The sequence below is a fragment of the Mucilaginibacter sp. Mucisp73 genome, assembly GCF_059491465.1.
Genome location: NZ_CP168507.1, coordinates 5247966 through 5305636, shown reverse-complemented (window position 1 = coordinate 5305636; position 57671 = coordinate 5247966). Strand labels below are relative to the sequence as shown.

Here is a 57671-nt window from a genome sequence, read left to right as displayed (position 1 = left end):
ATGCTATGGATCCATCGCATCCGGCTATCCGATTATACATCATTCAGCAATTGAAGAAGGCAAAGGCTATCAATGCTAAATTTCTTAAAATAGATTTTTTGACCGCCGGTTCGCTGGAAACCACGAAACGTTATGACCCCAAAGTACGCACCGGGATGCAAGCGTACAATTATGGCATGAAAACGCTGAGGCACTTGGTAGATTCTATCATGGGTAAAGAAATTTTTATCACCCAAGCCATTTCCCCGCTTTTTCCGCACCAATATGCGCATACGCGGTTTGTATCAACAGATGTTTACTCCCATCTTCGAGATGATCAGAAAGGCTTTCCGGGTTGGGGAAGTACGGAGTCGTCGCTGGCGATAGGATCGCACATGGGCTGGATCCAGGGCACCTTATTCCCCTATACCAACATGGATGTAAGCATCATGAAAAACTTCCAGCGCAACCCCGACCTCACCGAGCAGGAGATAAAGGTGCGCCTTTACGCTATGATGGTGATGGGTAGTATTTTAGGGGATGGATCTGATTACCGTAACCCTATAGCAGCTTACCGTGCGCAGAAGTTTTTGAATAATAAAAAAATAGCGGAATTTTTCAGCGATCCGAAAGCATTCATCCCTATTAAAATGGCCGATGGCGAAAGCTATGACCAACAATTATCCTTTTACCTGCCAGGTGATGTTACCATGCTGGCGCTTTTCAACTTTAATTTGAAAAAGGATTTTAAACAGGTATTCACCCGGCGCGCGTTGCATCTTAATGCAAAGACCAAATACGAATTACGCGATTTTATGAATGATAACGTAATTGGCCACCTAGAGGCCAATGCACTCGAGCTTTCCACTACCGCCGGCCCGGGCACCGCGGTGATGATGAAAATAGTGCCGGTAAAATAATCATCAAATAAACCGTAATATTTTGCCACCAGTTAACTTACACAACCTGAAAATGAAAACTATCCAAACCTTTAATAGCAGTCGGCGGTAATATTTAATTATTTGGTTAATAACCGATATGGTCAAGGTAACAGGCTACCTATAAAATTGAAGGGATTAGATCCTGCCAAACGTTACAGCCTAAAAGAGATCAACCTGTACCCAGGTTCGTCAACACTTATAAACGGTAAGAAGACTTACTCGGGGATTTCCTGATGACGGTTGGTTGCGATCCTGCTGTGAGTACCTCCAAAACCGGGGTCACCCAGCCCACAGCGGTTAATTAAAAAATAAAAACCAATACAATATTCATTTCCAGGAAATGTCTCGTATGCAATGGGCTAAATATTCAGCCCATTGTTTAGTTAAAAACTTATATCTTATCTTGGACTTTAAACAAACTACCATGATTCAGAGCCCCGCATCTATACTGTACAGTAAATGGGGAGACCATGATGGCAATCCGGTTTATCTTTTTAGGCTAAAAAATGCAGCCGGCGCTTATGTTGAGCTTAGCAATTACGGGGCTACAATAGTTTCAATAGTAGTTGCCGATAAAAACGGTGAATATGAAAATGTGGTGCTAGGATACCGGTCACTAAACGATTATGTGAACGATACCTGTTACCTTGGTGCTACTATCGGTCGTTTTGCAAACAGGATAAGCGGAGCCAAATTTGAATTGGATGGTTCTGTTTACCAATTACAGGCCAACGATGGCTTTAATACCAACCATGGGGGTAATACGGCTTATAATACCCGCGTATTTGATTTCGAGTTGCATGACGACACAATATCTTTCACCCTCCATAGTGCAGATGGTGACGGAGGGTTTCCAGGTAATCTTATTTTAAAAGTAACTTATCGTTTTACGGATGAAAATGAACTGTTTATCAACTTTCAAGCCACATCCGATAAAAAAACTGTGGCAAATTTCACAAATCATGCTTATTTCAATTTGTCAGGAAAAAGCGATAGTGTGTTAGGGCATGGTATTGAAATATTCGCCGATAAAATGCTATGTGTCAATAAGAGTTATATACCTGATGGAATGATAAAGCCAGTAATTGATCGTAAGCTTACCGGACAACGTATCAAAAATAAGATAATAGTAAATGACAATGTAACTGTAGGATTTAATGATTGCTACATTTTGAACCATGTAGACGAAGGGCTTAAACCCGCCGCTAGATTAACAGAGTATACCTCGGGCAGAACGTTGAACGTATATACAAGTTACCCAGCTGTAGTATTTTATACAGGTGATTATCTCGTAAGTAACCGCAATGGAAATTTTCAGCGCCCTTATGAACCCTTCGACGGCTTATGCCTGGAATGCCAATTCTATCCGGACAGCCCAAATCATCCACTGTTCCCTTCTGCTGAGTTAGCTCCTGGCGAGGTGTATAACGAAACTATCATCTACAAGTTCGGAATCTTGAATTAAGATATATATTATTTCTTTTCCGGGCAATTTTACTCCTGGGTTTCAGTGTCGATGTTTTAACAAGTAGGTTTTATCTTAGACAGATATAAATCATAAAATTGTCTATTTAACTCCCTGGCGCGGTATTGCATTTTTTAGGGTATTCTGATTTTGCGAGTGTTGCACAAATAATCGAGTTTGTACAGCATTGGCGCCAGATTACACACTTCGCAGTAGAATCACATAACTTTTGATGTGCTGATTCAGTTAAACATTTAGGAAGGCAGCAAAAATGAGTAGAATCAGAAAATTGTCTATCTATTTTGAAAATTAATCCATTTTTTTATCAAGTTCGGCACTATACATTTACATAACCAATTATTAACTAAATACAAAAATTATGTAAAACCTCGACTCTTTCCTTTTCAGAAAAAAGGCAACTGACGTACCCCTAGATGGTAATATTTCCATCGACGTAGCTAAAATTGTTGCCTTTCGCCACCAATTTGTGCAGTTCAGGTCATCCTGGGCTATGGCGGTGTATTGCTTTAAAAAAAGCAAAGCAGTACCCGTACTATCAGCACGCATCCAGTAGCCAATGATTGATTTAAAAATGAATTTTATGTACAAAATTTTATGAACAAATTCTACAATTTTGATGATACGGGTATTCCAATGCAAAACGAGCAGCGTAAAAGTTACAAGCGTCTTTGCCTTATGCTTTTTGTTGGATTTTCCTTTTTTTTAGGCACCGCGTTTGCCCAAACCGCAAAAATTACTGTTACTGGTAGAGTTACAGATACTGCTGGAGTGACCTTACCTGGCGTAACGGTTGCCGTTGTTAATAATAGCAAAGTAGGTACACAAACCGATAATAACGGCAGGTTTATAATTGATGTGGAAGATGGGGCTGCGCTTAGAGTTTCGTTCGTAGGCTTTATAGCTCAAACATTTACCATATCGCAATCCAATAAGGTACTTAACGTGCGGTTATCGGAGATTAAAGGTCAGCTTGATGAAGTTGTTGTAACTGCTTTCGGTAAAAAAGAACGTAAAGAGGCTTTAGTTGGGTCGGTAACCAGCATTAAGCCAAGCGAATTGAAAATTCCTGCCAGCAATTTAACGGCAGCGCTCGCGGGACAGGCCGCTGGTATAATCTCTTATCAGCGAAGCGGTCAGCCGGGGCAGGATAATGCGTCGTTTTTTGTGCGTGGTGTAACCACTTTTGGCTACAAGCAAGACCCGCTCATTTTAATAGACAATGTGGAGTTAACAACATCAGATCTTGCTCGCTTACAGGTTGATGATATTGCCAGTTTCTCTATACTAAAGGATGCAAGTGCTACCGCTCTTTATGGCGCACGAGGTGCCAACGGTGTTATACTTGTAAGTACTAAGGAAGGCAAAGAAGGCCCTGCCAAGATTAATTTCAGAACGGAATTTTCTTCCTCGCAAGCTACGCAAACGCCACAAATAGTTGGCCCTATTGAATATATGAACTTGTATAACGAGGCGTCGCTTACCCGCGACCCTACATTGCCTTTGCCTTTTCCGCAAAGTAAAATAGTTAACACCCAAAATACTATAAATGGTGGCCCCGGTGCCAATCCATATGTTTACCCAGCTGTAGACTGGCTTAAACTGTTGTTCAATAAGCGTGCAACAACGCAACGCAATAACTTGAGCGTTAGCGGCGGCACCGGCTTGGCGCGGTATTACATTACTGGTACTTATAACCAGGATAACGGTGTTTTAAAAACAGATGTTCGCAATAATAACAATAACAACGTAAGCTTTAAAAACTACCAGTTACGCTCCAATATAAACTTGTCGTTAACCAAAAGCACCGAGGTTGTTGTTAGATTATCCGGTACTTTTAATGAATATTCCGGGCCTATTACCAGTGATGGCTCCTTCGCGTCTGACCTGTATAACATTGCAGTTCATACCAGCCCGGTACTTTTTCCCGCTTTTTACCCAGCCGATGCAGCCAACCAAAACGCTCAGCACATATTGTTTGGTAACGTAGGCCAGGCAGATGGCACGAGCAGCAATAATATCTTGTACAATAACCCTTACGCAGCTCTTTTACGCGGGCATAAAAATTTTTCGGAGTCGAGGATGTCGGCCCAACTGGAGTTAAACCAAAATCTTTCCTTTTTAACCGACGGATTAAAATTCCGGACGCTGTTTAACACTAACAGGCACTCGTATTTCGATTCGCAATTAGCTTATAGCCCTTTTTATTACAACATCGGCTCCTATGATAAGGTGACAGACCAATATACCCTCACCTGGCTTAATCCGCAGCCTACCGGAAATAACGTGGCGCAGGAATATCTGTCATACAGTAAAAACGAACCAAACGCAGATACCTTTTTGTATCTGCAAAGTGCTATGGATTATAATAAACAACTGGGCGACCACAATATCAACGCAACGTTGATCGGTACGGTACAGCAAACTGTTTATTCGAGCCAAAAGGATCCTAAAACAAATACAACCACTTTACAATACTCTTTGCCGTTCAGAAACCTTGGCCTGGCCGGGCGATTGACCTATGGATACAAAAGCAAGTACTTTATAGAAGGTAACTTTGGCTATAATGGCTCCGAGCGTTTCAATGCCGCCCACCGTTACGGTTTCTTTCCAACTATAGGCGGTTCGTGGGTGGTGTCAAACGAAAGTTTCTGGAACGCGAATATCATCCAGCGGTTAAAGATTCGCGCCAGCTATGGTTTAGTGGGAAATGATGCCATTGGCCAGCAGCGCTTCTTTTACCTGTCGGATGTGAATTTTGTTAACGGCCCTAACTATGCGCAATTCGGTTTTAATAACTCTTACGAGCGTAAGGGCGTTTTCATTAATAGCTACGAGAACAATAATATCACCTGGGAAACCTCAAGGCAAACCAACTTAGCGGTTGAGTTTACCATATTGAAAAATTTAAACGTGATAGCCGAACTGTATAAAAATCATCGGTACGATATTTTACGGCAAAGGTTGGTGCCTTCAAGCGAGGGTTTCGAGTCGGCTATCAGTTCCAACTTAGGTGTGGTGGATTCGAAGGGTGTGGATCTGTCTGCAGATTACAAGCAAAATTTCAGCAACGGTTTGTGGACGTCCTTTAGGGGGAACTTTACCTACTCCACTAATAAATATACCTATATCGAAGAGCCCAATTTCAACGAACCATGGCGTCACTTTATAGGCCAGCCCATTAGCCGCGGTTATGGTTACGTTGCCGAGCGTTTGTTCGTTGATGATCAGGAGGCCAAGAATTCCCCGTCTCAGATATTTAGCGGAACGGGAATTGCACCGAAAGGCGGGGACATTAAATACCGCGACTTAAACGGAGACGGCAAAATAGATAACCTCGACTTAACCTTTATGGGTTATCCGCAGACGCCGGAAATTGTCTACGGCTTCGGTTTCTCCACCGGCTATAAAGGTTTCGATCTGTCGGCCTTCTTTCAGGGTCAAGCAAGAGTATCTTTCTTTGTCGACCCTACCCGTGTGAGCCCGTTCATTCCGAGCCCGGATGCTTATGTGTATGGGAACACCCAGGTTTTGCAGGAATTTGCCAATAGCCATTGGAGTGAAGAAAACCAGGACCTGTATGCGGCCTACCCAAGGTTGGGCACTACAAAGGCAGGTATTGAAAATAACTTGCAGCCGAGTACCTGGTGGCTGCGCGATGCAAGCTTTCTAAGGCTAAAATCATTGGAAATAGGCTATACGTTACCTACCCGCCTATCAAAATCATTAAAGCTCAGCAATATGAGGATTTATTTTAACGGCTTGAATTTGTTAACCTGGAGCCCTTTTAAAATGTGGGATCCGGAGCAGGGCGGCAACGGGTTTGCTTACCCTATTCAAAAGGTATTTAATGTTGGCCTTAATGTTAATTTATAACCCTAACAAATTAAAACAAAGAAGACATGAGATCATATTATAAATATATACTGATGGCCTTTTTTTGCATGACCGGCGTGTCATGCAAAAAATACCTGGACGTAGCTCCGGATAACGTGGGTACCCTTGATTATGCTTTTAGAAACCGTAACGAGGCGGAGAGTTATCTCTTCAGCTGTTACTCTACCATGCAGCAATTAAACAATGTAATTTACAATGCAGGGTTTACCACGTCGGCAGAAATTATTTACCCTAATAATCTAACCGCCAACTTTTTTGATCAAAGCGGATTCAACCTTATCAGGGGCGTACAAAGCACCGGCTCACCGGTCTTAAATTACTGGGGCGGAAGTGTTGGCAATGTCAATATCTTTCAAGGTTTAAGAAGGTGTAATACCATGTTGGAAAATATTGATAAGCCGATTGACCTGACTGAGCCGGAAAAAAAACGGTGGATTGCCGAGGTGAAATTCCTGAAAGCTTTCTATCATTATTATCTGATCCGCATGTATGGGCCGGTGATTATCATAGATAAGAGTTTCCCGATAGATGCACCGGCAGATTCTTTAAAAAGGAAGCGCTCATCTATAGACGAGTCGTTTGCTTATGTAGTATCACAACTGGATGCCGCGATCCCTGATTTACCGCTCACCATAGAGAATCAAACCAAGGAGTTTGGCCGTATTACAAGGTTCATTGCCATGTCTGTCAAGGCTGAGGTGTTGGCCACAGCTGCCAGTCCATTGTTTAATGGCAACCCCGATTATGCTGGAATTAAGGACCGAAGCGGCAAATCACTTTTCTCGGCAAGTTATGATGGAACCAAATGGAAGGCAGCGGCAGACGCGGCGAAGGCAGCGATAACTGAGTGTGAAGCAAGGGGACTGCATTTAAACACCACGCCGCCAACAACCGCCGTAAACAGCGCATCTGATGAGGTAAAGCAACTTTTAACCCTACAATCATCGGTAACTGGCAAGTGGGAGCAAAACCCGGAACTCATATGGGCGCTAAACTATGGCTTTGGTTACCAGGGATTTGTTATCCCTAAGTTAACCAGTGATGCTGTTAGTATGGCTAATACTTATCCATCAAACTGGGCGGTGCCAATTGCAGAAGCCGAGCTGTTTTACACCAAACAGGGGGTGCCTATTAACGAAGATAAAACCTTCGATTATGCCGGCCGCTTTACTCCAAAAGCAGGTGACGATGCCAATAAACATTATATAAAGCAAGGCTACGAAACTGCGCAGGTTAACTTGGGCCGAGAACCCCGTTATTACGCCAGTTTAGCATTTGATGGTAGCGTTTGGTTCGGCAATGGAAAGGTTAACGAAAGTGATGCCCCTTATGTGCAAGCGCGGGGTATTTTCGCGACGGCTGGCCCCAAAAGCTCTAATTCCACTAACATTACCGGTATTTGGCCAAAAAAACTGGCAAACTACCAAACTGTAATGGACAAAACCTTTGATGTGGTAAACTTCCAGCTACCTATCATCCGGCTATCAGGCCTATATCTTTTATATGCTGAAGCCCTGAACGAGGCCGAAGGGCCATCAGCAGAAGTATATAAGTATATTGATATGGTGCGTGCCAGGGCTGGCTTGCAGGGCGTACAAGCTTCATGGACGGCTTATTCTACCAATCCGGGCAAAGCCGCAGGTAAAGACGGCTTGCGTCAGATCATTCACCAGGAAAGAAGAATAGAGTTGGCATTTGAAGGCCAAATTGGCTGGGACCTGCGCAGGTGGAAAGAATTGCAGGAAGTGTTAAGCAAACCACTGCAAGGCTGGAACATCAACGAGGGCAACTCTGCAGCGTATTACCGACCAAACACCGTCCTTATCCCTGTATTTGGTGTGAAGGATTATTTGTTCCCTATCGCAACGCAGGACATTATTATAAATGAAAATCTTGTACAAAATCCGTACTGGTAGCAGCTAGCTGATAATAAAGTGTTTGCATTGAAAATTTAAAATTTAAATTATGAAGAAGATATTTAAAAGCAGTTACTTAGCATACTTTATGCTGGCCTCGGTATTGCTTATCGTGCTGGTTTCGCCAGCATGCAAGAAAGCGGAGTCTAACATCCAGGTAGTATCAACCGATCAGACTAAACCGGGTCCGGTGACCAATGTTAAGGTGGAGAACCTTAATGGTGCGGCCCGCCTGACCTATACCTTACCCAATGAGAAAAACCTGTTATATGTTTTAGCCCGCTACAACATAAATGATACCAGAACAAGGGAAACAAAAGCCAGCTATTATACCGATACCATTATAGTTGACGGTTTTGCAAGGGCTAAAGAATACACGGTGACTTTGTATGCGGTAAGCAGGGCCAACGTAATGTCTGATCCTGTTACTGTAACAGTAAAGCCTGCCACCCCGAATTACCTATACATCAATTCAAATTTGACTATCACGCCCGATTTCGGAGGTGCTAACTTTTTTGGATTTAACCCTAACAAGGTGCCGGTAGCAGTACATGTTATTACCTATAATACGATCACTAATAAATACGACGAACAGGAACCTACTTATTTAACTGGCGATACTATTAATGTTTCCGCTCTCGGTTTCCCTGCGGTGCCTCAAAAGTTTGGAGTTTTTGTTACCGATAGGTTCGGCAATGTTTCTGATACAGTTTTTAAAACCTTGACGCCTTTGTTTGAGGTTGCATTGGATAAAAAGAAGTTCTTTACCTATCACTTACCAACTGATAGCCCTATTGGTTACGGCTGGGACTTCAAGTACTTTTTTGATGACAACTTGGGCGACCCAGGCTGGCATACCTTAAGTAATCCATTGAAAATCGGGTCATTTGGCTTAGGCGTTACCGCAAAAATTAGCCGCGTAAGGCTGTATAATAGGTTGCCAGACATTTACGGTTATCAAAATACCAGGCAGTTCACGATCTGGGGATCGTTGAAAGATAACCCGGCAGATTACCCGTCATGGCCTGCTACAATAACGCCTGTTGGTACCGTACTGGGCGATTGGGTTAACATGGGCAATTTTGTTTATCCAAACCCTCCGTCGGGCCTGCCTCCAGGTAATGCTAATGCGGCTGATATAGCTTACGGCGCGGCAGGTGTCGATTTTAAAATGCCAAGCACTGCTCCAAAGGCTAAGTATATCCGTTTCCAGTGTACCCAAACTTGGGCAGGGCTCGACTATGTCAATGCGAAAGAGATTACATTGTTTGGAGATCCTAAATAATAAGTTTTAACTAATAAATTAACGCAATGAGAAATATTTTCCGTGTTATAGTTATCTTATCTATCCTATTTGTAATAATAAATGGATGCAAAAAGTATGCTGATGATTATAAGAGATTTTTAAATAATAAAGAAGTAACTTACCCGGGCCTGGCAACCGGCGTGGGATATCGTCCAGGCAATTTACGTGCGGTGTTAGTTTGGCACCCCAGTCCCGATCCAAGCATCAAAAATTATGTCATCACCTGGAATAACGGTAAAGATTCATTAAGAGTCGATGCCACAAGCCATAGCCCCGCCGACTCCATTACAGTATCTATCCCCGGCCTCAAGGAGTATGTATACAGCTTCCGTATAGTAGCGCATGATAACAGTGGCGGCACCTCTGTAGGTCAGGATCTGAATAATGTACGCGTTTACGGGCCGGTTTACCAGTCTACACTACTTAACCGTGGTTATGATATAGCAAATCCGTATATGGTACGGCCGGATGGTTCGGTAGATTTAAATTTCGTTAAAGCTGATGCGGGCAACGTTTCCACGACTATAGAGTACACTACTAATAACAGCGGCACAAAAACGGTTCCGCTTTTGGCAAAAGACAATGTGATAAACCTGGCCGATTTCAAATTTGGCACGGTTGTAAAATACCAGTCATCGTATGTGCCAGCCACCAACGCGGCGGATGTATTTACAACGCTTGAGAAAGCCACTTTCCCAACGATCAGATATATTGCCGTATGCGATAAGTCCTTGTTTAAGGAAAATCCTTTACCAGGCGATGCCGGTGTCTACGACTACAATACCACAGTACGGAAATTGTGGGACGGAACTGTTGGGCCACAGGGTTACCCGGATATATTTCATAGTGATGGCAGCCACGGTATGCCACATGCCATAACTTTTGATATGGGCAAAGTATATAGGAAGCTTACATCGGTAGAAGAAACCGGGCGCAACTGCTGTAACAATCCCGACCAGTTTGAAATTTGGGGGATAGCAGATATTACAGGCGCAGAAACAAGCCTATCTCCGCGCGATAGCGGCTGGCAGGCGGAGATGATCGCTAAAGGGTGGACTCTATTGAAGGATATACGCAGAACCGATGATGGCCAAAACGCGCAGAAATTCGATTTCGACGCGGTACCGTCGGTTAGGTATATTCGTGTACGCATTAAGCATGTTACCTCAAACGATAGTAATTATAGTAATATTAGTGAATTTACTTTCTGGAACGAAAAGTAGATTAACCTCTATAACCGATTTGAGCGTTACCGTTTGTCTCATTATGAGATAATTGTCTCGTAACTAAGATTAAGTAATTCGTTCACATGTTTCGTAAATTGTTTAAGCCGGTAGCGAATTTGTTGCCGGTTTTTTTTATGGTACGCATACGGTTTCACATGCAGATTGGTGATGACCCTGAATTGGAGATAACTGATAAACAAGCTTGTCTGCATAAGCATCTTAAGTCCGGTAAGCTACTAGCAAAGCGATAAATAAGGCAGCAACTGCCGACAGCGCGAACATCCACCAACTGATCGCTACCCGGTACACGAAACTCTGAAGCCAGGAGCGCATGGCCAGCCAGGCCAACGGCGCAGCGATCACAAAGGCTATAGCGACCAATTTCAGAAAGTCCTTGCCCAACAGCTGTACAATGCTGCTAACGCTTGCGCCGAGCACTCTGCGGACGCCGATCTCCTTGATGCGCTGTTCGGCACTGAAAGCAGTTAAGCCAAACAAGCCCAGGCAGGAGATCAGGATCGCGATCAGCGTAAATGAATTAATAATCTGTGACAGCACAATATCGGTCTCATAGGTGCTTTATATCCGCTCATTCATGAAGGTATAAACGAACGGACAGGTTCTGCTGGTCGATCGCTTCAGCCGGGTTCACCCCAGCCAGGTAAATGCCCCAGTCGAAATAAGAGTCCGCGCCGCACGTTTGACAGAGATAGTACCTTCAGAGGTACGGACATCTTTAGTGGTCTTACCATTCTTGGGATTGCCCGAACTGCATTCGGCCTCATCTAAATGGTTTTCCAGTTCTACTTCCAATGCAGCATCCAAAAAACTTTTAAGTAAGGGCGCAAAAGCGCCGTCCTTACCGTAAAGAGATTTGCGCTAGCGGAGTTGCTCCAGGGCCTTCTTCTTCATTTGCTCATGCCCGAGCGATTGTTCTTGCTTCATTCTAAACAATGTTAAAGGTATTTTTTACGCTTTGGCACGGCTCATTTTACACCCTCCATAAGTGAAATCAAAGGCGTTTTTCTCATAAAAATTCATGCTGTGACTTTCATAGGATGGCTCCTGAAATCACCTTATTCATCTTCGCTTTTACCGCAAATAAAATTGTATAACTAACATCTTGGGTTATTTAATAGCCCCGTTAAAATAACAACGAGATTAATCCAAACGCCTATCCGTGCTGTTCAGAGTGTAGACTTCGCTTTGTCCTATTGCTAAATTCCATTACTACCTCAACAAGAGTAAATAACCGGTTAGGTCTTTCAATCCGCGCCCCGGCTTGATGATATAGTAATATGTGCCAGTGGGAACGTTCAGCCCGTTGTATTTACCGTCCCAGGGTTTATATATTCCTTTTGATTGATATAAAAGCGCACCATAACGGTTAAAGATTGACACAACAGCAGCTGGGTAACCATCGAGCTTGTCTATGAGCCACAAGTCGTTATTGCCGTCTCCATTTGGCGTAAAGGTATTAACAGGTTTGGGTGGACTAATGACATCCACATGTATCGTTGCCTGGCTGCTGCAATTACCATTGGATATGAGCACGGTATAATCTGTAGTTTCCAGCGGGGACACGATGGGGAAAGGATTTTCCGAAATATCGATTTGCCTGTTGGAAGTCCAATGATAGGTCAGCCCATCGCCGGAATACTGAGGTGTTAGCTTTATCGAATTTCCCGCGGTTAATGTAATACTGGATGGCGCTGTTATTTCCGGCGGGGCCTGCACCTGGATCACCTGTGAGATGGTTTGGGCACAATTGCCCAAACTGACAAAATGATAGGTGATGATATGCCGGCCGGTACCTGCGGCCGCCGGGTTGAAAAATCCGTCGGCGCTAACCCCGTTTCCGGTAAAAAAAACGTTCATTGCCTGCAGTTGATGGGTTTCACCGGCCTGGGAAATTTTAAAAGCCGCAGCTGTCGAACATACCGGTTGGATTTCATTAAAATAAAGCCGGGGCGCGGGAAGGACGGAGATTTTCCTTGTGAACACTGAAAAACATTTTGTTCCGCTGTAAGCGATACATTTGACCGTATAAAACTGCTCACTGCTGCCGAAATTTTCGGGGTAAATATGTTGAATTAGCTGCCCGTATTCAGGTTTTGCATAAACTACGGAATCATCAGGAAAGTGTGTGCTATCGAAAAATAGCACGAGCCGTGTGATCTCGCCAGGACCGGAAAGCGTGGAGGCGTTTCTTAAAATTACAGGGGTGCCACTGCAAAATGCCCCGTTTCCATTAAACTCGAGTGCGGCCAGAGGATCGCTGCTGTTGACCGTTAGTTCCCTGCTGATCGTAGTGTCGCAGCCGGTACTGCTGGAAACAGTAAGGACGATCAGATATTTGCCGACGGCCGTGAAGCGATGGGAAGCGATGGACGTAAAGGCGGTATTGGGATTGGCAGGAGATGCGTTTTGATCGGAAAAACTCCAGGCAAAAGACAGCGTTCCGCCGATATTGTTTTCCGCCGGCACATCGGCCTTGAATTTCGCTGCAGCATCTGCTGTGCAAACTTCAGGCAACAGGAAGTTTACTTTTGGCCGGGCGTTGATGTTGATCGTTTTGGATAATGGGCCGCTCATGCAACCGGAATTCCCGGTCAGCGTTAGTTGAACAAGGTAGGCGCCGGGTTGCTTGTACGTATGCTTTATATCTGCCGCTGTTGAAGTGATGGTTGTCCCATCCCCAAAATCCCAGGTACGTTTGCTTGTAACAAAGTTCAGTCCCGTAGCGCTTTGATCCGAAAATTGAACCGGATGCCCCTCACAGGAACCGGCGGACCATTTGAAATCAGGTGTAAAAGTGGGGCCGATTTCCAGCATCTGCTTTTTAACGGCCTGGCATCCTGATGCATTTGTGACCGTAAGGCTGACTTCATATTTGCCCGGTGCTCCATACTGGTGAAATGGAGATGGTGTGGCTGATGTATTTTGTTGATTGCTTTGCGGATCCCCGAAATCCCACATCCATTTGGAACCGGTGCCCTGTGCCGGCGTCTGGTCTGTAAATTGTACGCCCAGGCCGCAATCATCCTTAGACTGCTTGAATGTCACATCCGGCAGGGCAATTACACGGAAACTTTCATTGAAGATATCCCTGTCGAGACCGCAATTATGGTGCCCGTCCGGATAATCCGCGGTGATAACCGATTTGTGTTCTCCCGGCTGGTTGTAAGTGAGGGGCTTGGACATAATATAGGTAAAGGTTTGCGCCCCGTTCTGTTCTCCGTAAATAGGATCGGCGTTGCCCAGGGCCAATCCATAGCCGTCAGTTACCCAGGATATTTCCGGAGACTTAAATGCGAGCGTGAGCCTGAATTGGTAGTCATCATCATCCGCACATGCTGAATCAATTTTTTCGCCGGTAGAAATGCGATAAGCTTGCAACTGGTACCGGGCTCCAAGGTTGGTGCCGGCAGAATAGGAATAGGATTCCACATTGCCAAACCCATAGGCGATAGCATTGAATCCTTCCGTTGCTGTAAGACGGAAGGTCCCGCCCATATTTTGGGGAAGCAGAAGCTGAAGATAAGAATATCCGGGAAGCGTAGGCATTGGCCGGAACTGCCCGGTGGGGGCCCGCCCGTTGACTTTGAAGCTTGAAACTGCTGCAGAAGTGAGCAATACATTGACGTATTGCTCACTGATCTTTTCCCGCCCGGAAGAATAGATCGTAATATCTTTTATGCTGAATGATATGGGGTTCAGCAGCACCATGTCGGGATCGCTGTACCCTTTGTTTGAACCATCCGTGTTGCTGCAGGATTGCGATAACGCAAACTGGGCGACCATGACGGGATTGTTTGCACTGATATGCGCAGGCTTATTGAGCGGTTGCGGCGTAGTATAAAATTCTCCGGGGCCAAGTGAGGCTACATGCTGTCCATCAATACTGATTTCTGTATAGGGCGATCCGGCAACGATCCGCAACAGTTGGCCTGCTGTACGGACCGGTGCGGCAATATCCCTACTGGCCGTACTGAAGGGTATAAAGCCGTATTCCTTGCCCCAGCTTTCAGTCGGCAGGCACTGTTGATACAAGGGATCCAGTGAATGAGGGTTGCAGCCGGCCGGCGAGATATAAACACCAGTGCTTCCGCTAAATGCCGCAAATCGCTGACAATCCCCGCTACCCGGGTCTGTGGTGACAGATACGCCGCTGAGATCTTCGGCGGACATGTACTCGTACACATCGTTGACGTCGGTTAGTTGTGCGATGGCAAGTATGTTTGGACCGCGCCTGAAAAAAACAGTCGTGTTGGGGGATGCTGCAACCACGGTAATGTAATTTTTACCTTCTGTATCGTGCTCCGGATAATTCATGCTGAAATAGCTGCTGCCCAGCGCCTCCTGTGGCAACACCAGTGTGGCAGCGGAACGCTGGCCTGCAAAAATGTGGGCGTATACGGTTACCTTTGGCATATCCGGGTCTACGGATACATGGACTGCCCTGTTATGCAGCACCTGTCCCGCTTCACCTTCATCGATGTATGCCTTTTCCCGGGGTACCTTGATTTCTGTCACCTGATGTGCGGTCACATGGAAGGTCGCAGAAAAATTCCCTGCGACAATTTGTCCCCTGGAGTCTTTTTCCCCGGTAATGAAAATGCTGAGCTGGGCAGGAAGCGTATTCAACTGTGCGTCAAAATCCGGCACATGCGTCGGGAATGCTACCCAGAAATCCCGGCCAAGACTGGAAGTTAGCTGTCCCCGTACATCCTGCCTGAAAACCATGCAGAACAGGACACAAAAAAAAGCAGTCGCGAAACGGGAGGACTTCATTAAATGAACTTAGTGGTACATACGCAGTTTAATCATTTTACAGGCAGAGGATGTGATAAGTGCCCGGTCTTTCAATCTTCCGGTGAAAATAAATGCCGGCGTATTTGTAGAAGGATAAAGTTACAGGCCTTAACGTGCAGCAAAAGTATTAAAATTAATGTTTTTTGCATTAAAATATTAATAAGTTAATAATATTTGTCATTAATGAATTTTTTTATTCTTTTTTGTAACAATACTTGTTACATTTGCGTTCAAAATCACAATGAAGTAAAATGATATTTATTGTCAGGCCTGTAGTTGTTGCTGACAAAATAGAATTTTCTTCAAAATGATGCTCCCCTGAACCACTGTTGATGTCACGTTTGCGAGTGAAAGGGGGGAAGTATGCTTTAACCTTATCACGAAATATGATATCAGTATGGACTGTCTTGCGGGATCGCATCAAACAACTTGTAGCCGGACGCTTTCCTTCGGAAATTCGATTGTCGATCTTTCTTTGCCTTTTCCCTTTTATTACAAGTGCCCAGCAAATTACTCGCCAGGATTCGACTGTGATGTTTCCGCAACCTGATTCGGCGATCCTAACAACTAAATTGCAACGCATTACAGGCAAGCCGGGTTTTAGCAAACCTGTTCAGCAAAAAGATTCGTTAAAAAGCAGGATTAAAAATGGAGCGAAATCTACGCTGAACCAAACAGCTCTGGCCGGAAAAAGCCTGCCTTCCCTCCGTAAAAAAAGTATCGGAGCAACCTTGCAATTCGAAAATGCGCTGATGTTCCATCCGGTCAATGCGGCAGCCGGTTTGACAGGAGACAGGCGATATGCCAATATTTTAAGCTTGAGAACCACTATCAATGCCGGGGGGATTCCGCTCAGTTTCAATTTTTCGACTGATAAAGGATCTTCCATGCCACAACATAGCCCGGTCAATGGCTTGTTTAAATTCAACCTTGATCCGCAACGCCTTAAAGCCATGATGAGCAGCGATCTGTTACGCTACACGGAAATGAGGAAAACGTTGTTCCATGGTCAGGACCTTACTGCCTATGCCAGGGAAGAACTCAAATCGCAGGCACTTACCCGTAACCCGGTTGAGGGCTGGACAAGAGAAAATGTGCTCAGTAAATACCTGGACGACCCGGCTGTCATTAACCGTTTGTTAACAATGGATAAAGAACAGGTTCGCCGAGAACTGACGACCGAACTGGTCCGCGTGAAAGACGACGCCAGGTCTAAGGTTAAAAAGCAGGCAGCGTCTTTATCTGCTAACGCAATTCCGGTGCTGGAAGCAGACCGGGTCAGGGCTAATCTGGATGATCTGAAAGCGATGGAAAAGAATCGGGATCTGAATGGATATTTCAACAACCAGGAACATCTGGCAGAGCTTCAGAACCTGAACGAAGCACAGATCGCCCAAAAGATTCAGGGGCTATCTGCACAACCGGCTCAAAAGGTGAGCCTGCAGGGTATTCCGGACGCTGGATACTTAGTGCCTGTTCCCGGATTTGACCTGGCAAGGATCGTCAGCAACAACCTGGCCATGCAGGCTGCAGAGCATGATACATTACGGTCCCGATTGGCCCACCGGATTTTTATCAACGTGCGCCAGAATAATGCTGCAGGTTTTGACAAGGTCATCGGTGATGAAAAACAAACACTGGAATCTAAGCTCCAACCTTTAAAAACCGGCGACCTTTCGGCTGCTTTGGATAAAGATAATCTACCGGGCACGGATTTTAAGCTTAACCAGGTCTCTGTGCCCCCTCAGGTCGACAGTGTTGCGGCCGAGGTGGATGCTATCCGCAGCAGGCTGGGTGCCAGGGGACTAAATGTACGTACGATGTTGCAGCAGGAAGAATGGCTGAAACAAAGAGACGCTAAACTACCCCTGACAGAAGCATTAAGCGGCTTTGAGAATACCCGTCCGGGAAATGGGCTGCAATCGTTTTTCAACAACGTCGATGCGCTGAAGCTGGGCAGTTTCGGCAATCAGGTACCCGGCGGCGTCCAAAACACCGACCTGTTCATGTCTGGTACCCATTTGACCTATAAACTAGATGGCATTCCCCTGACCGCAGGTTACGGCGCCGTAAACGATATCGGATCTTTCAAAGATGCGGCCTATACCTCGTCTGTCTATAATCAACCCCGTAATATGACCTATCTCGCTGCGGAATTGCCAAGGGCCAGGGGCGGTAAATTGAAAATTTCAGTGATCAGTGCTTATGGTAAAGAGATCAGAAACAGCGCATATGCCTTGCCGGGCATATCCAATAACAATGTGGCGGTTACATTATCTAAAGATATGAGGCTCGGCAAACTTGGTAATATGTCATTTGATCTTTCAAAGACAGCTACACTTTACAACAATAATTACCAGGTTAATAATGAGGCTTTGCTGGACAGGAAAGCCGGGCTCACAAGTACTTTGACCAATGATTTGTTCTCGGCAATGTCTTTTGGCGCCCGTCATGACCTGGAGCTCGATAAGCTTGGGGCATCCGACAGTTTCTATTTCAATTACGCCGGTATGGGCTACCAGAATCCTGCTAATAATGGTTTTGGCGGAGCCCGGATGAAATATGGCGGAAATATCAGGAAATCTTTCCTGGACAAGAGGCTTTCGTTCGGCTTAAGGGCTGATCTGAATAATATGCCGATCAGTTACACTTCCAATGATAAATGGAAAACTTACCAGTTCCAGTTTGATACCCGTTACCAGGTGAACAAACAGTTCAGTATGAATTTCAAGTATGCCAACGGCGGGACCGATAAGATGGTTAATAATATCATTACGCCTGTCTACGGCCTGCAAAAACTTCAGGTTGACGGCAATGTCAGGTTCAAATTATGGAAGCAATATACGGTCAGTCACCTCACGGTAGGTACGCAGAATTTCAGTAATGTGACCGGAACGCAGGGGGCCGGGAACCTGCTGATGCTTAATTATACACAAACAACTGTATTTCAGATGAATTCGCTGACAACAGCCGTTTTCTATAACAAGGAGCTGTCTCCCTACCAGCTTATCGGAAATATGCTGACCGCTGATATGACTTATAGTTACAGGTTGTTTGAAAAGCTGAACTTTTCTTCCGGACTTACTTACCTGAACAATACCGGGATCGTCAGGCAGGCCGGCATCAGGCAGGGCGTGCAACTGTTGACTGCAGGGCACTTTGACCTTGATTCCTATGTGGATTTTCGCAGAAACCTGCTCCGGTCGCTTTATCCGGATCTGTATCCTTCCTGCCGCGCTGAATTAACGCTTAAATACCATATCAGTATATAATTATGATGAAAAAATACCTGTTGTTTTTGTTCCTGGCCCTTTCCGGATATGCGGCATCGGCCCAGCTCAATATCAGTTTTATCCCGGAGACCTATGGCCGCAATGTCAATGGCCTGTTCTTCTGCAGGATTACCAATTCCGGGGGAAAGCTGAACGTCAGCATGACGATCACGGTAACCGAGCGGAAAGGTGGGATTGTCTGCCGGGCCGTGCTTCCCGAATTTTCGCTTTTCCCGGGTACAAACCCCATCCCCACGACTGCCGCACATTCGGCAGGAATCCGATTTGGCGACAGCCAGCTGGGGCAGATCAGCGGGCGAACCGGCTCTTTTCCTGAAGGAGATTACGAGTATTGTTATGAGATTACGTTTCAGCACAGTGATAATCCACCCTTTGAGCAATGCTTTTCTTATACGTTGGCGCCGTTTGCCGAGCTAAACCTGGTTGATCCTTATAATAAGGAAAAAATATGTGATAAGCGGCCGACTTTAAGCTGGCAGCCGCTTATTCCGGTGATGGCAGGCGCAAGGTACCAATTGGTGCTCGCCGAGATCAAAGCAGGGCAAAGCCCGACAGAGGCATTGAACTACAATCTGCCTATCCTGAATCAGACTAATCTGACAGCTCCCGTATTGGTGTTTCCGCCGGTGGCCAGGGAGCTTCAGCCGGAAAAAAAATATGCCTGGCAGGTTACCGCCTTCAAGGATCAGACCATTCTTAACCGCTCAGAAATATGGGAATTCAACGTTCATTGCCCTGATACGCTTCAGAAAAAGGTGGATAGTGCTTCCTTCCGTTTTATCGAGGACCTGGCACAGGGTAACCGGTACCTGGCCCTTGGATCTGTTCGTTTTGCAGTGGTGAACCCCTACGTAAAACAAGAACTTCATTATAAGATCCGGGCATTGGATCAGCCTGATAAGAAAATCAAACACTTACCCAAACTTCTATTGGTAAACGGTCGCAACGAGCTTGTGGTGGAGCTGAGCGGTAACAGCGCTTTTAAGAACGGTAAGTTTTATGTTATGGATGTTACCCTGCCGGACGGCACGGTTAAAAGTTTACGATTTGAATATGAAGATCCTAATGAATAGATACTTAGCCGGGATATGCTGTCTTTTGCTGGCAGCCTGTGGCAGGGAAAAGAAGCAAATTCAGGAGCAGGAGAACACCGGACTGACCGTGCAGGTCGCTCCACTGAATAATCCTGATGCTCCTTCCGGTTACCGGTTTAGACTTAACCTCACGCCGCAGGCCGCTGCCGGTCTCAGTGAAACTACGCGGACTGCCTTGCTTTACCGGATGGACAGTTGCTTTTACAAACAGGCGGCGGGCAAAAAAGTATATGCTGATATCGTTCAGTACGTTGCCGCGGGTACCGGAAAAACTTTCGAATACCTGGTGACTTTCGCCGATGAACCGGTACCACCAGCGGATGAAAAACTGATCTACGAGGACCGTTACCTGGATAAGAAAATATTTGCCTTCAAACCTTAGTATCACCATGACCTTTAAATACATGAATAATATTCCCAAAAGCAGGAAAATCGCTTTCGCACTGCTGGCCGTATGGATATATAACCTGGTAATCGCCCCGGTGGCGGCACTGGCGCTCACCTCGGGACCGACACAACCGGAAGTAAAGGGGTTCCAGCCCGCAACGGTTACCGACATGGTCGATCTGCAGACCGGTGATTTTAAATATAATATCCCCCTGCTGGATGTGGATGGCTACCCTATCAACCTGAATTACCAGTCAGGGACCGGAATTGATGACGAGGCCAGCTGGGTAGGGCTTGGCTGGTCCCTCAATGTCGGCAGCATCAACAGGCAGCTCCGGGGCATTCCTGATGATATGAAAGGAGATCCGATCGTCACGGACCATTATACCAAACCCAAAATCACGGTTGGCGGACGCTTACGCGTCAAGGGAGAAGTCGGCGGATACTATTCTCCAATCAAAGGTGAAGGAACCATCAGTATGGGCGTGTTCAGCGACAACTATACGGGTATCGGGGCTGAGATCGGCGCTAACCCTGGGATCTCGGTTTCACAGGGTAACGACGGCCCGCTGACCGCCGGGTTAGGACTTGGTATTTTATCGAGTACGGCAAGCGGCGTAGATGTAACCCCTTATGCAAACCTCGGTGTAAAGGCCGCGACAGATTTCAATATGACCGGTGTTGCCGGCTTGAGTGCCAATTTGGGTTACAATACGCGTTCCGGTATGAAAGGCCTGTCATTGAACTGCAGTTACGGCCCGTCATTCATGTCCAATCTGCTTCAGTTCGGCGGTACGGTGGTAACCTACAATACAGAGCCCATCTTACCGAAGATACAGGTGCCTTATAAATCTTCCTACGGATCTTTCAGTATGGATGCGGGGCCTGCCGCTGGTATTCTGTTCGCTGGCGGCGGTGGTACCGGCTACCGCTCCGTAAGGGAAGTACTGAACCGCAGCAATTCACATCCGGCATACGGGACATTATATGCCGAACAGGGAAAAAATATCCGTGGCTCGGTGATGGATTTTATCCGGGAAAAGGATAACCCGGTCATTCCGGAGTTGCCTAATCTCGCTTTACCAGTGAATACAAGCGACCTGTTTTCGTATACCAGTCAGATAGGTGGCGGGCAGTTCCGGCTTTACCGGGGCGGGACAGGGATCTTTTTTGACAACGAGGCTGCTGACGTCAACACGAATACAAGCCTGGGTTTCGATGCCGGTTTCGGCACTTACGGACACGGGGGGACCACCCTTTACAAGCAAAAAACAACGAATGTGACCAGGAAATGGACTGGTGACAATCTGTATATGAAGTCAGGCGACTTTCAGGATGCTGATCTGGTTAATCCGCTGAACCAGCACGTTTATTTCAAAAAGACCGGTGAAACGACCCTGGAAAATGCCAGCCTGAATGGCCAGTTACACGGATCTGAGGCGCTTGCCGTACAAGTTAACGGTACGACTGCCCAGAACGCTTTCACCGCTTATCCCATCTCTTCGCCGATTGCGCGGCACAACCCGGCTCCTGCCCAGACTTCCATCTCTTACCTTTCAGCTTCTGAAGCGAGGATGAGCGGATTAGATCCCCGGATAAGGACATATGCCCTGAATACCCTTGGATCTTTTCAGCCGGTTTCCAAGCCGAAACTGGCAAACCCGCTGACAGATAGTATCGTACGGGATACCGGTTACCGTAAAGGACATCATATATCAGAAATTACAGTCAAAGAAGAGTCAGGCAAACGGATGGTTTATGGTATCCCTGTTTATCAGCTCCGCCAGTCGGAATATTCTTTTGCTGTAGGCCCAAGGTCGGTATCAGGCCTTGTAAATGGAGTGGACCAGGTGGCGTCACCTGCAAATGAAAATGCGATGGGACAGGGAAAAGGCATTGATAATTATTACCATAAGGATTCACAGCCTGCTTATGCGACAAGCTATCTGTTGTCGGGCGTGCTTTCCCCCGATTATGTAGACCGGACAGGAGATGGTATTACCGACGATGACCTCGGAACGGCGATCCGGTTCAATTATTCCAGGATCAATGGCTTCCGGTGGCGGACACCCTATGCCAACGCGACGCTGAACAAGGCCCTCCTCGCAGATGCTGATGATGACAAGGCCAGCATTGTTTATGGTGAGAAGGAACTCTGGTATGTCCATTCGATCATGTCGAAAACCAAGATCGCTTTTTTTATTACCCAGGACAGGGATGATGCGCTTGGTGTATCAGGCATCAATGGTGGTGTCAATACCAACGTCCGCCAGAAGTGTCTGCGTGAGATCCGGCTTTATTCGAGATCAGACATGTCCAAGCCGATTAAAGTAGTGAAGTTCGTTTACAATTACTCGCTTTGTCCCAATACGCCAAATTCCGTCGCTATGGATGGCGCAACGCATGGCAAGCTTACGCTTACCGGCTTGAAATTTGAATATGCCAATACAACCAAGGGGAAATATTTCCCTTATACCTTTACCTACAATACGAGCTATGGTTCGGCTACTAATGTCGGCTATACAACGGCGAGCACCGACCGCTGGGGAACTTACAGGCCGGCATCAGATATTCCCGGTCTGAGCTTCCTGAACGAGGAGTTTCCCTATGCCCTGCAGGAAGCGGATGGCGGGACTAAGGGAACAATCACTTCGAACGCAGGCCAGGCTGCGTCGCTATGGCACCTGAACCATATCAACCTGCCGACAGGCGGCGCGATCGATGTGAACTATGAGGCAGACGATTATGCGTATGTACAGGACAAAAAAGCGATGACGATGGTCAAAGTAGAAGGCATTGTCTCTGCCGGGAACGTGTCTGTAGCAGATAACAATTTGATGGGCGCTACCGGTTTTAAAATAAAGATCGCACCAACAACGGATAATCCAAATGCGACGGCCTGGTTTAAGAAAAACTACCTCAACGGTTCGGATTATATCTACAGCAAGTGCTTTGTAAAAGTGGCCACGTCCAACAGCACGCCGGTCACGGGCCTGGAAAGTGATTACATCCCGACCTATAGCGAAGTGGAAAGCGTCGCTATTGTCAGCAACATGGCTTATGTTTATCTGAAAAAGAGATCGGAAGGAGGTGCCCCGGCACTTAACCCGATCATATATTCTGCATGGCAGCGGATGAAGGACGAATACCCGAGGTATGCCTACCCCGGATTCGACAGGAGGGTGGGGAACGAAGGTGCGACACAAACGCTGGCCAGTGCGGTGCAGGCAATATTTACCGCCTTTGCCAACCTGAGTGAACTGAAGGAGAATTTTTACCAGAAGGCCAGCAGGCTGGGATACGCGAACCAGCTTAGTCTTCCCAAGAGCTTCGTGAGGATTGCAAAAACGGATGGCTTCAAACTTGGCGGAGGGGTAAGGGTTAAAAGAATCACGATCAACGACGACTGGAATGATATGGGAGGCACCTCGTATCCTAAGTATTACGGTCAATCGTACGATTACACAACCACGGAAGACAATAAGGTTATCAGCAGCGGTGTCGCCAGTTATGAACCTTCCGTTGGTAATGACGAGAATCCGCTGAAACAGCCTGTGTTTTATATTCAAAAGATCAAAGGGGCACTGGATAATTTCTTTGACCTGGAAGAACCTTTCGGGGAGTCTTTTTATCCCGCCCCGTCTGTTGTATACAGTAAAGTCACTGTTACCGATCTCAGCGATGCCGGAAGCCTCGATACCAAGCCGGTTATTGTTCCGGATCCTAATCTGCAGACAGGCTATATCGTGAACGAGTTTTATACAGCAAAGGATTTTCCTGTCAAGGTAACGGTATTGCCTATTCAGAAAATGCAGAAGCCGCCTTCCGGCAAGTTCAGCCTGGTATCCACTTCAAGTGTGGACAAACTAACGTTGTCGCAGGGGTACGCCATTGAGCTAAACGATATGCACGGCAAGCCAAAAGCAGTACGTGTATTTAATCAGGCGAAATCAGAGATATCTTCGACGGTATATAATTATAATACGACAGATCCTACAGCAGGGCCGCTGAGACTGCGCAACCTGGTTAGTGTTATCAATCCCGACGGTACAGTGAGCCAGAACCAGGTCATCGGCCGGGAAGTTGAATTTTTTACCGATATGCGTGAACAGGAATCGGTCAACGATGGTAACTCCCTCAACGTTGGTTTTGACATTGTTCCTGCGTTTGCAATACCAATCCCGGTGCCGCACTGGCCTTCGTCCGGTAATACGGATTACAAATTGTTCCGCTCAGCGTGTGCCGTAAAAGTCAGCCAATATTATGGTTTAGTTTCCAGCGTGGTCAAAACGGTCAACGGATCTTCAGTGACCACGCAGAATGTGGCCTATGACGGACAGACCGGTGAGCCGATGCTGACACGGACCCAGAATGAATTTAATAAGGATATCTTTTCCCTGAACATCCCTGCTTACTGGGCGTATGCGGCAATGGGGCCAGCTTCCGCGAACCAGGGCATGGTCTTTAACCTGAATACCAATGACGACGGTACGGCAGACAGCGATTACAGCTTCCTGAAAGTAGGAGATGAGCTGATCGACGTTAACGGATCGGAAAATAACCCTTACTGGGTGACTGGTCATACGTTTATAAAGAACTCACCAATTTCAAGCATACAAACCACGCTCAAGTTTATCGTTAATAAATACGGGGAAGTGCAGCCCGGGCTGCGTAATATTAGGGCCAAAATCATCGGTTCCGGGTTTAAGAATATGCTGAATTCCGGGCTGACCAGTATTACTTCCCTCAATAATCCATTGATCAGCAATGGCTCCGGCGGATTAAAACTTGCCCTGGGTTCAGGTGATCTCACCTCCCTGAAAGTGATCAATGCCTCGGCAAACACGTATAGTGACAACTGGTCGACACAGGTTCCGGACGTACATGTCGTTCCTTCGAACGCTCCGTATGACCTCACGATTTATCAGGGTAATCAATACGCGACCGGTGCTACGCAAACGGTCATGCTTGATCAACAGGGCCCATATAATTCAGGGCCTGTCAATATTTACTTTGGTTTGCGCGAAACAAACGCGATGATCGGTAACAGTAGTCTTTATTCCCAGAACGACAGCAATACCATGGGGGTGTTCGCGCCTTATTACGTCCCTGCGGACGGAACTTACCTGGTGGGTTACGATTCCGGGCCGAAAATGTCTTTCAGCCTTGACAATAACTGTGACGGCAATAACTGGTTTAAGCTGTTTTGGTACAGCCGGATCCCGCAACGGAACTGGCAGGTTGTACCGGTGACGCTGACCAAAGGGTGGCATAATTTCCGCATGGAGTTAACCTATTCCACGCCGAACAATGATAACCAGCCGAACGGCGGTGCTGTGGAGATTTATAACAATAACTCCGGGGAACTTTACAATGCAGGCATGAACAATGGCCAGGGACTCAACCTGATATTCAGCACGAAGAACCTGATCCAAAATCCTTCGGCAATCGTTTATACCAAAAATACAGCAGGTACTTTTTATGAATATAAATATGATGACGCCAGGAGCACGCCATATTCACCTTGTATCCCGCCGCCGGTAACGATCAACCCTTTCCTATACGGGTTTCAAAATAACTGGCGGCCGTATGAGTCGATGGTTTTCCAGAAAAACAGGGTTTATAATAACGTACTGAGTGCAGCGAACGGGAGACTGGACATCGCCAGCAGCGGTTATATCAGCAGTTTTTATTCCCATTGGTTTTTTGATCCGACGGGGGGGAAATGGAGCCGCAACAGCACCATCAATTACGGACAGGACTGGATAGCCGCAAATACGGTCACCCAGTATGACCAGTTTGGTCAGGAAACCGAGAACGTGGATGCGCTCGGCCGTTTCAGTGCCGCTGTATTTGATTTTAAAGGTGAATTGCCTGCCGCTGTAGTCTCCAATGCACGTAACCGGGAAGTTTACGTCAACAGCCTGGAAGATGCCGCATTCCGGCCGGCAGATATAATGGCTGTCTCGCCGGTGAAGCTGACGGAATTTATCCAGCCATCTACCGGAATCAATATCAATGCACTGGCGCGAAAGCAGGATGCACATACGGGTAACTACAGTGTTACGCTTCCGGCAGACGGCCTGAGCCTGTTGACCACGGTTTACCAGTATGATCAGCCTGTAGCCCCATATTTAAATAAGGACAGCAAATACCAGTATATCAAAAATACGGATACCGGGGTTTATGGCATCTACCCGAATGGCTTCGAGCCAGCATGGGGGGTATTGAAGGCTAAATATATCTTCAACGTCTGGGTTAAGGATGCGCAGCCGGTGAACAGGACCGTCAATATAGCGCTTGGCGTCAACGGAAGCAGTTCAACACTGACCTGTAAGGCGGTCGTTGAGGGCTGGAAGCTGCTGGAAGGCATCATCGATTTGAATGCATTGCCCGGTCTGGCTGATGGAAAAGCGCTTACCATAGCTATCACACCAGTTGCCGGAGCTTCCGTCCTGATCGATGATATCCGTATCCATCCGGTAAACGGACAAATGAAAAGCTACGCGTACGATGATTCGACCTTTCGCCTGATGGCCGAACTGGACGAAAACGCTTTTGCTACTTTCTATGAATATGACAGTGAGGGCCTGCTCGTCCGCGTCAAAAAAGAAACAGAACGTGGTATCATGACCATTAAGGAAACACGCTCTTCACAAAAGAAGAATACGCCATTATTATAGAGGAAATGAAAAGAATATATATGACGAAGTTCAGTACGGTACTGGTGTCGGCAGGCTTACTGTTTTGTGTTGGCCTGGCTGCAGCCATGAAATACAACCAACAGCAGGGCAAAATAAAACCGGCTGTGCAACAAGGGCGTAAAGATACTTATGATGCGGCATTGCTGGCCAGGCTCAACAGGCTGGTTGGCAGCATGGACCTTAACAATACCTGTGCTTACCGGGCGATGGTCAGCATGACCTCGCCGGCAGACAGCGTATCTGCCATCAGGGATATTCCCGTCGTTTTTTGCAGGGAAGGGCAAAAATGCTATTACCGTTACGGACCTGAAGAAATGATCAACGAAGGCGGGTTCAATGTGCTCATCTCCCATGAACAAAAAAAAGTCATCATTGACAGGCAAAAACCTGTCAATGCCCCTGTGACAGGAAACCTTCAGGATTTTGCAAAAGGTATGGTTTCTGAACATTACGTGCTTCAGTCAGAAGCCGGTGCTGAAGAGGAAACGATCCTGCTGAAAAATGAGAAGCATTTGACCTGCAGGGAATTGGCCATTACCTATCACAAAGCAGACGAAAAAGTAACGAGGCTTTTTGCAAGGCTTCCCGACAATTACGATCCGCTGGATAAAGGCAAAGACAGGACGATCACCATGCAGATCACAGCATGGACAAAGTCCCCCGACTGGGAAGCATATCCGGGCCTTGACCGGGTGATCCGGATAGCAGATGGTAAAATTGAGCTTACAAAAAAATACATGGATTACGAACTGATCAATATCCTTAAATAACCTATGAAAAACCTTATCAAATCGGTAATCCTTGTTTGTGTGTGCTTGGTGTTTTACGGTGAAGCGGCGCTGGCAAAGATTGATCCGATTACTGCGAGTGCTCCCGGGCCGTTTACAGGGCCTTTTCCGAAACAGGTACTCACCGTTGTGGACAATACGCCGCAAACCAATATAACCAACCGATCCATTATGGATGGTGTATCCCTGCGGGTCGTAGATAACATAGCGATCACCTCCAATTTCAGTTACAAGGTGAACGTACTGATCGACTATTATGCAACGGCGTCTTCCGCTACGCCTTTCAGTTCGAAGAATGAAACCTTAGTTGTAAACTACAATACGGCGGCCGGCGTTGCGAATACCTACCAGCGGGTAGACACACGGAATACGACCGGCGCATTAAAGATCATTGTTACCGTACAAAGTGTTGACGTTAAAAACCCCGGGGACAATTTGCCTGGTGCGGGTATGGTGCAATTGACCGGTACCATATCTGTTGACCGCGCTTATAATTTCAATGTCCACGACCCGGTCCCGGTGAATTCATACCAGATCAACTCGACAAAACAGCTCCCGTTAAGCTGGAGTACGGTAACCGGCGCCCACGAATATGACGTGGAATGGACCACGCTTGGCGAAGGTGACATCAATGAAAGTATTGCCGCCGCCATGCTGGCGAACACCGGGGCAGCAACCCAGGGGGAACCTATTTTTAAAAACAATGCAAGCCGGATGACAACCTCAGGGCAGGCATTTACCATTTCGCTTGCTTACAACGATAAATACCTGTTAGCCAGGATTCGCGCCGTGCAATACACGGCCGATGGTATTCGGGTAGCAGGGGACTGGACCTATAAGGATGCAGCCAGCCCCACCAGCCACTTTTTAGTTTGGGATCTGACTTCGTACTGGCATGAACCTGCGCTTAACTGGCAATATTCGGAAGCATTTGCGGAGGAGGGCAGGAAAAAAGAGGTGATCAGCTATTTTGACGGGACACTCAGGAACAGGCAGACGGTTACACTGAATAACTCTCAGAATGTACCGCTGGTTCAGGAGAATATATACGATTTATTCGGCCGTCAAACAGCCAGCATACTTCCTGCACCGGCGAAGGAGCAAATTAATGGCGTCTGGACGAATGTTCCGTATCTCCATTATTTTCAGAAACTCAATGTCAATACCAGCGCCACGCCGGCGCCTTATACTTACCGGGATGTCATCGGTACCGGCAGCGTAAACTGCGAGTTTATACCCGCCCCGCTTTCGGCAGGAAAGGGGACGAGTAAATACTACTCAACCGGCAATGATTTCCTGAATGACCCTTTATATTCGGCTTTCTCCGCGAACGCGAAATATATTCCCGATGCCCAGCAGTACCCGCTTTCGGTTACCCAATATACCGCTGATAATACCGGGCGCATTAAACTGCAGGGCGGGGTAGGACCCGCCTTTCAGCCGGGGGGCGTACCAGGCAATACCACAAAATATTATTACGGCAAGCCGGAGCAATGGGAGCTTGACCAGTTATTTGGTAACGAGGTTGGCTATGCGGAGCATTATACCAAGAATATGGTGGTGGATGCGAACAACCAGATCAGTATCAGTTACCAAAACGCCAGCGGAAAAACCATTGCAACGGCATTGGCCGGCGGGGCGCCTACCGGTATGGACGCGCTTCCTTCTATGCCAACCTCGCAGCAGCAGGTAAGCAAGGTCTTGAAGCCCGAACAGTTTGTTTTTGATAATGCTTCCGTTAAACTGTCGGGTACAACTACCTATCTGGCAGCGGTAACCGGCCCCGTGCATTTCACTTTCGATATGCAAAAGCTGATCTATACCTATTCCCAGGGAAGCACGCAGATCTGCAGCAGTTGTTATTATGATATGAATGTCAAAGTCGTCAATTCCTGCGCGCCTAATACACCCTTGACGTTGACGGGTATCACCCTGCCTTTAGCAGTCGGCGCAAAAGGCAGTGTGAGTTGTACCCCGGGCTCTCAGACCGGCAGCTTTGACGCCAATTTCAATGCTATTGGCGAGTACTACATCACAGTCGAGTTTGCAATGAACCGTCAGTCGATCGAAGATTACGTCGACCAATGGCTTACCAGTGCCCAAACCAATAAGTTATTGAATACCGAATGGACTTATCTCCAGGCACAACTGGCGGCTATCGATTTCAATGGTTTACTGGGAGATTGCCGGACTGCCTTGCAGGTTTTGGGAACTAAAGCATCGTTCACGCAAATGTTCAATGACAAACTTGCCGCAAACGGTATTGTGATCAGCAGCTACGCTGCAGCGGACCAGACCAGTTACAACAACTGGGTAAGCTCGAAATACGATGCCTTACTGGCTCAGGCCCAGGCGGCGACAACTGCCTGCGATTTTTCACCCTGTGCCGACACCCAGGCCTTGATGGAGAAAGATGTCGCGCCCGGCGGTCAATATTCGCTTTTTGACGATCAGAACAAGCCATTGGAAACGGATATCAACATAATCAATGATAATTGGCGCAGGGTGTTTCCGGTAATACAGGATGTGAACGATCCGGTATACCAATCGCATTATTTTACGAAAGATGATGGCAAGGTTTCCTCGGCAAACGACGGTTCAACCTCCCTGGCAGATCTTGTTAAATACTGGAATGACAGCTGGAACGGCCTGTTCCTGCAATACCATCCGGAATACTGCAAGCTTTTATTTTGCCAGGCGAATTCATCAAATAAGGACTGGGATGAACGTGTAAAGCAGCTGGCGGTTAAGTTCACAGATATCCCGTCGATCAAGGGCGCGCCGAATGGTTTCACTTACAGCTACACCAATGGTGCTTGGCTGTTCGCTGTTGACCCCTTCTTTGCAGATGGCGGCCCTGCTTCTATTGCACTGGTACCGGGGACCAGTACAACGATTAAACAGGCAATGCTGAACGACCTGAATAATTACAGTTCAAGTGTGCTTCATTACAGTACACCCGGTGCGGTGGTTAAAAACCTTTCACAGTATATAGACTACGAACTCTATTGCAGCGGGAACTGTTCAACCGGCGACAGTCAGTCCAACAATTGCTGGAACAATTGCTCGGCGGCCGCATGCAGGGTGCCGGACCGCGACTGGTCCCAGTATAAGGCATTTTATTTCCAGTTAAAAGATGTGTATTATGACATGCTCCGGAAACAGGTATCCTGTGCGGATGCCTGTGATATCGGTACGCCATATACTGTACCGTTGGCGACAGCTAATTGTCCTGAAGTCGGCGACTTCACCATCTCCCGGGCCACGGAGTTTGATCCGGCTCCTTCCGGCACCGGTACAAATCCATGCGGACAGGCGGTTACGATTACCTACAATAAAGGGAATTTGTTGAATAACACATACCTCTATCTTTACTATGGTTCAGGTGTCGATGTGACCAATGCTCCACCGAGCATTACTATGGCGGGAGGTACTTCCAAAACTACGTTTTGCTTACCTGCCACCGTGCCGCTTGGCGCAGTCAAGATCCGCGTCGTGAATTGCACAGGAGTGGCACCAGCGCCACCGGGTACACCGACCCGGCGGACGCCATACGACGGCTATGTACAGGCTCCCCCAAAAAGTATTGATTACAGTGGGCCGAAAACAGGAAATGATTTTTACATCAGCGGAATTAGTTATGAACCGCAGGGCAATGATCCCATTTATTGGACAAAAGTAAGGGTTGCGGTCAGTCCCGACATTCCGTATTGTATCAGGAACGGGATGGTCGTTACGCTGATCAATGATGAGCCTCGCAACATCTTTCGAAACTACTGGTATCGTATCAGCATAGACGCAAACAGCGATGTCGGTGTAGCCCGCGTCCCTACGCAATATTTTAAAGTCGGCGCACATGGAGGCTTCTTAGGGTTATTTGAAACCCCGGAATATACCACCGGACGCTGGAATGTTTATGGCAGTGTAACGGACTGTGCTACCCCTGCCCCGCCCCCTGCTGGTGGCTGCTCATACAATTACCCGACTAAAACATCGCGTTTTGATATCATTTCCCGGACCAATAATTTTCCGACAACAAAGGACGGAACAAACGGGTCAGACGCACAAAATAATGCCTTGATCGCGATCCAGATTCAGAATAGTTGTGAAGGGAACTCGGTAGCCTGGATTAGGACATTGGGTACCGGGCTTTCAGTGTATCCCCAGGCTAAGATAGATGCCCTGACTGCTGCACTGATCCAGTTCTGTGCTGCTAACGGTGATTCAACCCATCCTTTCGGAGCCAGCACCAGCAAGACCGGATCGTCGCCTAAGGATTTCGGGGAGGTCATCAAAAATACATTGACCTACTCGGGATCTCCGTTTGCGGGATTTACGCCGACGTTGAACCCCTGGTTGCTCAATGGGCCCGGATCCTACGCTAAGCCTACACAGGCGGCAAATTACAACGTGTCCAACAGCAGCGCTGCGATAGCAGCCGTACTGGCTCAGTTTGAGGCGGCCAGGGTAGCGGCTGCTTATTCGGGCACCCTCTATCAGTACCTGGTCAGTAAGTTCGGAACGGCGATGACGCTGTCACAAACAGAATTCAGCATATTGCAGAATGCCTCGGCCGGCTGTAATTACGTATTGAGCCAGGACCTGACGCTTCCTGTTTTCCTCCAGCCGGGCGCGACAGGTTGTATTACTGCAAGTGATTTTGCCACTGCCAGAAGTGAACTGGTGGGTAATTTTCCAGGCGGGCTGACAACAGCAAGCCCAAATTACCAGCTGATTTTGACGAATTTCATGAACCAAAAGTTCGGATTTTCTTTAGGATATTCGACTTATGCTACTTATGATGCCAGTCCGTCGGGTATGCTTTGCAATGTACCTGCTTTTATACCGGTAACCCCGGATCCGTATGTCGATATTAAAGCCAATATCGGCGTGGCTGCCTCCACGGCGAGACAACTTTACAAAGTATATATCGATGAGCAGAAAGCATTGTTCCGCGCAAATTATATCGCTACCTGTGCCGCTGCCAAGGCCAACCTCAACGCGACAGCCAACAAACAAAATTATCATTATACCTTATATTATTATGACCAGGCGGATAACCTGGTGAGGACCGTCCCACCGGAAGGGGTGAGCTTGCTCAATGACACGCAGATCCAGCAGGTTCAGCAGGTCCGTGATGGTGGTGACGCGGGCTCCTGCGGGGCCTCTTTTACGGGCCCGACAACGACAAATCTTTCTGGTGAGCTTGCGGACTTGTCGACCGCGCTTTCAGGCAATACGAATGCCGCAGCCGAGTTCTGGTTATACAGTCCTTTCACCAGCAAATATCAATACGCGCAGTCGACAACCAACGGCCAGTACCAGCTGCAAATCAGCGTTGACGGGCAGACCTTAAGTGCGGATGTGTTTTCGGCACCGTCGAACGGTACTTTCACACGCGCTAACCATGTTTCTGTGAATTTGTCAGCTTTGGTTCAGTTCCAGCAGTGGACCCATGTGGTTGTGCAGTCTTCCAGTTTGCTGAACGGACCACTGAGTGTTTATGTCAACGGTAGTAAAGCGCCGGTTATCGCCGGGGCCTCATCTGCATTGCCTGCATCGGATATCACGGTATTAAAGCATGCCAGGTTTTATACCCGCTTGCTGACACCAAGCGAGATCATGGTGAATGCCGCCAATAACTGCTTTATGCCGATCAATAGCGACGGACACTGGTATAGGTTCAATATTCCGGCTGCGGGCAGCGAAACAACGATAGGGCCTGCAAGCCAGCTGGAGACCAAGCTGAACGGTATTTACCCGAACCACGTGCTTACTACCAATTATGTTTATAATGCAAGCAACCAGGTGAGCCAGCAAAATTCGCCGGATGGCGGTACCAACAGTTTTTGGTATGACAGAAAAAGCCGCCTGATCGCCTCGCAGAACGACAAGCAGCTGGCAGGGCAGAAGTTTAGCTACACCAAATATGATGAGCTCGGCAGGATCTCAGAAGTTGGTGAAAAGGCCGCTTCGAGCGCGGGAATAGGCGTGCCAAATTACCTGGATGATTACACCATCGGTAATTTTTACAACACGGGTACGGACGCACAAATCACGGCAACTTTTTATGACCAGCCTGCATCCGGCCTCACGGGGCTGGCGACCACGATCAGCCAGAATAACCTGCGCAAAAGGGTTTCTGCAAGTACTTACCGTGATAACAAAACAGACCCCGTACAACAGGCGACCTACTACAATTACGACCTCGACGGAAATGTAAGTACATTATGGCAACAGATTAGCGGTCTCGGCCTGAAACAGGTAGATTATGAATATGACCTGGTAAGCGGAAAAGTGAATTTTGTGCGCTACCAGGCTGGCCAAACAGATGAATTTTTCTATAAGTACGATTACGATGCGGAGAATCGTCTTACAGATGCGTCGAGTTCAACGACGGCGATGATTCGCCCATACCTGGGAAGCGAATTGCTGCTGGAGAATAAACGTAAGGACGCTCATTATAGTTATTACCTGCACGGGCCGCTGGCACGTATGACCTTGGGGGATGATGCAGGGTACGTGCAGGGCCTTGATTACGCGTATACGTTGCAGGGCTGGCTGAAAGGGGTAAACAGCCAGAATACTGCCGGGACAACAGATATCGGACAGGATGGGTTAACGGGCAATAACCAGACGGTTGCCAGGGACGCACTTGCTTATTCATTAGGATATTATAACGGAGCCTACAAGGATTACCAGCCTATCGGCGGCTCCGGTTCAACGGCATTTGGCTTGCAATATACCGCGCAGGCGGGAGATATAACCGGGCAGAGCCTGTATAACGGTAATATCAGTAATACCACCATGTCCTTAAGTGCGCTGAACAGCGGCGCGCCGGTTGGATATACCTATCATTACGACCAGCTGAACCGGATCAAGAACATGCGCCAGCACAACAGCATCATCGGCGGCACCTGGAACAGCAGCAGTATTACACCTGATTTCCAGGAAAACATGACCTATGACGGAAACGGCAATATCCTGACCTTTTTCAGGAACGGTTCGGGTGGCTTGGCCATGGATAACCTGACTTATCGTTACAATACCGATCCGAACGGACGTTTGAAGAATAACCAACTCGCTTACGTTAGTGATGCCGTGGCGGCGGGAAATTACACCAGCGATATCGATAACCAGTCGGCGGGTAATTATACCTATGACCAGATCGGTAACCTGAACAAGGATGTGCAATCCGGCATGACGAACATTGACTGGACGGTTTATGGAAAGATCAAACAGATCAGCAGGGCCAGCGGTAACATTGTTTATACCTACGATGCGACGGGAAACAGGGCGAGTAAATCTGCCGGCGGCCTGACCACCTGGTATGTGCGTGACGCGCAGGGCAACCCGCTGGCAGTTTATGACAATGCTTCTTCCGCGGTCAACTGGAGGGAGCAGCAGTTGTACGGCTCTTCGAGACTGGGCACCTGGACACCTAATATCAATCTAAATACGGCCACTGTTACAGCGGGAGACGATGCTTACGGAATTGCGGGCCGCAAGTATTATGAACTGACCAATCACCTGGGAAATGTCATGGCAACTGTAAGCGACCGCCGTATTCAGCAGGGAGCCACGCCTTCCTTCCTCCCGGATGTAATTACTGCACAGGATTATTCACCGTTCGGGAAATTGCAGCCTGGAACAGGTAAGCAATATCTTGCAGGAAGCGCGGTGAACTACAGGTACGGGTTCAATGGCAAGGAAAATGATAATGATGTAGGTAAGGATATAGGTAATGAGCAGGATTATGGGATGAGGATCTATGATCCGAGGCTGGGAAGGTTTTTGAGTGTGGATCCTATCAGCAAGAAATATCCGGAGTTGACTCCTTACCAATTTGCCAGCAATACGCCAGTTCAGGCAGTCGATATCGACGGAGAAGAAATGGGTTTAGTTTCAAATGCCAGTAGGATGGCTGATGCAAGAGATGCTGCGATAAAAAGGGGGGATTATAAAACTGCAAATAAAATCCAAAGTGGCCTAGAAGGCGGTGCGACTGGAGGGATTATGCTAATTGACGCTTTTTTTACACGAGGTGCCTTAATGAAAATAGCTACGGCTTCCGTATTCTTTAGCGCATTTTCAGATAATGCAGCGAAGACTGATGCGGCGAGAAAAGAGCAGAATAAACAATCTTTGCGTTATGTAGCGTTATCGGGAATGATGTGGGGCAGCGGAGAGTTGCTTGGAAAATCATTTGAAGTAATGACTCCGTTGCTTGAAGATGCAGGTAAGAGTTTAATTAGATTAACGCAAAAACGAATCTCAGTCTCGTTTCAAGCGGGCCGTTTGTATACTGGTATACCTTTACCTAAGATAAAAATTACAAATGTGATTAATAATGGAGGAGGCGTAGTTGAGCGGAGTTTGGTTGCAAACGAAGACCATCTGCTTCAAGTTGCAGAACATTATATGAGTGAAATGAAGGATGTTCATGAAATTGAGGGTAAACCTGGATGGTATGAAGGGCATTTAATGGACGGCTCTTTGCGAAGAATTGAATGGCAGCCAGGTGGCGAACCCGTTATGGGTGAAGGGCCACATGTAAAAGTAGTCGACTACAAATTAAAAGCCAATGGAAAAGCCAAAGGAAGTGTAACAGCTAAATATTTTATTGAAGGACAAGAGCATTTAAAATAAAAAAGATGGAAAACATTTGTCAGATAATATCATTTTCGGATGCGGTAAAAATTATAAAAGAGTTACAGTTTGTTGACGTTGAAGATGCTGTTGATAATTTCATAAATGAAAGACAGATATTTTTAACTGCAAAAAGGCTGGGTAAAGAGGTTAAATTTTGGCCTATCCCAAATTGGGATGAGTTTGAAATGGGGGAAGTAGACATTTCGCCAATTCAACTAGTTGAATGTTGTTTCAAGGGGTTAAAATATCAAAACGAGAAGCTTCTTATAATAACTATGGAAAGCTATACTACGCAAAAAGTTTTTCTAGTTGATTTTATCTATTACAAAGAATTTGCGGATAGTTACGAAAGGCATATTGGATATAATATCGATTTTGTCCAACCAGCTGATTATATTTTCTTTTTGCTAAATCAAAGGACAGTTGTATATATCAACAATGAAGGCCTGTACACACAAATCAAATTTGACTAGGCATAAAACTATTGTTACAACAGCGATTTAATAGATAACTTTTTAAAAAAGCACATAAAATGTTCAAATAATGGGAAAAAATAAGGGATTTTTAAAATAGAAAATGAGAAAGGTTATCGACTTTTCTTTTTTTGACTATTTGGCAATACTTCTTAAGAGAGGGGAAATGACCATGAAACGGTGATTGCCTTTTTCAACATAAAGTAAATGATCTGGAGATGATGAAAGTTTTAACAAGGAAAACAGTTAACCCTTTGTTCGCAACGTATCCGGAAGCTTTCAAAGGAAGTTTGGAGGATTCATTGTCCCGGCATTTGTGTAATCATAAAATTGAATTTGAGCGGTTATTTAATTCTAATTTATTTCCGTTCGAATATCCAAAGCTTGCTGAATTATTTTAGGTATGGACATGACGGTGTTTTTTAAAAAGGATGATTACCAGATGGAACGAATACGAAATTTCCAGAAAACAGTGATTAACAATTAAGTATATTAAGTAAAAAATATAACGTATTTATTATTAACCTAACCTTATCAAATTTAGATGAAGCTTATTATAAGATTTGCATTATTGACCATATGCATCGGGTTTTCGGCCAATGCCAGTGCTCAACTGCCGGCTATTACTTCGTTTACCCCTGCTAACGGAGCCATTGGTACTGCAATAACCCTGACAGGAACCAACTTTAATACCACAGCTGCAAATAATATCGTTTATTTCGGCGCAACGAAAGCAACGGTTTCAACGGCCACAGCCACGCAGCTTGTTGTAACCGTGCCGAAAGGGGCCGCTTATCAGCTGGTTTCGGTATTGAATACAGCCAGCAAATTAACCGGGTATTCCGCCAAGCCCTTTATCCCTACTTTTACTACGCACAGCAGCATCGGTTCATCCGATATCGACCCTGCGATCGACTTTACCACGGGCAATAACCCGGTGGCGGTAGCAGCAGCGGATATTGATGGTGACGGCAACGCAGATGTGCTTTCACTAAACGGGACCAGTAATTCGTTTTCGGTATTGGTAAACGGAGCCACCGGGAACAATATCACTTCTAATTCTTTTTCTGCCAAGACGGATATCGGCACACTGGCCAACCCAAGTGCATTTGCGGTTGCTGACCTGAATGGTGATGGCAAACTTGACATTGCCGTGGTACACCAATTAACCAGTACGCTTTCTGTCTTTATCAATAATTCATCATTCACTGGCCCGTCTACACATACCATCGCCTTTTTGCCCAGGCTTGACTTTGGTATAGGAGGAAATTCACTTGCGCTGGCCATTGGTGATCTGGATAAAGATGGCCTGCCCGACATTGTGACAGCCAATTTTTCAGGCAATACGATTTCTGTATTAAGAAATACAAGCGTTTCCGGCACATTCGCCTTAGCTACCAAAATTGATTTTGCTACAGGTGCTTCACCTAATTCCGTCGCCATAGGGGATGTCGATAATGATGGCAAGGCCGATATTATCGTAGGAAATTACGCTGCTAATAATCTTTCTTTTTTCAAAAATGCTGCTACAGCAGGAGCCTTTACCCTGACTTCGCTAACTACCATGCCCGTGATTGCCTTAGCGGGCGCACCCACTGCTGTATTCCTGGCGGACATCGATCAGGACGGTAACGCCGATATCGTGGCGTCTAACTATCATCCTACCAGGAATGTGATTTCCATTTTGAGGAATACGCTGACCGGAACCGGGTTTGCCGCAGCGTCTGATTACGGAACCGGAAGTGAACCGGTTGCAATAGGCATGGGAGATATCGACGGCGATGGTAAACCGGATATCGCTGCAGCCAATTATAACGGAAAGACAATGTCCATATTCAGGAACAAATCAGTTTCCGGAACCATTGATATCAACACCCTGGTAACCAAAATCGACTTTACTACCGGTAATACGCCTTATTCGCTGGGCGTAGGTGATATCGACGGGGACGGTAAACCCGACCTGATCTCGGCAAACGATATCGACAATACGATCTCCATGCTGCATAATTATAATTCAGCGGCGATTCCAGGCCCCGCTTATCCTGAATCAACAGCTTCCAACAGCCTTGGCAGTTTCGTCAATACCGATATTCTGGAAGCAGAATGGAAACAGGAAGCCCCAACGGGGTATACCATTGCTGCTGATGACGGTACGACGATCAATCCAAGCGGAACTGCGGGGACAAACGCAGGCCGGTTTGTTTATTTCTCAACTATGGGCTCCGTATCCCCACTTGTACCGGTCCGGGGGAACCTGACCTTTACCGCTAAAGGCAGCGGCACTATTGAGATCCAGTTGTTAGCATCTAACAATTTGAGTGTCCAGGCCAGAAAGACTTTCACATTGACAGCGGGCGTGTACCAGGATTTTGGCTGGGCGCTGACCAACCTTTACCCGCAGACGGAATATATTTTCGCGGTTGTTTTTAACGGGGGCAACTCATCGGTACAAGCCTCCGGCCAATTCAAGAAGAACATGTGCCTGACCCTGCAGCAGGCGGGAATGAACGGTTTGTTCCGCCGTTACCGGGCTGATGCAACTTCATTAATCGGTAATACGGAGACCACCTGGTATGGCTGGAGCGATAGCTACAATGCGAGCCGTAAAAAATACCTGCAGCACTCTGCTTATGCCCGGATGCGCTTCCAGACCGATGCCACACAAATTGCGATCGAATACGTGCGGGATTTTTATGATAAGCGCGTGCTGAACCTTTTTCCGCTGGTCACGGTGCAGGGCAATTCTGACTTCGACGCTTCGGGTAACGTAATTACGGGAAGTAATGTGGTCAACACGGCGACTAAAGTTATACCAGGCAGGATTTATACAATATCCGGCCTGAGAACCACCAACCCAACCTATGTTTTTTACAACAGCAGCGGCGCGCCGATGGCAGGGCCGCAGGCATTGCCGGTAGTAAGCGGATCAAATCCCGTGTGCTATACGCTGACAGCACCGGCAGGCGCTGTAACGCTTGGCTTGCTGGTACAACGGATCACGAATCCTACCAATGGTTCGGACCCGCTTAATGACACTTTTCTTGTTTATACCAATTGTATGGTACAGGAAGGCGCATATGGTACGGTAACGCCGATGGACGGGACGATCCCTTCGCCATTTGCCAACTATAATGGGGATAAACCGTCCAATATTTCAGGACCGGCGATCTTTATCGACGGCAAACTTTATAAATATTACCAGGTCGAGGGGGCGGACCAGGCGAAGATCGTTCAGTATATTTCAGATGTGCTGCCTCCCGGGAACAAAACAGTGGAAGTAATGATGCCGGGACAGGGCACCTATTCGGTGAATAATGTGATCACTGATCCGCACGTTCGCAGGGCCGGTACGTACCTGAGGGCAGTTTATCTTTCCGGCGGCACTACCACGGTCAGCCCGTCCAATACGGTAAAGCCGGGAAGTGTCTTATTTATTCATGATTCTATTCTCTCCGGTTTCAATATTTCATCCGACGCGCAGAACAATGTCTGGATGATGAAGATCGCCCGCGATCCTGCTTTCTCGTTTTCAGGTGATGTGTTCTCTGAAGGCTATGCCGGACGTATCCTGCATACCGACACTTATGATGCCGCGCATGTGACGGCGTTTGCGCAAAAGCTGGCGAACTACAACGTAGCCAATTATTGGTTTCAGATAGGGGTAAACGATTATGGATTCATGACTCCCCTGCACAATTTTTATTCCGAATTAAAATCATTGGTAGAGCAGTTGCATACCTTACGTCCTTCGGCTGTTATTTATATCCAGAGTACCGGCCCGGAATATTATGAAGGGCCTAATGGAGAAACCTATAGTGACAACGGACTGTCGACTACGGGACCGACCGCAGACGATTACCGCGATGTGCAGCGGGCGGTGGCCCTGGGCCCGGGCCATAGTTATTGCCGTTTCGTGGATTTCGAAAACCTTTTCGCCCCGACGCAGGATAACCTGGCGGACGGTATACACCCGACAGATGCAGGGAATGCATTGTATGCCGCGGGCATCAAATCCAACAGTACCTTACTGGGAAATTCGTTGCCGCTGACGCCGCTGGCCTTTTACCGTCCGGTACTCCGTCAGTTTGTACAAAATATACCGACTGTTGCGATTATAACTGCGACTGGCGGTAAAGCGCCGTATACGTTTAATATAGTTTCGGGCTCAGTGCCTACCGGATTGACTTTCAATGCTGACGGTACGTTTACCGGTACCGCCACGCAAAGCGGAAGTTTTCCCCTGGTTGTGAAAGTAACTGACAGCAACAACGCTTCGGTGACCGGGAATTTCACGCTGGTTGTGAAGCCCGTGCCCGGGGTTATCGTAGCGCCGCTTCACCTGCAAAATGCGCAGATCGGCGTAGCTTATAACCGGACGCTGTTCGGTGCATTAGGTTATGGTAAATACACACTGTCATTTACAGGAACATTGCCGCCCGGGATGAGTTTCAATACGACTACCGGCATCCTTTCCGGAATACCTGCAGCGAACAGTGCGGCAAGTTATACCTTTAAGGTGACAGCGGTAGATCACTGGGGCAATACCGGCTTTACCAATTATACCCTTGGGGTAGGGACCGGGACACCGCCATTACTTTCCGATAACCTGACTTATACGGTGCGGGTGTCAGCTGACAACCATCTATGGGTGACGCCACATTTGAATGATCTATATACTACTACGCTGTTTAGTTATATCGGAGCTTATTTTACTCCTCAGGGTGCAAGTGAAATCTTCCAGACCGGCACGCTGGTTAATCTTGATGCAGGGCTCAAAGATGGAGCTGAGGTAGACATGGGTGCTATGGGCTTAACACCCGGTCCATTTACGGTCAGGCTTAATAATGGTGGTATCAATCCGGGCACACTTAACGGAACGACCATCAACTATGCTGCAAATACCAGTTATAACCTTACCTCCGTAACCACTTCACCATCTGAAAAGGCAACATTTTCGGCAAGGGTGGGCACGGATGGTCATTTGCTGGTTTCTTCTCACGTACCGGTGGTGCATTCCAATGTGGTATTCACGTTTGTCGCAGCTTACGCGACCCGCGGTGGCAATACAGCCTTTCTTAACGGTTTGCGAGTGGATATTCCCGCAGGTTCTTTGGATAGCCCAGACATCGATTTCGGGCCCTTAGGCGCGAAAGGCGTTTATTCCATCCGGCTGAACTGCGGATCTGTAGGGCCTGCCTCCTCGGACGGAAAGATTATGACCTTTGACGCCAATACCGTATTTGACTTGAATTATATAACGCTGATAGACTGATATGAACATTTTTAAACAAATACCGATACTGATCGCCTGCCTCGTTTTTCCTGTGCTTGCCAGCGCCGGAGTTAATCTACCCGGTTTAATTAAAATTGATACGGCCCTCAAACTCAATAATACCGGAAATGCGATTTCCGGTATCGAGCAGCTGGCTTCAGCGCCGGACACCGGTGGTACCGGTGTTGTGTATTTGCTGTTGCAGACCTTGAAGTTTGGCGATAAAAGAATTCTCCGTATGACTATCAAAACAACGATATCCGGCGTTCAAAGCATTGGAAGGGGCGCAAATGTTTTTTTTACGTTGTCAGATGGGACGGTGATCACTTTGGCAAATTTGAACAATGAACTCGCGAAATCCGATCCGGGCACGAGTACAAATCAGATTACCGGCAATTATCAGCTTGCCGACGATGATGAACTGAGACTTTGCGCTAACAAGACAGCTGGATTACAATTGCAGTACGATGGGGGCGTGTTCCGGTTTATGCTTAAAGAAGAGGAGGCTGCGGTATTGCAGCGGCAGGCAATCGCTATAAAATAGCATAGGTATGGCCGTTTGGCTACTATACTTTCCCGCGCCCACTGATAACGAGGGGCTGATCTGACACGGCTGGTTAGGGTAATCATCTAATAAAGAATGATTTATCTTCCTTTTTGGCCGGCTTAACTGCTTTGCTTTAAAAACAGGTGAAAAGCACAATTGCACAAACTCATCCGGGATAACTTCGCCAAGAGGGACTTAAGCGACACCAATTAAAAATAGGAAGATAAACCTTGGCATAACCGGCATTAACCGATATGCCCTATTTTCACCCAAAGCTCAGGGCTGCAGCCGCCCACGGTCGGTTCCGGGCCTATTGCGGAGGCCAGCTTAAAAGTTCCGGGATGGTTGTTTGGCTTTGCCGGCATGCTGTCGAAATAGTCGTATAAAGCCCTGTCGCCCGGAGCAAGGCTGTCACGATAGGCCTTGTCCTCATCCGATAAGGAATTCAAATAATCCGTATTGTTCTTCATGATAATCTGTTACTCGTCTTTAAATAAATAGGAATGATAAGGTAATTGCAGGCAGGTAATATTTGTTCTTAATACCTGCCCGAAAAAGAAGTCCAGGGCGCCAAAATACATTGCCTTTGGCTTCATAAATCCATCAATTTTCCGATCACAGGTTAATATCGTAAACACATACTGTGACCTGATCTCCTAATCGTCGTATTTAAAACGCAAAGGCTGCACATCCACGAAAGGCTGTAACAGCGTGGCCGACAGGATCGGCCCGCTTTCTATTTCCCCCACTTCCCGTTCTTCGACACTTATCCTGAAACTGCCGTCCGGCAGGGAGATCAGCTTTTTATCTCCCCCTCAAAATACTTAAAATCATATTCAATCTTTTCTGCGGATCCAGCAATGCTTTCCGCAATACCTGCTTCCAGGATTTCAAGGTCCAGTATCCGAATTTGTCCGATGCCTGCTTTCAGCTCCGAGGTACCATAGTATTCGATAGCCGATTTAATTTCGTTAGCGGCTGATGTTGTTTTTATTACTTTACTGTCGACTATCAAAAAGTCGTAAACAACGGCAACCGGAAATAAGGTATCCGGCAGGTCAAGATCATTAAGGAATATTTTTGTTCATAAAGGAATGAGCATCGGTATTGCTTAATTATTAAAATTAAAGCCGTACGGCATTTGCAAAATGGAATATTTGGTTTTGTTGTGTTACTTATTTGTTACTCTTCGATTGTAAATATTTGATTGTCATGATAACATTCAATACCTGCCATGCGGCAAAGGTAATGTAATTATTTTTTTGACTAAAGCCGGTATTTGTGCAATAAGGGCAGGGGACATTTAAGCTTTGTTTATCTTTAGTTCCCAATTACAACAACCATGACCTTTAAATACTTTATTTTCTTATCTGTGTGTTTGCTGGCCGGCAGAGTGCCAACAGCCAGCACAGCAATAAAACCATTCAAATAGATATCCAAAAACTGTTAAATGCCCGCCCTGTAACTACAGTTACCGATGGTAAATTGCAAACCTGGGTAACCGGTATTGATGGCGGGGGCAAAGGGGATGGTTATCTTACCGCGGATGCAGCAAAACTTAATGGCGATCATGATACGCATGCTTTGCCTGATAATCCATTGATCCCGGCTAATTCGTTTCACCCAGCCACCTTGCTTCATTATAAAAACGGTGACAACGGTAACCAAAGCCTAAATGTTGCCGGTATTGATAGTTTTAGCTTCGATGTTCCTCACAAAAAATATTCTGGTTTGTATCTGAGCCTTACCAGTTCCGAAGGGCCTTCGCAACTATATATTACACTAACTTATAGCGATGGTAGCGAGTTTAAAGATTTTAAATTGCCCGATTATTATGATGATATACCTGAAGGTAACTCAAACCTGAGCTACTTAGTACATGATCTGGCTAAATGGGGGCAGGGAAATAAGATAACAGAAAATGATCATCATAATATCGATGTATTGAATATTCATCCTGATCCCGGGCGCATTCTAAAAAAAGTTACTGTAAGTAAAGATAAAGCCGGATACCTTGTTTTTTGGGCTGCTACAGGCGTTACGGAATAACGTATTTACTAAATTGAACATGTCTTTTGTTTTGTGTCGATTCTGCATTCTTATACAAAACAAGCGTTTAACATGGCCTGGCATGTGCTCATGCGCTATGCACGCCACATGCCATATAACGCCTTGCTTTTAATGTAGCATAGCTACAAAGCCACCACCCGGCGATAATTTTATAGTAAGCGTGTCTTTGGGATTGACTAATCTTTCTTCACGGTGGATAGATGCATTGGTATCTTCTCCGTCATATATCAGTACCCCTTTTGTTGCGTGCTGTAGAAAGTTTAAAGGAATTTTAATTTCACGTGCATCTGCACCATTCATTACGCCAACCCACCAGCTGTTTCCTTTTCGGCGTGCATAAGCAACAATTTCCCCCATTTGGGTACAGCTTAAAACTTTTGTCTCATCCCAGGTTGTAGGTACCTGTTGAAATAAATCAAACATCGGGCTCTCCAGGTAAAATTTATATTCGTCCGCGAAGTGTGTAATAGGAGAAAGATATACTATGGATTGAGCAAATTCATGGGCCCAGGTGAATTTTTGCGATGTAAGTTGCTCCGGGTTCAGTATTACCGGAGTAAAATCTGCAGAACCGGCTGTAAAACGCGTAAACGGTACAGATACGTCATGGTCTAATGGTGCCACTCTTTTATACCGGGTCATGTGATATTCGTTACCCCTAACGGCTTCTCTTGTAATATCCATGGGATAGGTTCTTGTCAATCCCGTTGGTTTTACGCTTCCATGAAAATTAAGCATTAGTTTGAGGTCTGCACAATCTTGCATAGTACCCATGTACCATTGCATAATAGATGACGTTGCAGGGGGGATGAAATCTATTTTAATGCCCGCTGCTCCCAGATCTTTGATTCGCTTTAGATAAGAATAGCGTGCCGCCGCCGATCGCATTTCTTTAGAGTCAACCCAAACAATTGATTTTACGCCAATACTTTTTCCGTATGCTATCACATCTCCCAAAAGCTGCCACTGATCTTTACCCGGCTCGCTCCAATTTCGCCATCCATCATCTACTAAATAATATTCCCATTTTAATTTAGCTGCCGCATCATACCAATTTTTTTGATCGGCAAACCGGGGAGCCCCAACGCTCCACCATTGCCATAAACAACGGCCTGGCATTACCCAACTAAAGTCATTGCCTTTTTGTGGTGCCGGGCACAGATTCGTGAGCAGGTCTGAGTTTACAAGTTCAGTTAAATTTTTCGCTATGATGGTTGTTCTCCAGGGAGATACTTTTTGGTTTTCATAAGCACCTTTAAGTACAGCATGTTCAGTATCGCTATCCGGTTGTACATCCCAGCCGTTAGGGGCAAAGGGGAAATTTGCTTTAAAAGAATTTTCATGGCGTATAAAAGACATGTCTGAAAAGTCTTCGCAATCAGCTTCGGAAACCGAGGCAAAAATCCCGTTTGCATTAAAAGTTAAGGGCCCCATTATTGGTGTATTTTGTGGAACTGATGGCAATGGAGCTACATGGCTTAGGCCTTCATAACCTTCATTATAATCCGACCAGGCAACCTGCGTTACTTTTCCGGAGAATTCCCAGGAGGTTGAGTCAGCATTGATGTGTTTTGTATTATAAGGTAATGTGTAACGTACAGCTATACCATCATTGTAAGCGCGCACAATTAAGTTGAATTTCTTCTCTGCTGTTAGCAAAGGAATTGTAGTTTCATTCGCTTCGTTACGTGCCGTTTTGTGAGCGCCGTTGATAGTATAGGTTTCTTTTATCTTTTTATTTGAAGGGGCACCTGCAAATTTGGTTTCAACTCCAAGATCGATACCATCAACAGTTAAACCCAGGCGCGATGGTGCTATCAACATCGTATTGTTAACTGCCGCGTTGTATGATAATTTGCCTTTGGCAATGAATACGTTGACATTAATTTGCCCATTTGGACTATTAACAGCAATGGTTTTTTGTTGGGCATATCCTTTGTAGGATAAACATAGGATCAATAATAATAACCGAATATTTATTCTCATAATTTATACTATTCCCATTTAAATTTAGCTTATACAGTTTAAATGTTCGATATTGGGTATTTAGGTTAACTGTTTAATTGGCCTCGATCTCAACACTGATTATTTGACCATTAGGCTGTTAATAATCTTTAAGTTTAGCTTAAATTTCCTATCAGCCGTTTGGACGTTAGTTATCGCAGCTTATCTCACAACAAATATATTTTGTCAATTTGTACTCTGATTGTATTAATTAGACTTTTCTTAATAAGAATCCGACTTTTTAATGAATAGCAAGCGATTAAGGTCCAAATAAATTCAAAAAAATATTAATTGATAAAATTCTGGTTCAGATAATTACCCTACTTTTGCAAAAAATAATAAGCCCTTTTTAAGCTTTGAGGATCTGTTTGGTTATTTGGTGCTGCCTGCTGTTTTTATTGAATTGTACTGCTGCTTTTGCGCAACAGGATTCAATAGTGGCTGATACGCCTTTAAAATCACCAACACGCGCTTTTCGTCCCGGTAATTCGGTGCTTGATTCGGTAGCTTATGCCATGCAAAACAGAGATAAATTTATTGCAGACTCTATTGCTATGCGTTACCTCAGGGTGCCTGACGCGGCCATGCGTGCCCAATATGCCGATAGCGTTTTTGCCCACGAATTATATCATGGTTACGGCTTTCTTGATCTCCATTCCAGGTCAAAGAGCAGGGTAATGGAGGGGCATAACCGCCCTTCGCGTGATCCCTGGGTTATTGTGCTCATTATTGCCATGCTGTTGTATACAGCTATTCTTAACCTTGCCCTGGGCAAAGATGTAAGCAATGTATTTGCCTCTTTTTACAGCAAACGCGTACTTTCGATAGCCGGTAAAGAAGAGAGTCCGGTTAGTTCGTGGGCTTTCCTGGGCTTGTTTTTGTTATTTTGTGCTACGTTCGGTTTGTTTTTATATCAACTGGCTGCGTACAAAGGCGTTTATTATAAAATAGCGGGAAGCGGCCTGTTTACTTTTCTTACCATAGTCATTATTGTATTATTTTCGCTCAAGTTTCTAATACTCAAGTTTTTAGGGTTTGTGTTTGATATTAATAAGCTGGTGAGCGAATACCTTAATATTCTGCATCTTACCTATTTTAATATCGCGTTTGTTTTTTTGCCGGTGGTTATTTGTTTTAGCCTTCTTGGTGCACAATATATTCCTGTATTACTTACGGTTACGCTTATTATCATCATTATAATTTTTATATGGCAATACATCAGGAGCAGCGTAAATATAATTTCTACCTTTCGATTTCATAAGTTTTATTTATTTACGTATCTTTGTGCCCTCGAAATTTGCCCTGTTTTGATTTTAATAAAGGCATTGAATATTAAAATTTAGGTTATTAAAAGCACTGAATTGGAAGATAGAAAGAAAAAGGTTAAAAGCATACTGGTTACTTTGCCTAAGCCCGAAAATGATAAAAATCCTTATGCCGAGCTGGCTAAAAAGCTTAACCTGAAAATTGATTTCAGATCATTTATTCATGTTGAGGGTGTGCCCGCAAAGGATTTCAGAAAAGAGAAGATCAATTTAGCTGATTTTAGCGCTGTGATCTTTACCAGTCGTAATTCGGCCGATCATTTTTTTCGCATATGCGAAGAGATGCGCTTTGAGGTGCCTGTTGAAATGAAATACTTTTGCCTTTCAGAAACGATAGCGCTTTACCTTCAAAAGTACATTCAGTACCGTAAACGTAAGATCTTTTTTGGCAAGCAAACCGCTGCTGATCTGGCGGAGGTTTTGAAAAAGCATTCGTCGGAAAAATTCCTTTATCCATGCTCGGATGTTGCTGCCGAAGAAACGCAGCGTTTTTTGCTGGAGAACGGTTATAACTTTACTCCTGCAGTGCTTTTCCGTACTGTTTGCAGTGATCTTTCCGATCTGGCTAATGTGTTTTACGATGTTATAGCATTTTTTAGCCCGTCGAGTATACAATCGCTGTATAAAAACTTTCCCGATTTTAAGCAAAACAATACACGCATCGCCGCTTTTGGGGCGACTACTCATAAGGCAGTGCTTGAGGCTGGCTTAATTTTGGATATACCAGCTCCAACCCCCGGCGCGCCGTCAATGACAATGGCTATTGAGCAGTATGTTAAGCTTGTAAATAAATAAATTAGAAATTTATTTAACCAGGCTGCAACTTTTTACCATATTTACCCGTATAACCGCTAACTAATTGTCATGTTAACAATTGGTTAGCGGTTTGTTAATTATATAGCGTTTTGTGCGGTATTGGGAAGATAAGTACACAGTTTATCGATTCAAGAAGCCAAATTATCGTTTTTTATAGCTTACATTGAGTAAAATGTAATATATTCGGACGTTGCATTGTGTTATAGTTATATAACTGATTTTGATTGTAAAATGAAGCAGATCTACTTTTTAATAATTGTTTTAGCAGGTGGTGTATTAAGTGGTTGTGGCCGCGGAGGTGGTGACCGGGGGGAAGTTGTAGGAGTTCCTGCAAGATCATTCAGGGCCGAGGTGCCTTACGGAATGGTTTATATTCCGGGTGGTAGTTTCCTTATGGGGCAAACTGATCAGGACGTAACCTTTGCCCAGATAGCCCAAACTAAACAGGTTACTGTTTCTCCTTTTTTTATGGATCAAACCGAAACCAGCAACAGTCAGTACAAAATGTTTGTGAACTGGGTGCGCGATTCAATAGCCATTACCAATTATATCAACGATAATAAGTATTTCATTCAGCCCAAAGCTGGCGCCGGTAATAATAATGGCGGTAAAAAATTCATCAACTGGGAGTTTGTAAAGAAAAACCCTATCTGGAGCAGTAAAGGCAACCAGGCAAACAATGCTCAAAAATTGCAGGGTATGTACTACCAGGGTGATGACCGTGTGTTTGACCGTAATGAGGTTGACGTGCGCTTACTTAAATATAACTATGCTTTGTTTACCCTGCGCGATGCTGCAGATCATCATAACGATAAAACAAAACATCGTTCCGACTTCATTGTTCGTGATACCGTAGCGGTATACCCTGATACGCTTGTTTGGTTAAGCGATTTTTCATATGCCGCCAACGAGCCTATGGTTGAAAGTTATTTTTCACATCCTGCATTCCGTAATTACCCTGTTGTAGGGGTAACCTGGAGGCAGGCCAGAGCTTACAGTGTATGGCGTACGCGCTATAATGACGCTTATAAAGATAAGCGCCATTTACCGCACCGTGCACCTTACAGTTTGCCTACGGAAGCCGAGTTTGAGTACGCGGCACGTGGCGGCAGGATAGGTACCGATTATCCATGGGGAGGGCCTTACATTAAAAATGCAAAAGGTTGTTTACTGGCTAACTTTAAGCCGGGGCGTGGTAATTATACCGATGACGGCGGCGCGTATACTGTGCCGGTACGTTCATATTTCCCTAATGATTATGGTTTATACAATATGGCAGGTAACGTAGCCGAATGGACATTATCTGCTTTTGACGAATCAGCGTCAACATTTGTGCATGACCTCGCACCAACATTCAATTACGAAGCTAAGTCTACCGACCCCGAAATATTGAAACGTAAAGTTGTACGCGGGGGCTCATGGAAAGATATCGGATATTTTCTTCAAAACTCAACCCGGACCTACGAATACCAGGACACTGCTAAATCATATATCGGTTTCCGCTGCGTCACCAAATATTTAGGGCGCGACATTACAGATAAACGCTAATCAAGAGTTAGTTAAACGCAAGCAAATCAAATTAAAAAATAAAAGTTTACTTCTGAATTATTATGGCTGGAAAGAAAAAACCTTACGGAATAGGCAACATCGTATCATGGGGTGCTACTGTGGTGATTATAGGGTTAATGTTTAAGATTTTGCATTGGCCTGGTGCCACTTACTGGATAGCAGGGGGACTTATAACTGAGGCTATACTGTTTTTTATATTAGGATTTCAGAGAGAAGATAAAGAAATTAACTGGGCACGTGTGTATCCCGAATTAAATGAAGACTTTCAGGGAGAGCTTCCGAAAGCCACTGTAAGGGGCGGTGGTAATACAAGCCCTTCAACAACTGCTGCGCTGGATAAAATGATGGAAGACGCAAAAATTGGCCCTGAGCTGGTGCGCAGCCTTGGTGATGGTTTACGTACATTTGGCGATAAGGTAGCCGCTATATCACGTGTTACCGATGCAGGGGAAGCTACTATAGCTTTCACAAGCAAACTTAAAGATGCAACCGCAAGCTATGAAAAACTGAGTGTTTCTTTTGAAAAAGCATCGGCGAGTTTAACAGAAATGGCTAACTCAAATGTTGAATCAAAAGCTTATCATGACCAGGTTACCCAATTAGCTAAAAACCTGTCGGCACTTAATGCGGTTTACGAGCTGGAATTACAAGATTCAAGCGCGCACTTAAAATCAATGAATAAATTTTACCAGAACCTTTCGCTTACCATGAACAACTTTAATGAATCAATGGATGATTCAAAACAGTTTAAGGAAGAGGTAGGGCGATTGGCTAAGAACCTGGCATCATTAAACGCCATTTATGGTAACATGCTTACAGCTATGAACCAGCCGCGGGTTTAATATAATTAATTGATTGATTACCAGAAAAGATTTATAATAGATGGCCGGAGGTAAGGAAACCCCAAGACAGCGAATGATAGGTATACTATACCTGGTACTATTGGGCCTCATTGCCCTTAACGTACCGGATAGCCTGTTGGACGCGTTTAAGAATATTACGAATAGTTTGGATGCATCAACCAGGAATGTTAATACTGGTTTGCAAAACACATACAGCGCTTTTGAGGCTACAAAATTGAAAGAACAGGCTGAACGGGCGAAACCAATTTATGATAAGGCTAAACAGGCAAGTGCTATAGCTGCAGAATTGAATACCTACGTTGAACAGTTGAAAGCAAAGCTGATTCAGGAAGGCGGCGGCATTAACCCGGAGATTGATGACGTTGACGCACGGGATAACCTGGATATATCGCCCCGTATCATGATCAATCAAAAAAATGGGGAGAAACTGAAAGCTAAAATTGATGAAACCCGCCAAAGGTTAATGGTAGCTTTAGGTAAGGACAGTGTAGGCGTACAGTTTTCACTAAATACCGTAGCGCCTAAACCGCATGGGGATGTTAGAAAATCATGGCAGGAAGCTAACTTTGGTGATGGCATACCTTTAGGCGCGGCCCTCACTACTTTAGCCAAAATTGAAGCTGATAGCAAAAACGCCGAAAACGAAGTAGTTAAGAAATTATTAGGTAAAATTGACCAGGCTCAGGTTACGCTCGATAAGTTTAGCGCAGTAGTAGTAGCTCCAAGCAGCTATGTGATAGCCGGACAGCCATATACCGCCCAGATCTTTTTGACAGCATACGATTCAAAATCAAACCCTGATATCACTGTTAACGGTAGCAGGGTATCTGTTACAGACGGTAAGGGTAATTATACCATTACCGCGAGCGGCGAAGGAAAACATACCGTAGAAGGTTTTATCACGGTTAAAAACAATACAACCGGCAAAGATGATTCTTATCCTTTTAAGCAGGAGTATACAGTTGCAAGACCTTCGGCAGTTATTTCTCCTGATAAAATGAACGTGCTTTATATTGGCGTTCCGAATCCTATTTCGGTATCCGCGCCTGGTGTAGCAGCCAGCGACTTAAACGTGCATTTTAGTGGTGCCGGTTCTCTTAGTGGTTCGGGCGGGCATTACACAGCAATTGTAAACAGCATAGGCAAAGCTACAATTTCTGTTAGTGGTGCAAAAGGAGCGGTATTGGGTTCAACACAGTTCCGTATCAAAAGGATCCCTGACCCTAAGCCACAGTTTGCAGGTAAAAGCGGAGGTAACACCAGTTCGGCTAATATCAGAGCACAGGACAGGCTTTTTGCTCAGCTGGATAACTTTGACTTTGATGCTAAATTTAACGTAACGCACTTTACTATGCTGGTTGTAAAACCGCGCCAGGATGCCATTATTTTATCAGGCTCGGGCGGGGAATTAACCGGCGCTATGCGTAGTGCTTTAAATACAGTTACACCAGGAACTACTGTTATATTTAAGGATATCGTTGCGGTAGGTCCTGACCATTCACCGAGGTCACTTGACCCGATTGTATTATCCGCAAATTAAACGCGTATGAAAAAGAGAATTTTAGTTGTTATCCTGTGCCTGGCTTGTGTAAGCGCTTATGCGCAAAAAAAGCGTACCAAAAGGTCGCCGGCAAAAAAGACCACCACCGCCAGGCAAACAACTCAGAAACCTGTGCAGGTTCAGCCGGATAATGTTACCAGCCAGCAGCCCCTTGATACTGCAAGTAAAATTGCTGCAAAACCTTTTGACAGGCCGCTTGATGGCTATTACAAAAAGAACAATATTTTAAACGCCAAGGTTACGCCGTATCCTAACTTGCGTGAAAATGATGTGGCATTTGCCAAACGCGTTTGGCGCGAAATTGATGTACGCGAAAAGATGAACCAGTACCTGGCTTCACCCAAGGGCCGTTTAATTGATGTATTGCTTGATGCCATAGCCAAAGGCGAGCTTACCGCATATGACCCTACCCCGGGTAAAAAGGATGACCCCAATGGCGATGGTTTTACTACTCCTTTAACAGGTGCACAGGCCCGTGGCCGGTTAGCATCTGACAGCAGCGTGGTTGAAAAGCGCGATAAGGATAATAACGTTATATCATCTACGCTTGTTGCAGGTGAGTTTAACCCCGATAGCGTGCTTAAATTCCGCATTAAAGAAGATTGGATCTTTGATAAACAGCGCTCGGTATTTGAGCCCCGGATTATAGGTATTGCTCCTTTGGTTAAACCTAAAGGTACAGGTACACTCGACATCGATTTTCAGCCCGCTTTTTGGATTTATTTTCCTGAAGCACGCGCGGTACTTGCAACCAAAGAAGTGGTTAGCCGTAACAGTGATGCCACCGGCTTAAGCTTTGACGACGTGTTTATAAAACGCATCTTTACCAGTTATATCGTAAAAGAAAGTAACGACAAAGATGAGCGTATAAAAGATTATGCTCAGGGTATTGATAAGCTTTACGAATCAGAAAGGGTTAAAAAGTCCCTTCTTGACTGGGAGCTTAATCTTTGGCAGTACTAATACATTAAGATTAACAAGATTATAAAACAGGCGATGAATTTTCATCGCCTGTTTTGTTTTAAGATCTGTTTTATCGGGAAGGCGGCTAAGATTTTTCATCGCACCTGCTGCCGTGCTTATTTAGCCGGTAAACATTTAACAGGATAACAATTGCTTATCTCTTTTCATATGCGATTTTCACCCCACGCATGACCAATCGCTTACTCCTTTCTACCAACTCCCCCAAAATTCCGACCAACGCCTGAAATAATAGTAAACAAGGGCTTTTTAGGGTTTGCCGAGTGTTTTTGAGGCTTTGTCTATTTATATCTACAGCTGGTATAACACTTTTTAGCGATCAAAATATATGTTGTTCATTTGATCATTGAAAACAACAACACAACATATTTAAAACATTAAAACCTTACGATCATGAAAACCTCAATAAAATTATCAGCCTTATTTGTATTATTAACTGCAGGTGTATTTGCTACTACAGCAGCCAAAGCCGACGAAGACAAAATCGATGTTACCCCTAAAGCCAAAGAAGTTGTAAGCTTTAAAGCCCTTGATCATGATCGTGGTCTGAAAGTGAACTTTGCAAAAACTGAAAATGGAAAGTCAGTAGTAAAAGTTTACAATAAAGAAAATGAGCTTTTATTGAAAGACATTGTGCCAAGCAAAACCGATGTAAGCAAAGGTTATGTGTTAACCGGTTTAGAAGATGGTGAATACACTATGGAGATCACTACCGACAAACAGGTAGTTAAAAAATCAATCCATGTTTATCAGGATGGCGATCAAAAATCATTTTACATCGCCCAGTAATAAAAATCACAAACATCAATATATAAAGAAGGCCTGGTTGGTTGAACCAGGCCTTTGTTATTTTAGGCGTAGTAATCTGGGGGCTATCCTTGCTTAATTTCTGCTCCTGTATTAAAATACGTCAATATGGCTTTGGCCTGTTTAAGATTTACTACTTCGAGCAGCATTTCCTCGTTAGCTTCGCGAATCTTCTTTACCGATTTAAAGTATTTAAGCAGCTTTTCGGCTGTGGTTTTGCCTATGCCCTCTATCAGCTCAAGTTCTGTTACCAATGTGCCCTTATCGCGCTTTTTACGGTGGAAGGTGATCCCAAAACGGTGTGCCTCATCACGCAGGTGCTGGATCACTTTAAGTGTTTCCGATTTTTTGTCGAGATACATGGGGTACTGATCGTTGGGATAATAAAGCTCCTCCAGGCGTTTGGCAATGCCTATCACGGTTACCTTTTTATCTATACCCAATAACTTAAGGCTATGCATGGCCGATGATAACTGGCCCTTACCTCCATCAATCACGATCAGCTGCGGTAATTCTGTTCCTTCATCCAGCATGCGGCGGTAACGGCGGTGTACAGCTTCTTCCATAGTGGCAAAGTCGTTAGGGCCTTCAACGGTTTTAACGTTAAAATGCCGGTAATCTTTTTTGGAGGGCTTTCCATCTTTAAATACTACGATAGCCGATACCGGGTACTTGCCCTGGAAGTTGGAGTTATCAAAACATTCAATATGGCGCGGCAGCTGGTTCATGCGCAGATCTTTCATCATCTGCGTAAGCAACCGTTCGGTGCGGATCTCGGGGTTCAATTTCTCGTACTGGTCAATCTTTTCCTTTTTAAAGAACTGTACATTCTTTTGCGAAAGGTCAAGCAATTTGCGTTTTTCGCCCAGTTTTGGTACCGTGAATTTGATGTTTGGATGGTCCTCAAGATCGATATCAAACGGTACGATGATTTCCTTGCTGTCGCTGTTATAACGGCTCCTGAACTCGGATATGGCCAGTGTAAGCAACTCTTCGTCACTTTCATCCAGTCGCTTTTTTAGTTCGATGGTTTGTGTTTGGATGATGGTACCATTCATCACCTTCAGGAAGTTTACGAATGCCAGTTTTTCCTCTGACGCAATGCTGAACACATCCACGTCGGTTATAGATGAGTTAACAACGGTTGATTTGCTTTGGTAGTTTTCAAGGAGTTCAAACTTACGTTTAAGCCGGTGGGCCAGCTCAAAATTCATTTCCATAGCAGCCGCTTCCATCTCATTTTTTAAGCGACGAAGAACTGCACCAATCTTCCCGTTCAGAATATCCTTAATTTCTTCGATGCTGTTATCATAGTCTTCTTCGGTTTGATAGTTTTGGCAGGGGCCTTTGCAATTACCCAATTGGTATTCCAAACAAACTTTAAACTTGCCCTTATCAATATTTTCGCGGGTAAGCTGCAGGTTGCAGGTACGTAGAGGATAAGTTTCCTTAATAAGCCCTAAAATGTTATGCATCATGCTTATCGATGCATAAGGGCCAAGGTATTTGGAGCCGTCTTTGATTATACGGCGGGTCCAGAAGATGCGTGGGTAATTTTCGTTTTTAATGATGATCCATGGATAGGTTTTATCATCCTTAAGCATGACGTTGTAGCGAGGCTGATGCTTCTTGATCATGCTGTTTTCCAGCAACCAGGCATCTACCTCAGTGTCAACGATGGTAAAAGTAATAGCACGAATCTTGGATACCAGTACCCGTGTTTTAGCATTGATATGAATATCCTGGTTAAAATACGACCCAACGCGATTGCGTAAATCCTTGGCTTTACCAATATATATCAGTTCCTGCTCACTATCCCAGTACTGGTAAACCCCGGGTTTGTGAGGGATGTTTTTTAAAGCTGCTCTATAATCAAATTGGTTCATTGGTTCACTGGTTCATTAGTTCATTGGTCTGCTTGGCGGTTGTTTTACCAATGAAACATAGCTTATCGTTTATTGGTCTCCTTTATTGCCCTCGCGTTTGCCAATAAACTTTAGGTATGCATTTAATTTGATATGGATGACCTGTAATTTTTCAAACAGATTATTGAATTGCTCATCAGTTATCAGGTTTCTTTTCTTTGATTTCTGGAGCCAGCCTTTGGTTTCCAAAATTGAACCCCGACTAAAATAACAGAAATTGCGGTTTTCCTTGTAATGGTATCTTCCATAACCTTCTGCAATATTCGCGCTAATTGAATCTGCAGAACGTACTATTTGTTTACCAACGGTATCCTTGGTAAAATAGTCCCACTCACTTACTATAAACCAAATTTCATCGCTGAAAGTATCAGCCAATCTGTATACCTCTAGATCTTCGAGCGAGTGATGGCTCATGCTATTAAACTATTTACCAATGAACTAATGAACAAGTGAACGAATGAACTATCAGAATCCCAATTTCTTATCCACCTCAGTAGTTCCCTGCTGCTGCTGGTTATAGGCTCCGCAATCCAATATGATGCTTACACCGTTTGCAGGAGCATCAAAATCAACATTCTTTTTAATACCTAAGGCTGCATTGGCGTATACCTTTTTCATATACATGGCAAATATCGGCAGGGCACTGTTGGCACCTTCGCCCAAACGGGTGCTCTGGAAGGCGATGTCACGATCTTCACAACCTGTCCATAAGCCGGTAACCAACTGTGGAGTTATACCTATAAACCAACCGTCTGAATTGTTTTGGGTTGTACCGGTTTTACCACCTATTGGGTTGCGTAACCCGTATTTATAGGTTAACCTTGAACCGGTACCATCTTCAATAACACCTTTAAGCATATAGGTCATCACATAAGCCGTTTGCGGGTTCATGGCTTGCACCACGCGCGGAGTATGGGTATACAATACGTTGCCGTTTTTATCTTCAATGCGTAAAATATAAGTAGGCTCTGTCCACA

32 protein-coding genes and 2 pseudogenes (2 of these 34 cut by a window edge) are annotated in these 57671 nt (G+C 45.6%); 24 read left to right on the top strand and 10 right to left on the bottom strand.

From position 1 onward, the window contains the following. From ACEN82_RS21845 to ACEN82_RS21815, 7 genes are all read left to right on the top strand, one after another. Positions 1–899, top strand: the final stretch of a protein-coding gene (locus ACEN82_RS21845; RefSeq protein WP_413318907.1) for an alpha-amylase family protein. 1357 nt of this gene lie to the left of the window's left edge; 899 of the gene's 2256 nt are visible here — the last part of the coding sequence; its start codon lies beyond the left edge, outside the window; its stop codon occupies positions 897–899. A gap of 102 nt (positions 900–1001) precedes the next feature. Continuing rightward, positions 1002–1154, top strand: a complete 153-nt coding sequence (locus ACEN82_RS21840) for a hypothetical protein (protein WP_413318905.1) — start codon at positions 1002–1004, stop codon at positions 1152–1154. Positions 1155–1344: 190 nt separating this feature from the next. Next, positions 1345–2385, top strand: coding sequence for an aldose epimerase family protein (locus ACEN82_RS21835; RefSeq protein WP_413318903.1), 1041 nt, complete (start codon positions 1345–1347; stop codon positions 2383–2385). Between the two features lie 615 nt (positions 2386–3000). After that, positions 3001–6279 carry a SusC/RagA family TonB-linked outer membrane protein gene (locus ACEN82_RS21830; RefSeq protein ID WP_413318901.1) on the top strand — a complete coding sequence of 1093 codons (3279 nt, stop codon included), beginning with the start codon at positions 3001–3003 and terminating at the stop codon, positions 6277–6279. Positions 6280–6305: 26 nt separating this feature from the next. Further along, a complete protein-coding gene (locus ACEN82_RS21825; RefSeq protein WP_413318899.1) occupies positions 6306–8216 on the top strand; it encodes a RagB/SusD family nutrient uptake outer membrane protein in 1911 nt (636 codons plus the stop codon). 49 nt (positions 8217–8265) lie between these two features. Next, positions 8266–9501, top strand: coding sequence for a DUF4959 domain-containing protein (locus tag ACEN82_RS21820; RefSeq protein WP_413318897.1), 1236 nt, complete (start codon positions 8266–8268; stop codon positions 9499–9501). A 26-nt stretch (positions 9502–9527) separates the two neighbouring features. Continuing rightward, a complete protein-coding gene (locus ACEN82_RS21815; RefSeq protein ID WP_413318895.1) occupies positions 9528–10745 on the top strand; it encodes a DUF4998 domain-containing protein in 1218 nt (405 codons plus the stop codon). Positions 10746–10967: 222 nt separating this feature from the next. Here the strand turns inward: ACEN82_RS21815 and ACEN82_RS21810 are convergent, their stop codons facing one another. Both ACEN82_RS21810 and ACEN82_RS21805 read right to left on the bottom strand, forming a co-directional pair. Continuing rightward, positions 10968–11306 carry an ABC transporter permease gene (locus tag ACEN82_RS21810; protein WP_413318893.1) on the bottom strand — a complete coding sequence of 113 codons (339 nt, stop codon included), beginning with the start codon at positions 11304–11306 and terminating at the stop codon, positions 10968–10970. A 141-nt stretch (positions 11307–11447) separates the two neighbouring features. Next, a pseudogene (locus ACEN82_RS21805) lies at positions 11448–11693 on the bottom strand (transposase); the annotation flags it as partial. A gap of 54 nt (positions 11694–11747) precedes the next feature. Between ACEN82_RS21805 and ACEN82_RS21800 the strand changes: the two are divergent. After that, positions 11748–11863 (top strand): annotated as a pseudogene (locus tag ACEN82_RS21800) (IS982 family transposase); the annotation flags it as partial. A gap of 115 nt (positions 11864–11978) precedes the next feature. Here the strand turns inward: ACEN82_RS21800 and ACEN82_RS21795 are convergent. After that, a complete protein-coding gene (locus ACEN82_RS21795) occupies positions 11979–15542 on the bottom strand; it encodes a PKD domain-containing protein (protein WP_413318891.1) in 3564 nt (1187 codons plus the stop codon). 593 nt (positions 15543–16135) lie between these two features. Between ACEN82_RS21795 and ACEN82_RS21790 the strand changes: the two genes are divergently transcribed. Both ACEN82_RS21790 and ACEN82_RS21785 read left to right on the top strand, forming a co-directional pair. Continuing rightward, complete coding sequence (locus ACEN82_RS21790; RefSeq protein WP_413318889.1) at positions 16136–18835, top strand: porin family protein; 2700 nt, start codon at positions 16136–16138, stop codon at positions 18833–18835. 2 nt (positions 18836–18837) lie between these two features. Then, on the top strand, positions 18838–19929 hold the full coding sequence (locus tag ACEN82_RS21785) for a DUF928 domain-containing protein (RefSeq protein ID WP_413318887.1): 1092 nt from the start codon (positions 18838–18840) through the stop codon (positions 19927–19929). A gap of 4 nt (positions 19930–19933) precedes the next feature. Here ACEN82_RS21785 and ACEN82_RS21780 read toward each other — a convergent pair whose 3' ends face one another. Continuing rightward, on the bottom strand, positions 19934–20509 hold the full coding sequence (locus ACEN82_RS21780) for a hypothetical protein (protein ID WP_413318885.1): 576 nt from the start codon (positions 20507–20509) through the stop codon (positions 19934–19936). A gap of 595 nt (positions 20510–21104) precedes the next feature. Between ACEN82_RS21780 and ACEN82_RS21775 the strand changes: the two genes are divergently transcribed. The 6 genes from ACEN82_RS21775 to ACEN82_RS21750 all read left to right on the top strand — a co-directional run bounded on the left by ACEN82_RS21775 (position 21105) and on the right by ACEN82_RS21750 (position 42770). After that, positions 21105–27020, top strand: a complete 5916-nt coding sequence (locus tag ACEN82_RS21775) for a hypothetical protein (RefSeq protein WP_495644017.1) — start codon at positions 21105–21107, stop codon at positions 27018–27020. Positions 27021–27025: 5 nt separating this feature from the next. Beyond that, on the top strand, positions 27026–27811 hold the full coding sequence (locus ACEN82_RS21770; RefSeq protein ID WP_413318881.1) for a hypothetical protein: 786 nt from the start codon (positions 27026–27028) through the stop codon (positions 27809–27811). A gap of 3 nt (positions 27812–27814) precedes the next feature. Further along, positions 27815–36478: an RHS repeat-associated core domain-containing protein gene (locus ACEN82_RS21765; RefSeq protein ID WP_413318879.1), complete on the top strand. Its 8664-nt coding sequence runs from the start codon at positions 27815–27817 to the stop codon at positions 36476–36478. A gap of 5 nt (positions 36479–36483) precedes the next feature. Then, positions 36484–36954 (top strand): hypothetical protein, encoded by a 471-nt coding sequence (locus tag ACEN82_RS21760; RefSeq protein WP_413318877.1) that lies wholly within the window; start codon positions 36484–36486, stop codon positions 36952–36954. A 544-nt stretch (positions 36955–37498) separates the two neighbouring features. Further along, complete coding sequence (locus tag ACEN82_RS21755) at positions 37499–42226, top strand: FG-GAP-like repeat-containing protein (RefSeq protein ID WP_413318875.1); 4728 nt, start codon at positions 37499–37501, stop codon at positions 42224–42226. 1 nt (position 42227) lies between these two features. After that, positions 42228–42770 (top strand): hypothetical protein, encoded by a 543-nt coding sequence (locus ACEN82_RS21750; protein WP_413318873.1) that lies wholly within the window; start codon positions 42228–42230, stop codon positions 42768–42770. 248 nt (positions 42771–43018) lie between these two features. On the opposite strand, the gene ACEN82_RS21745 is transcribed toward ACEN82_RS21750, so the two are convergent. Beyond that, positions 43019–43243 (bottom strand): hypothetical protein, encoded by a 225-nt coding sequence (locus ACEN82_RS21745; protein ID WP_413318871.1) that lies wholly within the window; start codon positions 43241–43243, stop codon positions 43019–43021. Between the two features lie 326 nt (positions 43244–43569). Further along, positions 43570–43788, bottom strand: coding sequence for a hypothetical protein (locus ACEN82_RS21740; protein ID WP_413318869.1), 219 nt, complete (start codon positions 43786–43788; stop codon positions 43570–43572). 359 nt (positions 43789–44147) lie between these two features. Between ACEN82_RS21740 and ACEN82_RS21735 the strand changes: the two genes are divergently transcribed. After that, a complete protein-coding gene (locus tag ACEN82_RS21735) occupies positions 44148–44822 on the top strand; it encodes a hypothetical protein (RefSeq protein ID WP_413318867.1) in 675 nt (224 codons plus the stop codon). Positions 44823–44951: 129 nt separating this feature from the next. Here the strand turns inward: ACEN82_RS21735 and ACEN82_RS21730 are convergent, their stop codons facing one another. Then, on the bottom strand, positions 44952–46829 hold the full coding sequence (locus ACEN82_RS21730; RefSeq protein WP_354486800.1) for a glycoside hydrolase family 97 protein: 1878 nt from the start codon (positions 46827–46829) through the stop codon (positions 44952–44954). 455 nt (positions 46830–47284) lie between these two features. On the opposite strand from ACEN82_RS21730, the gene ACEN82_RS21725 reads away from it, so the two are divergent. The 7 genes from ACEN82_RS21725 (at position 47285) to ACEN82_RS21695 (ending at position 54751) form a co-directional block, all read left to right on the top strand. Then, positions 47285–48190, top strand: a complete 906-nt coding sequence (locus ACEN82_RS21725) for a DUF4271 domain-containing protein (protein ID WP_188834522.1) — start codon at positions 47285–47287, stop codon at positions 48188–48190. 18 nt (positions 48191–48208) lie between these two features. After that, the gene (locus ACEN82_RS21720; protein WP_413318864.1) at positions 48209–48967 is read left to right on the top strand and encodes a uroporphyrinogen-III synthase; all 759 of its coding nucleotides are present in this window, start codon (positions 48209–48211) and stop codon (positions 48965–48967) included. Positions 48968–49219: 252 nt separating this feature from the next. Beyond that, positions 49220–50536, top strand: a complete 1317-nt coding sequence (gene porK / locus ACEN82_RS21715; RefSeq protein ID WP_090530366.1) for a T9SS ring complex lipoprotein PorK/GldK — start codon at positions 49220–49222, stop codon at positions 50534–50536. Positions 50537–50598: 62 nt separating this feature from the next. Further along, positions 50599–51399 carry a type IX secretion system motor protein PorL/GldL gene (gene porL, locus ACEN82_RS21710; protein ID WP_413318862.1) on the top strand — a complete coding sequence of 267 codons (801 nt, stop codon included), beginning with the start codon at positions 50599–50601 and terminating at the stop codon, positions 51397–51399. 40 nt (positions 51400–51439) lie between these two features. Next, on the top strand, positions 51440–52960 hold the full coding sequence (gene porM / locus ACEN82_RS21705) for a type IX secretion system motor protein PorM/GldM (RefSeq protein WP_354486806.1): 1521 nt from the start codon (positions 51440–51442) through the stop codon (positions 52958–52960). 6 nt (positions 52961–52966) lie between these two features. Then, positions 52967–53944, top strand: coding sequence for a type IX secretion system ring subunit PorN/GldN (porN, locus tag ACEN82_RS21700; RefSeq protein WP_354486807.1), 978 nt, complete (start codon positions 52967–52969; stop codon positions 53942–53944). A 411-nt stretch (positions 53945–54355) separates the two neighbouring features. Further along, a complete protein-coding gene (locus ACEN82_RS21695) occupies positions 54356–54751 on the top strand; it encodes a hypothetical protein (protein WP_112653237.1) in 396 nt (131 codons plus the stop codon). 83 nt (positions 54752–54834) lie between these two features. On the opposite strand, the gene uvrC is transcribed toward ACEN82_RS21695, so the two are convergent. The 3 genes from uvrC to ACEN82_RS21680 form a co-directional block, all read right to left on the bottom strand. Continuing rightward, positions 54835–56655: an excinuclease ABC subunit UvrC gene (gene uvrC / locus ACEN82_RS21690; RefSeq protein WP_413318859.1), complete on the bottom strand. Its 1821-nt coding sequence runs from the start codon at positions 56653–56655 to the stop codon at positions 54835–54837. Positions 56656–56724: 69 nt separating this feature from the next. Further along, a complete protein-coding gene (locus ACEN82_RS21685; RefSeq protein WP_413318857.1) occupies positions 56725–57108 on the bottom strand; it encodes a four helix bundle protein in 384 nt (127 codons plus the stop codon). A 51-nt stretch (positions 57109–57159) separates the two neighbouring features. After that, on the bottom strand, positions 57160–57671 hold the final stretch of the coding sequence (locus ACEN82_RS21680; RefSeq protein ID WP_413318855.1) for a transglycosylase domain-containing protein. Its footprint extends 1753 nt past the window's final position; the window shows 512 of its 2265 coding nt (coding positions 1754–2265); its start codon lies beyond the right edge, outside the window; it ends in the stop codon at positions 57160–57162.

What these genes read in the sequence shown, in the direction of transcription:
- ACEN82_RS21835 (WP_413318903.1), top strand. Translation starts at nt 1,345, where the DNA reads ATGATTCAGAGCCCCGCATCTATACTGTACAGTAAATGGGGAGACCAT.
- ACEN82_RS21830 (WP_413318901.1), top strand. Translation starts at nt 3,001, where the DNA reads ATGAACAAATTCTACAATTTTGATGATACGGGTATTCCAATGCAAAAC.
- ACEN82_RS21825 (WP_413318899.1), top strand. Translation starts at nt 6,306, where the DNA reads ATGAGATCATATTATAAATATATACTGATGGCCTTTTTTTGCATGACC.
- ACEN82_RS21820 (WP_413318897.1), top strand. Translation starts at nt 8,266, where the DNA reads ATGAAGAAGATATTTAAAAGCAGTTACTTAGCATACTTTATGCTGGCC.
- ACEN82_RS21815 (WP_413318895.1), top strand. Translation starts at nt 9,528, where the DNA reads ATGAGAAATATTTTCCGTGTTATAGTTATCTTATCTATCCTATTTGTA.
- ACEN82_RS21795 (WP_413318891.1), bottom strand. Translation starts at nt 15,542, where the DNA reads ATGAAGTCCTCCCGTTTCGCGACTGCTTTTTTTTGTGTCCTGTTCTGC.
- ACEN82_RS21785 (WP_413318887.1), top strand. Translation starts at nt 18,838, where the DNA reads ATGATGAAAAAATACCTGTTGTTTTTGTTCCTGGCCCTTTCCGGATAT.
- ACEN82_RS21780 (WP_413318885.1), bottom strand. Translation starts at nt 20,509, where the DNA reads ATGTCGGTAACCGTTGCGGGCTGGAACCCCTTTACTTCCGGTTGTGTC.
- ACEN82_RS21775 (WP_495644017.1), top strand. Translation starts at nt 21,105, where the DNA reads ATGTCCAATCTGCTTCAGTTCGGCGGTACGGTGGTAACCTACAATACA.
- ACEN82_RS21770 (WP_413318881.1), top strand. Translation starts at nt 27,026, where the DNA reads ATGAAAAGAATATATATGACGAAGTTCAGTACGGTACTGGTGTCGGCA.
- ACEN82_RS21765 (WP_413318879.1), top strand. Translation starts at nt 27,815, where the DNA reads ATGAAAAACCTTATCAAATCGGTAATCCTTGTTTGTGTGTGCTTGGTG.
- ACEN82_RS21760 (WP_413318877.1), top strand. Translation starts at nt 36,484, where the DNA reads ATGGAAAACATTTGTCAGATAATATCATTTTCGGATGCGGTAAAAATT.
- ACEN82_RS21755 (WP_413318875.1), top strand. Translation starts at nt 37,499, where the DNA reads ATGAAGCTTATTATAAGATTTGCATTATTGACCATATGCATCGGGTTT.
- ACEN82_RS21750 (WP_413318873.1), top strand. Translation starts at nt 42,228, where the DNA reads ATGAACATTTTTAAACAAATACCGATACTGATCGCCTGCCTCGTTTTT.
- ACEN82_RS21745 (WP_413318871.1), bottom strand. Translation starts at nt 43,243, where the DNA reads ATGAAGAACAATACGGATTATTTGAATTCCTTATCGGATGAGGACAAG.
- ACEN82_RS21730 (WP_354486800.1), bottom strand. Translation starts at nt 46,829, where the DNA reads ATGAGAATAAATATTCGGTTATTATTATTGATCCTATGTTTATCCTAC.
- porK (WP_090530366.1), top strand. Translation starts at nt 49,220, where the DNA reads ATGAAGCAGATCTACTTTTTAATAATTGTTTTAGCAGGTGGTGTATTA.
- porL (WP_413318862.1), top strand. Translation starts at nt 50,599, where the DNA reads ATGGCTGGAAAGAAAAAACCTTACGGAATAGGCAACATCGTATCATGG.
- porM (WP_354486806.1), top strand. Translation starts at nt 51,440, where the DNA reads ATGGCCGGAGGTAAGGAAACCCCAAGACAGCGAATGATAGGTATACTA.
- porN (WP_354486807.1), top strand. Translation starts at nt 52,967, where the DNA reads ATGAAAAAGAGAATTTTAGTTGTTATCCTGTGCCTGGCTTGTGTAAGC.
- ACEN82_RS21695 (WP_112653237.1), top strand. Translation starts at nt 54,356, where the DNA reads ATGAAAACCTCAATAAAATTATCAGCCTTATTTGTATTATTAACTGCA.
- uvrC (WP_413318859.1), bottom strand. Translation starts at nt 56,655, where the DNA reads ATGAACCAATTTGATTATAGAGCAGCTTTAAAAAACATCCCTCACAAA.
- ACEN82_RS21685 (WP_413318857.1), bottom strand. Translation starts at nt 57,108, where the DNA reads ATGAGCCATCACTCGCTCGAAGATCTAGAGGTATACAGATTGGCTGAT.